General features: G+C 61.9%; 49 protein-coding genes and 2 tRNA genes (2 of these 51 only partly in view). 29 read left to right on the forward strand and 22 right to left on the reverse strand.

Translation table 11 applies throughout. The features are described from left to right. From IEV82_RS12235 to IEV82_RS12295, 13 genes are all read left to right on the forward strand, one after another. Positions 1-617: the end of a homoserine dehydrogenase gene (locus tag IEV82_RS12235; protein ID WP_188482311.1), read on the forward strand. 670 nt of this gene lie to the left of the window's left edge; only the last 617 of its 1287 coding nucleotides appear in the window; its start codon lies off the left edge, out of view; its stop codon occupies positions 615-617. A gap of 86 nt (positions 618-703) precedes the next feature. Next, on the forward strand, positions 704-1669 hold the full coding sequence (gene glpX, locus IEV82_RS12240) for a class II fructose-bisphosphatase (RefSeq protein WP_188482312.1): 966 nt from the start codon (positions 704-706) through the stop codon (positions 1667-1669). A gap of 10 nt (positions 1670-1679) precedes the next feature. Continuing rightward, positions 1680-3425, forward strand: a complete 1746-nt coding sequence (gene recJ, locus IEV82_RS12245) for a single-stranded-DNA-specific exonuclease RecJ (RefSeq protein ID WP_188482313.1) — start codon at positions 1680-1682, stop codon at positions 3423-3425. A gap of 140 nt (positions 3426-3565) precedes the next feature. Next, positions 3566-3640 (forward strand) — tRNA-Glu (locus tag IEV82_RS12250). A 169-nt stretch (positions 3641-3809) separates the two neighbouring features. Next, positions 3810-5114, forward strand: a complete 1305-nt coding sequence (locus IEV82_RS12255) for a replication-associated recombination protein A (protein ID WP_308420430.1) — start codon at positions 3810-3812, stop codon at positions 5112-5114. A 31-nt stretch (positions 5115-5145) separates the two neighbouring features. Further along, on the forward strand, positions 5146-5526 hold the full coding sequence (gene crcB / locus IEV82_RS12260; protein WP_188482314.1) for a fluoride efflux transporter CrcB: 381 nt from the start codon (positions 5146-5148) through the stop codon (positions 5524-5526). Then, entirely contained in the window at positions 5523-6566 is a 1044-nt protein-coding gene (locus IEV82_RS12265) for an RluA family pseudouridine synthase (RefSeq protein WP_188482315.1), read from the forward strand. The genes crcB and IEV82_RS12265 overlap by 4 nt, the downstream gene beginning before the upstream one ends. Further along, a complete protein-coding gene (locus IEV82_RS12270) occupies positions 6566-7249 on the forward strand; it encodes an HAD-IA family hydrolase (RefSeq protein ID WP_188482316.1) in 684 nt (227 codons plus the stop codon). The genes IEV82_RS12265 and IEV82_RS12270 overlap by 1 nt, the downstream gene beginning before the upstream one ends. Beyond that, positions 7246-7968, forward strand: a complete 723-nt coding sequence (locus IEV82_RS12275) for an ATP12 family chaperone protein (protein WP_188482317.1) — start codon at positions 7246-7248, stop codon at positions 7966-7968. Before IEV82_RS12270 ends, IEV82_RS12275 begins: the two co-directional genes overlap by 4 nt. A 179-nt stretch (positions 7969-8147) precedes the next feature. Continuing rightward, complete coding sequence (locus IEV82_RS12280; protein WP_188482318.1) at positions 8148-9167, forward strand: amino acid ABC transporter substrate-binding protein; 1020 nt, start codon at positions 8148-8150, stop codon at positions 9165-9167. A 128-nt stretch (positions 9168-9295) separates the two neighbouring features. After that, positions 9296-10510, forward strand: coding sequence for an amino acid ABC transporter permease (locus tag IEV82_RS12285; protein ID WP_188482319.1), 1215 nt, complete (start codon positions 9296-9298; stop codon positions 10508-10510). Position 10511: 1 nt separating this feature from the next. Continuing rightward, on the forward strand, positions 10512-11807 hold the full coding sequence (locus tag IEV82_RS12290) for an amino acid ABC transporter permease (RefSeq protein ID WP_188482320.1): 1296 nt from the start codon (positions 10512-10514) through the stop codon (positions 11805-11807). A gap of 12 nt (positions 11808-11819) precedes the next feature. Continuing rightward, entirely contained in the window at positions 11820-12593 is a 774-nt protein-coding gene (locus IEV82_RS12295) for an amino acid ABC transporter ATP-binding protein (protein ID WP_188482321.1), read from the forward strand. Between the two features lie 86 nt (positions 12594-12679). On the opposite strand, the gene IEV82_RS12300 is transcribed toward IEV82_RS12295, so the two are convergent. The 10 genes from IEV82_RS12300 to IEV82_RS12345 all read right to left on the reverse strand — a co-directional run bounded on the left by IEV82_RS12300 (position 12680) and on the right by IEV82_RS12345 (position 23672). Further along, positions 12680-13186 (reverse strand): SixA phosphatase family protein, encoded by a 507-nt coding sequence (locus IEV82_RS12300; protein ID WP_229747774.1) that lies wholly within the window; start codon positions 13184-13186, stop codon positions 12680-12682. 29 nt (positions 13187-13215) lie between these two features. Beyond that, positions 13216-13869, reverse strand: coding sequence for a ferredoxin (locus tag IEV82_RS12305; protein ID WP_188482322.1), 654 nt, complete (start codon positions 13867-13869; stop codon positions 13216-13218). Beyond that, a complete protein-coding gene (gene argB / locus IEV82_RS12310) occupies positions 13866-14720 on the reverse strand; it encodes an acetylglutamate kinase (RefSeq protein ID WP_373285214.1) in 855 nt (284 codons plus the stop codon). Before argB ends, IEV82_RS12305 begins: the two co-directional genes overlap by 4 nt. 102 nt (positions 14721-14822) lie before the next feature. Next, the gene (gene yihA / locus IEV82_RS12315; RefSeq protein ID WP_188482377.1) at positions 14823-15473 is read right to left on the reverse strand and encodes a ribosome biogenesis GTP-binding protein YihA/YsxC; all 651 of its coding nucleotides are present in this window, start codon (positions 15471-15473) and stop codon (positions 14823-14825) included. Position 15474: 1 nt separating this feature from the next. After that, the gene (locus IEV82_RS12320; protein ID WP_188482324.1) at positions 15475-16218 is read right to left on the reverse strand and encodes an MOSC domain-containing protein; all 744 of its coding nucleotides are present in this window, start codon (positions 16216-16218) and stop codon (positions 15475-15477) included. Beyond that, positions 16215-18029 carry a membrane protein insertase YidC gene (gene yidC, locus IEV82_RS12325; protein WP_188482325.1) on the reverse strand — a complete coding sequence of 605 codons (1815 nt, stop codon included), beginning with the start codon at positions 18027-18029 and terminating at the stop codon, positions 16215-16217. The genes IEV82_RS12320 and yidC overlap by 4 nt, the downstream gene beginning before the upstream one ends. 146 nt (positions 18030-18175) lie before the next feature. After that, complete coding sequence (locus IEV82_RS12330) at positions 18176-19693, reverse strand: GGDEF domain-containing phosphodiesterase (protein WP_188482326.1); 1518 nt, start codon at positions 19691-19693, stop codon at positions 18176-18178. A gap of 71 nt (positions 19694-19764) precedes the next feature. Then, a complete protein-coding gene (gene ttcA, locus IEV82_RS12335; protein ID WP_188482327.1) occupies positions 19765-20646 on the reverse strand; it encodes a tRNA 2-thiocytidine(32) synthetase TtcA in 882 nt (293 codons plus the stop codon). A 38-nt stretch (positions 20647-20684) separates the two neighbouring features. Further along, the gene (hrpB, locus tag IEV82_RS12340; RefSeq protein ID WP_188482328.1) at positions 20685-23159 is read right to left on the reverse strand and encodes an ATP-dependent helicase HrpB; all 2475 of its coding nucleotides are present in this window, start codon (positions 23157-23159) and stop codon (positions 20685-20687) included. Positions 23160-23201: 42 nt separating this feature from the next. Further along, the gene (locus tag IEV82_RS12345; RefSeq protein ID WP_229747775.1) at positions 23202-23672 is read right to left on the reverse strand and encodes an excinuclease ABC subunit B; all 471 of its coding nucleotides are present in this window, start codon (positions 23670-23672) and stop codon (positions 23202-23204) included. A gap of 119 nt (positions 23673-23791) precedes the next feature. Here IEV82_RS12345 and IEV82_RS12350 point away from each other — a divergent pair, with 119 nt between their 5' ends. Next, positions 23792-24079: a TFIIB-type zinc ribbon-containing protein gene (locus IEV82_RS12350; RefSeq protein WP_188482329.1), complete on the forward strand. Its 288-nt coding sequence runs from the start codon at positions 23792-23794 to the stop codon at positions 24077-24079. 184 nt (positions 24080-24263) lie between these two features. On the opposite strand, the gene copM is transcribed toward IEV82_RS12350, so the two are convergent. After that, positions 24264-24635: a CopM family metallochaperone gene (gene copM / locus IEV82_RS12355; protein ID WP_229747776.1), complete on the reverse strand. Its 372-nt coding sequence runs from the start codon at positions 24633-24635 to the stop codon at positions 24264-24266. Positions 24636-24776: 141 nt separating this feature from the next. Continuing rightward, positions 24777-26957: an excinuclease ABC subunit UvrB gene (uvrB, locus tag IEV82_RS12360; RefSeq protein WP_188482330.1), complete on the reverse strand. Its 2181-nt coding sequence runs from the start codon at positions 26955-26957 to the stop codon at positions 24777-24779. Between the two features lie 409 nt (positions 26958-27366). Here uvrB and IEV82_RS12365 point away from each other — a divergent pair, with 409 nt between their 5' ends. Next, complete coding sequence (locus IEV82_RS12365) at positions 27367-27678, forward strand: ETC complex I subunit (protein ID WP_188482331.1); 312 nt, start codon at positions 27367-27369, stop codon at positions 27676-27678. A gap of 141 nt (positions 27679-27819) precedes the next feature. Continuing rightward, positions 27820-29250, forward strand: coding sequence for a DUF6880 family protein (locus tag IEV82_RS12370; protein WP_188482332.1), 1431 nt, complete (start codon positions 27820-27822; stop codon positions 29248-29250). A gap of 298 nt (positions 29251-29548) precedes the next feature. Here IEV82_RS12370 and IEV82_RS12375 read toward each other — a convergent pair whose 3' ends face one another. The 5 genes from IEV82_RS12375 to IEV82_RS24005 all read right to left on the reverse strand — a co-directional run bounded on the left by IEV82_RS12375 (position 29549) and on the right by IEV82_RS24005 (position 36163). Next, entirely contained in the window at positions 29549-30592 is a 1044-nt protein-coding gene (locus tag IEV82_RS12375; RefSeq protein WP_188482333.1) for an AI-2E family transporter, read from the reverse strand. Between the two features lie 107 nt (positions 30593-30699). Continuing rightward, a complete protein-coding gene (locus IEV82_RS12380; protein ID WP_188482334.1) occupies positions 30700-33837 on the reverse strand; it encodes an efflux RND transporter permease subunit in 3138 nt (1045 codons plus the stop codon). Continuing rightward, positions 33834-34964, reverse strand: coding sequence for an efflux RND transporter periplasmic adaptor subunit (locus tag IEV82_RS12385; RefSeq protein ID WP_188482335.1), 1131 nt, complete (start codon positions 34962-34964; stop codon positions 33834-33836). The genes IEV82_RS12380 and IEV82_RS12385 overlap by 4 nt, the downstream gene beginning before the upstream one ends. 1 nt (position 34965) lies before the next feature. Beyond that, entirely contained in the window at positions 34966-35697 is a 732-nt protein-coding gene (locus IEV82_RS12390) for a TetR/AcrR family transcriptional regulator (protein WP_188482336.1), read from the reverse strand. A gap of 277 nt (positions 35698-35974) precedes the next feature. After that, positions 35975-36163 (reverse strand): hypothetical protein, encoded by a 189-nt coding sequence (locus IEV82_RS24005; RefSeq protein ID WP_373285216.1) that lies wholly within the window; start codon positions 36161-36163, stop codon positions 35975-35977. A 220-nt stretch (positions 36164-36383) separates the two neighbouring features. Here IEV82_RS24005 and IEV82_RS12395 point away from each other — a divergent pair, with 220 nt between their 5' ends. The 7 genes from IEV82_RS12395 (at position 36384) to IEV82_RS12425 (ending at position 43129) form a co-directional block, all read left to right on the forward strand. Continuing rightward, the gene (locus IEV82_RS12395) at positions 36384-37433 is read left to right on the forward strand and encodes a dipeptidase (protein ID WP_188482337.1); all 1050 of its coding nucleotides are present in this window, start codon (positions 36384-36386) and stop codon (positions 37431-37433) included. Between the two features lie 26 nt (positions 37434-37459). Further along, positions 37460-39055: an ABC transporter substrate-binding protein gene (locus tag IEV82_RS12400; RefSeq protein ID WP_188482338.1), complete on the forward strand. Its 1596-nt coding sequence runs from the start codon at positions 37460-37462 to the stop codon at positions 39053-39055. Then, positions 39056-40117: an ABC transporter permease gene (locus IEV82_RS12405; RefSeq protein WP_188482339.1), complete on the forward strand. Its 1062-nt coding sequence runs from the start codon at positions 39056-39058 to the stop codon at positions 40115-40117. Beyond that, entirely contained in the window at positions 40114-41028 is a 915-nt protein-coding gene (locus tag IEV82_RS12410) for an ABC transporter permease (RefSeq protein ID WP_188482340.1), read from the forward strand. The genes IEV82_RS12405 and IEV82_RS12410 overlap by 4 nt, the downstream gene beginning before the upstream one ends. Further along, positions 41025-41888, forward strand: coding sequence for an ABC transporter ATP-binding protein (locus IEV82_RS12415; protein ID WP_188482341.1), 864 nt, complete (start codon positions 41025-41027; stop codon positions 41886-41888). The genes IEV82_RS12410 and IEV82_RS12415 overlap by 4 nt, the downstream gene beginning before the upstream one ends. Next, a complete protein-coding gene (locus IEV82_RS12420) occupies positions 41885-42637 on the forward strand; it encodes an ABC transporter ATP-binding protein (protein WP_188482342.1) in 753 nt (250 codons plus the stop codon). The genes IEV82_RS12415 and IEV82_RS12420 overlap by 4 nt, the downstream gene beginning before the upstream one ends. 279 nt (positions 42638-42916) lie before the next feature. Next, the gene (locus IEV82_RS12425) at positions 42917-43129 is read left to right on the forward strand and encodes a hypothetical protein (RefSeq protein WP_188482343.1); all 213 of its coding nucleotides are present in this window, start codon (positions 42917-42919) and stop codon (positions 43127-43129) included. A gap of 99 nt (positions 43130-43228) precedes the next feature. On the opposite strand, the gene IEV82_RS12430 is transcribed toward IEV82_RS12425, so the two are convergent. Then, positions 43229-46606 carry a PAS domain S-box protein gene (locus tag IEV82_RS12430; RefSeq protein ID WP_229747780.1) on the reverse strand — a complete coding sequence of 1126 codons (3378 nt, stop codon included), beginning with the start codon at positions 46604-46606 and terminating at the stop codon, positions 43229-43231. A 692-nt stretch (positions 46607-47298) separates the two neighbouring features. Here IEV82_RS12430 and IEV82_RS12435 point away from each other — a divergent pair. Beyond that, positions 47299-47775: a GNAT family N-acetyltransferase gene (locus tag IEV82_RS12435; protein WP_188482345.1), complete on the forward strand. Its 477-nt coding sequence runs from the start codon at positions 47299-47301 to the stop codon at positions 47773-47775. A gap of 6 nt (positions 47776-47781) precedes the next feature. Here IEV82_RS12435 and IEV82_RS12440 read toward each other — a convergent pair whose 3' ends face one another. Further along, entirely contained in the window at positions 47782-48291 is a 510-nt protein-coding gene (locus IEV82_RS12440; protein ID WP_188482346.1) for a superoxide dismutase family protein, read from the reverse strand. A gap of 107 nt (positions 48292-48398) precedes the next feature. On the opposite strand from IEV82_RS12440, the gene IEV82_RS12445 reads away from it, so the two are divergent. Next, a tRNA-Arg gene (locus IEV82_RS12445) sits at positions 48399-48475 on the forward strand. A gap of 92 nt (positions 48476-48567) precedes the next feature. On the opposite strand, the gene IEV82_RS12450 is transcribed toward IEV82_RS12445, so the two are convergent. The 3 genes from IEV82_RS12450 to IEV82_RS12460 all read right to left on the reverse strand — a co-directional run bounded on the left by IEV82_RS12450 (position 48568) and on the right by IEV82_RS12460 (position 52583). Next, a complete protein-coding gene (locus IEV82_RS12450; protein WP_188482347.1) occupies positions 48568-50133 on the reverse strand; it encodes a cation:proton antiporter domain-containing protein in 1566 nt (521 codons plus the stop codon). Positions 50134-50278: 145 nt separating this feature from the next. After that, the gene (locus tag IEV82_RS12455; protein WP_188482348.1) at positions 50279-51637 is read right to left on the reverse strand and encodes a GntP family permease; all 1359 of its coding nucleotides are present in this window, start codon (positions 51635-51637) and stop codon (positions 50279-50281) included. A gap of 316 nt (positions 51638-51953) precedes the next feature. Next, complete coding sequence (locus tag IEV82_RS12460) at positions 51954-52583, reverse strand: TetR/AcrR family transcriptional regulator (RefSeq protein WP_188482349.1); 630 nt, start codon at positions 52581-52583, stop codon at positions 51954-51956. A 207-nt stretch (positions 52584-52790) separates the two neighbouring features. Between IEV82_RS12460 and IEV82_RS12465 the strand changes: the two genes are divergently transcribed. The 4 genes from IEV82_RS12465 to IEV82_RS12480 form a co-directional block, all read left to right on the forward strand. Continuing rightward, positions 52791-53132: a hypothetical protein gene (locus tag IEV82_RS12465; RefSeq protein WP_188482350.1), complete on the forward strand. Its 342-nt coding sequence runs from the start codon at positions 52791-52793 to the stop codon at positions 53130-53132. Between the two features lie 136 nt (positions 53133-53268). Further along, positions 53269-54414, forward strand: coding sequence for an efflux RND transporter periplasmic adaptor subunit (locus IEV82_RS12470; RefSeq protein WP_188482351.1), 1146 nt, complete (start codon positions 53269-53271; stop codon positions 54412-54414). A 5-nt stretch (positions 54415-54419) separates the two neighbouring features. Then, positions 54420-57542: an efflux RND transporter permease subunit gene (locus IEV82_RS12475; protein WP_188482352.1), complete on the forward strand. Its 3123-nt coding sequence runs from the start codon at positions 54420-54422 to the stop codon at positions 57540-57542. 44 nt (positions 57543-57586) lie between these two features. Then, positions 57587-57671, forward strand: the 5' portion of a protein-coding gene (locus IEV82_RS12480; protein ID WP_188482353.1) for an SDR family NAD(P)-dependent oxidoreductase. The gene runs 737 nt beyond the window's last position; 85 of the gene's 822 nt are visible here — the first part of the coding sequence; the start codon lies at positions 57587-57589; the stop codon falls past the right edge of the window.

Consider the following 57671-nt stretch of genomic DNA (forward strand, 5'->3'; position numbering starts at 1 on the left):
CGGTCGAACTCGAAGGCATCGGGCGTGTCAGCATCGAGGACATCCGTCAGGCAGCCGACATGGGCTACAAGGTCAAGCTGCTGGGCGTGTGCCAGATGACCGGACGCGGGCTGGAGCAGCGCATGTCTCCTTGTCTCGTTCCCGCGATCTCGCCCCTCGGGCAGCTGGACGGCGGCACCAACATGGTGGTCATCGAGGGCGATCAGGTTGGAACCATTGTCATGCGCGGTGCCGGTGCCGGTGAAGGCCCGACCGCCAGTGCTGTCATGGGCGACGTGCTGGATATTGCGCGGGGCACCCGCGTGTCCACCTTTGGTCAACCCGCGACCAGCCTTGCAAAGGCCAAGGCGGCAAAGACCGCGACCCCGGCAGCCTATTACCTGCGGCTGATCCTGCTCGACAAGCCCGGTGCCCTGGCCAAGGTGGCCGCCGTTCTGGGCGAGGCGGGTGTGTCGATCAACCGGATGCGCCAGCGCAGCCACGAGCAGGATACCGCTCCGGTGCTGATCGTGACGCACAAGACAACCCGCGCCGCGCTGGACACGGCGCTCGCGGCGATGGTCGGCACCAATGTCGTCGAAGGGGAACCTATCGCGCTCCGGATCGAACAGGTCTGACCGCTTTAGCGCAATCAACCTTGTCAGCCGGGGGGTGCGGGCTTAACACGCTACCGACCTGACTTTATTCGTAACTGGAGATTTCCATGACCGCGCGCGCTGATTTCAACGACCGTATGCTGTCCCTTGGTTTGGCGCGGGTGGCGGAGCAAGCTGCCATCGCAACCGTGAACCTCATTGGTCGGGGTGACGAAAAAGCCGCCGATCAGGCCGCAGTCAATGCCATGCGGCAGCAGTTGAACCTGCTGGACATCGCAGGCGTCGTGGTGATCGGCGAGGGTGAACGCGACGAAGCGCCGATGCTGTATATCGGTGAGGAAGTCGGCACCGGCAACGGTCCGGGTGTGGACATCGCGCTTGATCCACTCGAAGGCACGACGCTGACGGCCAAGGACATGCCGAACGCCCTGACGGTCATCGCCATGGGTCCGCGCGGGTCTATGCTGCACGCACCCGACGTCTACATGGAAAAGCTGGCCATCGGTCCGGGATTTGCAAACGACCTCGTGACGCTGGACATGACGCCCCGGGAACGGGTCACGGCCCTTGCCAAGGTCAAGGGGTGCAGGGCGCGCGATATCACGGTCTGCGTTCTGGAGCGTCCGCGCCACGAAGACATGATCGCAGAAATCCGCTCGACTGGCGCGTCCATCCGCCTGATCACCGACGGTGACGTTGCCGGCGTCATGCATTGCGCCGAGCCGAACCAGACCGGGATCGACATGTATATGGGCACCGGAGGCGCGCCCGAGGGCGTTCTGGCTGCGGCAGCCCTGAAATGCATGGGTGGTCAGATCCAGGGGCGTCTGATCTTCCGCAATGACGACGAGAAATCCCGCGCGGCGAAGGCAGGCATCACAGACCTCGACAAGATCTATTCACGCGACGAAATGGTCACTGAAGACGTGATTTTTGCCGCAACGGGCGTCACCACTGGATCGCTCCTTGCAGGGATCAAGCGCGAGGTTGGGTACTACACCACCGAAACTCTGCTGATGCGTTCGAAAACCGGATCGGTGCGGCGCATGACCTATCGCAACCCGACCCACTGATGGGGCGATTGTGACCGGATACCTTGGCGTTGACAGGTCACTGACCGGGCGGCGCTGGATCGGTCCGGCGCCCGAGATCACGCGCCACGCCGAAGCGCTGGTGCAACAGACGGGCCTTCCGCCCGCCTTGTGTCAGACCTTGTCGCGTCTGGGTGTCCCGGTCGACGAGGTGCCCACCTATCTCGAACCGACCTTGCGCGCTCTGCTGCCGGACCCGCGGTCCCTGCGCGACATGGAGCGCGCGGCGGGCCGTATCCTGCAGGCTGTGCGCAACCGGGAACGTATCGCGATCTTTGCCGATTACGATGTCGATGGCGGCGCATCGGCGGCCCTGCTCATCGACTGGCTGCGGCAACTGGACCGGCGTGCGACGCTCTACGTGCCCGACCGCATCGACGAAGGCTACGGCCCCAACGATGCCGCAATGCAGGCACTGGCGCGCGATCACGACCTGATCGTCTGCGTCGATTGCGGAACCTTGTCACATGGCCCGATCGCCGCTGCGAAAGGTTCGGATGTTGTCGTGCTCGATCACCATCTGGGGGGCGAGACGCTGCCCGATGCGTTTGCCGTCGTAAACCCCAACCGCCAGGACGAGGATGGCGCACTGGCCCATCTTTGTGCGGCGGGAGTCGTGTTCCTGACGCTGGTCGAAGCCGGACGTCAGATGCGCGAGGCGGGGGCTCCCGGACCCGACCTCATGTCGATGCTCGACCTTGTCGCGCTGGCAACGGTTGCCGATGTGGCGCCTCTCAAGGGGGTGAACCGCGCGCTTGTCCGGCAGGGGCTCAAGGTCATGGGACAACGGGCACGGCCGGGGCTTGTGGCGCTCTGCGATGTCGGTCGGCTGGATACGGCACCCAAATCCTATCACCTCGGGTTCGTGCTGGGCCCGAGGGTCAACGCGGGCGGCCGGATCGGCAAGGCCGACCTTGGCGCGCGGCTTCTGGCCTGCACGGATCCCCACGAGGCCAAATCCATCGCCGAGCGACTGGATTTTCTGAACACCGAACGCCGCGAGATCGAAGAGGCGGTGCGCGCACAGGCGCTTGAACAGGCCGAAGAGCGGGGTTTCGATGCGCCATTGGTCTGGGCGGCAGGCGAAGGCTGGCACCCCGGTGTCGTCGGCATCGTTGCGTCGCGTCTGAAGGAGCGCACCAATCGCCCGTCCATCGTGATCGGGTTCGACGGGGACGTGGGCAAAGGATCGGGGCGGTCTGTCAGCGGCATAGACCTTGGTGCTGCGATCCAGAAGCTTGCAGCCGAGGGACACCTCGAAAAGGGTGGTGGCCACAAGATGGCTGCGGGCCTGTCGCTGTCGCGCGGGCAGCTTGAACCGGCGATGGCGCGCCTTTCCGAGATCCTTGCCAAACAGGGGGCGGACCAGCTTGGCGCATCCGACCTGCGACTTGACGGGCCGTTGATGCCCGGTGCCGCAACACCGGAGCTTGTCGATCTTCTCGAAGAGGCCGGACCCTTTGGTGCCGGGGCGGCTGCGCCCAGATTCGTCTTTCCCGACATGCAGATCGGATTTGCCAAACGTGTGGGCAGTTCGCATCTGAAAATCAGCTTCGGCGACGGCCTCGGGGCGCGTATCGACGCGATTTCGTTCGGGGCTTTCGACGGCCCGCTTGGCCCCGCGCTCGAACAGCATGGCGGCGCACGATTCCATTTGGCCGGGCGTCTGGAAATCAACGAATGGGGTGGTCGTCGTTCTGTGCAACTGCGCCTCGAAGACGCGGCCTCCGCTGGTTGATGCCTGCTTTAACCGTCTGGAATAGCGCTATTTTTCCCGGACCAAAAAAAACTGCAGCGACCATTCAAAAAACCGAAGAAACCTTTGAATTTCCGCTTGCAGTGCCGCCCGGCTTTGCCTAAACACCGCTCACCAAGAGTGGCCCGTTCGTCTATCGGTTAGGACGCCAGGTTTTCAACCTGGAAAGAGGGGTTCGATTCCCCTACGGGCTGCCACTGGAATTCCCCCGACACACAGTCTTGCAAATGCTGCCACCCCGCGACATATCCACGCCATGACAGCGATCAGATCAGCGTGCGATTTCCCATGTGGCGGCTTGGTCGGGACGGGATTGACGAAAGCTGCAGATGTGCAGCGCATGATCCTGCGTTTTTGGCCTGATCGGTGAGCGATCTCTTCGACACGGGCCATGACGCCAAGGACGCGCCGCGACCGCTTGCGGACAGGATGCGACCGCGCAAGCTGTCCGAGGTGATCGGACAGTCGCAGGTCATCGGACCGGACGCGCCGCTGACGGTGATGCTCGAGGCGGGCAGCCTTGGGTCGGTCATATTCTGGGGGCCGCCGGGCGTGGGCAAGACCACCATCGCGCGGCTGCTGGCCGATGAAACTGACCTGCATTTCGTCCAGATCAGCGCTATCTTCTCGGGTGTGCCCGAATTGCGCAAGGTGTTCGATGCGGCCAAGCAACGGCGCAGGACTGGGCAGGGAACGCTGTTGTTCGTCGACGAAATCCACCGTTTCAACAAGGCGCAGCAGGACGGATTCCTGCCGCATATGGAGGATGGTACCATCCTTCTGGTGGGGGCTACGACCGAAAACCCATCTTTCGAGCTGAATGCCGCCCTTCTCAGTCGCGCGCAGGTTCTTGTGCTCGAACGGCTTGACCCCGCTGATCTCGAACGGCTTGCCCAGCGGGCCGAGACCGAACTGGGGCGGAGCCTGCCGCTGGATGCTGCAGCGCGGGAAAATCTGCTCGATATGGCGGATGGCGATGGTCGCGCGCTCTTGAACCTTGTCGAACAGGTGATGGCCTGGAACGTGGATCAACCGCTTGACAGCGCGGCGTTGGGTCAGCGCCTTATGAAACGCGCGGCGCAATACGACAAATCGGGCGATGCGCATTACAACCTGATTTCGGCGCTGCACAAATCGGTACGTGGGTCGGACCCGGACGCGGCGCTCTATTGGTATGCGCGGATGCTGGATGCGGGTGAAGACCCTCGCTACCTCGCGCGGCGGATCACCCGCATGGCGGTCGAGGATATCGGGCTGGCCGATCCGCAGGCACAGGCGGTGTGTCTGCAAAGCTGGGAAACCTTTGAACGGCTTGGTAGCCCCGAAGGTGAATTGGCGATTGCGCAGGCGCTGGTCTATATCGCGCTCGCGCCGAAATCGAACGCGGTTTATGCGGCCTACAAGGGCGCGCGTGCGGCGGCCAAGAAGACAGGATCGCTGGTTCCGCCCAAACATATCCTGAATGCGCCTACAAAGCTTATGAAGGCGCAGGGCTACGGATCAGGCTATGCCTATGATCACGATGCGGAGGACGGGTTTTCGGGGCAGGATTACTTTCCGGAATCCATGGGTCGAACCGAGTTCTATGCCCCGGTGGAACGTGGGTTCGAGCGCGACCTGAAGAAGCGTGTCGAGTATTTCGCCAAGCTGCGGACCAAGCGGCAAACTTGACTCTTCAGGTTGCCCGCGCGACAGAGCCTGAATGTTGACAACCCTCTCCCTGGTCGCACTCGGCGGCGCAATCGGCGCGGCACTCCGGTACATGACCGGGGTGGGCATTCTGCGCGTTTTCGGGCAAGGGGACTTTCCGGTGTCGATCCTGGCCGTGAACATCGCCGGATCGTTCCTGATGGGTGTTTTCGTTGTCGCGGCGGCGCATCGTGGCCTCACCCATTTGTCGCCTTTCGTCATGACGGGAATCTTGGGTGGGTTCACCACCTTCTCGGCGTTTTCGCTTGAAACCATGACCCTGATCGAACGGGGGCAGTTGGGGTCGGCCCTGCTCTACGTGGTCCTGTCGGTCATCTTGTCTGTCGGGGGATTGGCGCTGGGCCTCTTTCTGGCGCGGAGTATCATTGCATGAACCAAGTTCAGACCATCACCATCGGGCCCGGAGACGCGGATCAGCGTCTTGACCGCTGGTTGAAGCGCCTTTTCCCACATCTGGGTCAGGGGCGCATCGAAAAGATGTGCCGCAAGGGTGAGCTGCGTATCAATGGCGGGCGCGTGAAGGCGAGCACCCGGCTCGAGACGGGACAGGAAGTGCGGATTCCGCCGCTTCCGGAACCCGGCGACGTGATGCCCGGCCCGAAACCGACTGTGTCCGACAAGGACGCCGAGATGATCAAGGCGCTGGTTCTCTACCGCGATGACCACATCATCGCGATCAACAAGCCGCCGGGCCTTCCGACGCAGGGCGGCAGCAAGCAGACCCGGCATGTCGATGGTCTGGCCGAAGCGTTGAGCTTTGGCTATGACGAGAAACCGCGCCTCGTGCACCGCCTCGACAAGGACACGTCTGGTGTTCTTTTGCTGGCGCGCACCCGAGCCGTCGCTGGCGCATTGACCGAAGCGTTCCGCGCCCGTGAAACCCGCAAGATCTACTGGGGAGCCGTAGCGGGCGTGCCGTTTCCGCAGATGGGGACAATCAAGTTCGGTCTGGTCAAGGCTCCGGGTCACGGGGCCAGCGGCGAGAATGAAAAGATGCGCGCCGTGCATCCCCGTGATGTCGCCACCACCGAAGGTGCGAAACACGCGACCACCGATTATGCCGTCCTGAGCGCCTTGGCGAAGCGTGCGTCCTGGGTGGCGATGGTGCCGATCACCGGCCGCACCCACCAGCTGCGCGCGCACATGGCCGAACTGGGCCATCCGATCATCGGCGATGGCAAATACGGTGGTTCCGGTCAGGAAAACCTGGGCGATGGCTGGGGCGCGATGCTGGGCGGTGGACTCAGCCGCAAGCTTCACCTGCATGCGCGGTCGATCTCGCTCAAGCATCCGGTCACCGGCGCGCGGCTGCACATCGCGGCGCCGCTGCCGGAACACATGGAACGGACCTGGGAATTCCTGCAATGGCACCCGCGGGATGTCCCCGCCGACCCGTTCGAGGATGTCGAGTAATGCCCGAAGCCCTGCGGCTTGTGGTGTTTGATGTCGATGGCACGCTTGTGGACAGCCGGGCCCATATCGTGCAGGCAATGGAAGACGCGTTTTTGGCCTTAGGTCTGCCCTGTCCATCGCGCGAGGCGGTGCTGCATGGCGTCGGCCTGTCGCTGCCGGAACTGATGGCGCAGCTTGTGCCGGAGCATCCTTCGGCCACGCACCTGGCCTTGGCGGAAGGGTACAAATCCGCCTCGTTCGCCCGCCATGCCGCCGCCGGGGACGCGGGCAGCGCTGTGTTCTTTCCCGGAATGCGCGGTGTTCTTGACCAGTTGCAGGCAGATGACTTTACGCTGATGGCAACTGCCACAGGCATGTCGCGGCGCGGGCTGGATCGCATCATCGCGCAACATGGACTCGAGGGGTATTTCCAGTCCACGCAGGTGGCCGATACACACCCGTCCAAACCGCACCCGTCGATGCTCCATGCTGCCCTCAGGGACGCAGGTGTCGCGGCGCAGAACGCGGTGATGATCGGCGACACCAGCTATGACATGCTGATGGCGAAAGCAGCCGGAACCGATGCGATCGGCGTAAGCTGGGGAAATCACGCGCCAAACTTGCTGGTAGAGGCGGATGTGATCGTGAACACCGCAGAGGAACTGATGACCGCTTTGGCACACTGGATCGAGGATCGCGCATGAGTGAATGGGCTCCGAAACGCTTTTGGACATCCGCCGACACACAGGCCACCGAACAGGGATTCGGCATCGTTCTGGACGGTCGTCCGGTGCGGACACCGGCCAAGGCCCTTCTAAATGTGCCAAGCCGTGCAGTTGCCGTGAAGATCGCGGCTGAATTCGAGGCGCAGAAGGATCGGATCGACCCGCGCACCATGCCCTTCACTCGCACGGCGAATGCTGCAATCGACAAGGTTGCGGTTCAACATGCCGATGTGGCGGACATGCTGGCGGATTATGGCGACAGTGATCTCTTGTGTTACCGTGCCGATGCCCCGGAGGATCTCGTGGCGCGGCAAGCCGAAGTCTGGGATCCCTTGCTGGATTGGGCTGGGCAGGCGCTGAATGCGAGATTGGCGACACGAGTCGGTGTCATGCACGCGCCGCAAGATCCTGGCGCGGTATCCGAATTGCGCCGCAGGGTGCACGCGCTGGATGCGTTCGAACTTGCCGCCTTTCATGATCTTGTGGCGATCAGCGGGTCTCTTGTGATCGGGTTCGCGGCGAAGGCATCGGTGAAGCCCATCGAGGATCTGTGGACCGCTTCCCGGATTGACGAGATTTGGCAGCAAGAACAATGGGGCGAAGACGAGGAAGCGGCAGAGATGGCCGAACACAAGAAGGCCGCGTTTTTGCACGCCAATGAATTCCTGCGATTGCTGAACGAGCATTCGTCCGTGTGACGCAGGGTAAACTGCCAAGTTCTGTTCAAAAAATAGGCTATGCGGCTTGACCTCTGCCAATGAATCCCCGCAAAATCGGGTCCATCGCGAGTAGGGGCTTTCCTACTTTCGTCGTATGGGCGCTCATGCGTTCGACAGAAACCACGCTGATAGGCGTGGGATAACAGGAAGAGGTAAACATGAAAAAAATTGCAATTCTTGGCGCAATGACCGCAGCCGGCCTGTCCGCCGGTGTTGCGTCTGCCGCCACGCTGGACGACGTCAAGGCACGCGGCAAGCTGAACTGCGGCGTGACGACCGGTCTTGTCGGTTTTGCAGCGCCGAACGCGAATGGCGAATGGGAAGGCTTTGATGTCGGCGTATGCCGCGCCGTCGCCGCTGCTGTTCTGGGCGACCCGGCAGCTGTCGAGTTCGTTCCGACAACCGGCAAGACCCGCTTCACGGCGCTTGCGTCGGGCGAGATCGACCTGCTTGCACGGAACACAACCTGGACGTTCTCGCGCGACGTCGACCTCGGTTTCGAATTCGTCGGAATCAACTACTACGACGGTCAGGGCTTCATGGTTCCCAAGGCACTGGGTGTATCCTCGGCCAAGGAGCTGGATGGCGCAACGATCTGTATCCAGACCGGAACCACAACTGAGCTGAACCTTGCAGACTACTTCCGCAAGAACAACATCAGCTACGAGCCGGTTCCGATCGAAACCAACGCTGAAGCGCAGCCGCTCTACCTCGAAGGTGCGTGCGACGTTTACACAACCGACGCGTCCGGCCTTGCCGCGACACGCGCCGCGTTCGAAAACCCGGGCGACCACGTCGTTCTGCCGGAGATCATCTCCAAGGAGCCTCTTGGCCCGCTTGTCCGTCATGGCGACAACCAGTGGGGCGACATTGCTCGCTGGACGCTGAACGCGCTGATCGCAGCTGAAGAGCTGGGTGTGACATCCGCAAACGTTCAGGAGCTGGCAGCATCCGCAGGTGAAAACCCGGAAATCAACCGTCTTCTGGGTACCGAAGGCACACTGGGCGCGATGCTGGGTCTTGAAGCCGATTGGGCTGTCAAGGCAATCGCAGCAGGCGGCAACTACGGTGAGCTGTTCGAAAAGAACATCGGTGAGAACACACCGATCGGTCTGGCACGCGGTCTGAACGCACAGTGGACCGAAGGTGGTCTGCTCTACAGCCCGCCCTTCCGCTAAGACACTGGCTAGGGAAAAGGGCGCGGATCACTCCGCGCCCTTTTTCAAAATAAAAAACAAGCCTTCGGATCAGGCATCAGAGCGCGACAAGCGCCGCCAAGAGAGTCCGGATACACAGGGATAAAACAATGTCCACGATTTCAGACCCACCGTCGGGGTCGTTTCAGCTGTCAATGCTGATCAACGACACGCGCTACCGGTCCTACACCTTTCAATTCATCGCACTGATCCTACTGATAATGGCCTTTGCCTATTTGGGCTATAACCTGCTGGCCAACCTTCAAGCCGCCGGTCTGAACATCTCGTACAAGTTTCTTGGTGAACCGGCGGGCTATGACATCAACCAGACCCTGGTCGACTATACCAGTCAGTCGACACATTGGCGGGCTGCAGTCGTCGGAGTGCTCAACACGCTTCTGGTGGCGTTTCTCGGCTGCCTGATGGCGACCGTGATCGGCGTCTTCGTTGGTGTTCTCAGGCTGAGCGACAACTGGCTCGTTCGCCAGATCATGTCGATCTATGTCGAGATCTTTCGAAACGTCCCGGTGCTGATCTGGATTCTCATCATCATGGCGATCTTCATCGCCGTTCTGCCGCAACCGCGCGATTTCCGGGGGGAAGATGCCGCGGCGTCCATGGTGTTCGGAGCCTTCGCCTTTACAGGTCGCGGCTTCTATTCACCGGCGCCCGTATTCGGTCCGGGTTCGAGTGTCGTTGTCGCGGTTTTCCTTGCGTCGATTGCCGGAATCTTCGCGTTCCGCAGATACGCCAAAAAGGCGCTCTATGACCGTGGGCAATTGATCCCGACCCTGTGGCCATCGCTGGCGATCTTTTTCGTTCCGTCGATTCTTGTCTTTTTCGTCATGGGTCGCCCGATCACGCTGGATTATCCGTCTCTGCAAGGCTTCAACTTCCAGGGCGGCATCTTCATGCGCAACTCGCTGATTGCGCTCTGGTTCGCCTTGTCGATCTATACTGCCGCCTTCATCGCCGAGAACGTCCGCGCCGGCATCCTTGCCGTGAGCAAGGGCCAGACCGAAGCGGCGGCCTCGCTTGGTCTGCGTCCGGGTCGGATCATGAACCTCGTGGTTCTGCCTCAAGCGCTGCGCGTGATCATCCCGCCGCTGATTTCTCAATACCTGAACCTGACCAAGAACTCGTCGTTGGCGATTGCGGTGGGGTACATGGATTTGACCGGCACATTGGGGGGCATCACGCTCAACCAGACGGGCCGCGCGATCGAGGCGATCTTCCTGCTGATGCTGTTCTACCTCGCCATCTCGCTTGCGATATCGGCGATCATGAACGTCTACAACAACAGCGTTAAGCTGAAGGAGCGCTGAGATGTCGGATACACATGCTCATTCCGTTGCCTTCGTCCGCGAAACGATGCTGCCACAACAACCGCCGCCCGTCACGGAAGCGGGTGTGGTCAAATGGATGCGGGAAAACCTCTTCAAGGGGTGGTTCAACACGCTGCTGACCGTCGTGTCGCTGTATTTCATCTTCAAGATCGTCACCGGAGCCTATCCGTGGTTCGCCAACGGCATCTGGAACACCAGCTCGCTGGCGGAATGCCGGGATATGCTGGACGGGATGACCGGTGCCTGTTTCTCGGTCCTGACCGAACGCTGGAACCAGTTGCTTTTCGGCTTCACCTATCCGCGTGATGCCTATTGGCGCCCGACATTGGCGTTCGTTCTTCTGATCGTCGCCATTGCGCCGGTCCTCTATCCCAAGGCGCCGCGCAATCTTCTGTATTTCACCGCGGTCTATCCATTCCTTGCCTACTGGCTCATCTGGGGCGGCACATTGCTGATCCCGCTGATGGTGCTTGTGGGACTGGTCGCCGGGTATTTCGCGTTCAAGCAGTTCGAACGTCAAAGCTTTGCGATGGGCATGATCGCGGGTCTGGTCTCTGCGGTGGTCGTGATCTGGGCCGGGTCCATCGTGCCCGCCTCAATGCCGAATGTCATGGCCATCGAGGCGGTGCAGTCGCGCGACATTGGCGGCTTCATGCTGAACATGATCCTCGGGACGGTCTGCGTGTCGCTGTCCTTGCCCTTGGGCATCATGCTTGCGCTGGGGCGGCAATCCTCCATGCCGATCATCAAATGGATCTGCATCATCTTCATCGAGTTCATCCGGGGTGTGCCGCTGATCACGCTGTTGTTCGTGGCGAACGTGGTTCTGGCCTACTTCTTCCCGCCCGGCTCCAACATCGACCTCGTGCTGCGCGTCATCATCATGATCACCATGTTCTCTTCGGCCTATATCGCCGAGGTGATCCGGGGTGGTCTGGCGGCGCTTCCGCGCGGTCAATACGAAGCTGCGAACAGTCTGGGCCTGGATTACGCCCAGTCGATGCGCCTGATCATCCTGCCGCAAGCGCTGAAGATCTCGATCCCCGGGATCGTCAACGTGGCGGTGGGCCTGTTCAAGGACACGACGCTGGTGTCGGTGATTTCGATGTTCGACCTCGTGGGCATGATCCGCGGACCGATCCTCGCCTCGACCGAATGGAACGGCGTCTATTGGGAACTCTGGGGCTTTGCGGTCTTCGTGTTCTTCATCGTCTGCTTCAGCATTTCAAAGTATTCGCAGTGGCTCGAGCGTCAGCTTGCCACCGATCACCGATAAGGAGGCCAAGCAATGGCTGAAACTGCAAATGCACCCATGGCGATCTCTGACGAGGTGGCCATCCAGATCCAGAGCATGAACAAGTGGTTCGGATCGTTCCACGTTCTGCGGGATATCGACCTGACCGTCTATCGCGGCGAACGCATCGTCATCGCGGGCCCATCCGGGTCCGGCAAATCCACGCTGATCCGCTGCATCAACGCGCTGGAAGAGCACCAGAAGGGCTCGATCACCGTCGATGGCACTTTGCTGTCCTCGGACATCAAGAACATCGACACGATCCGCTCCGAGGTCGGGATGGTGTTCCAGCACTTCAACCTGTTCCCGCACCTGACCATTCTCGAGAATTGCACGCTTGCTCCGATCTGGGTCCGCAAGACGCCCAAGCGCGAGGCCGAGGAAACCGCGATGCACTTCCTCGAAAAGGTCAAGATCCCCGAACAGGCCAACAAGTATCCCGGTCAGCTTTCAGGTGGTCAGCAACAGCGTGTGGCGATTGCCCGGTCGCTCTGCATGAAGCCGCGCATCATGCTCTTTGACGAACCGACCTCCGCGCTCGATCCCGAGATGATCAAGGAAGTGCTCGACACCATGGTCAGCCTTGCCGAAGACGGCATGACCATGATCTGCGTGACCCACGAAATGGGCTTTGCACGTCAGGTCGCGCACCGCGTGATCTTCATGGATGCGGGCCAGATCGTCGAACAGAATGAACCCGAAGAGTTCTTCAACAATCCGCAGAACGAACGGACCAAGCTGTTCCTCAGCCAGATCCTCGGTCACTGACCGAGCATCGGCAGACACTCAAAGCGCTCCGGTTCACCGCCGGGGCGTTTTGCGTTCTGGACAGGTGTCCCGCGTAGGCCGGAGCTTCAGCCCGGCTGCCCGGCTGCAATAACCTCGCGCGGGATGGCGAAGTCCTCGCAATGTCCTGTCCCCTTACGGATGTCGCCCCAGTGCGCCACGTCAAAGCGGATCAGGCTGGTGGCACAGGTCGGGTAATCGGCAAAGCGCGGATGGTTCGGCCAATCCGCCACGAGCTGTTGCGCACATTCTCCGATGCCGTTGTTGTGACCTAGCAAAAGCACGGTGTCCCCTGACGCGCTGCGCAGCACGTCTATGATTTCATCCGGATCGGCCAGGTACAGCGCCCGCTCGAAACGGGTTCTTGTGTCCGGAAGTCCCAGCAGGGTCAGGGTGTGACGGGTGCGCGTGGCGGTGGAACACAGCACCTCGTCGGGCAACCAGTCCCGGTCAGCCAACCACTGCCCCATGGCGGGCGCGCTGTGCCTGCCGCGCGCGTTCAAAGGCCTGCCGTGATCGTCGCCCGAGGCGGACCAATCCGATTTCGCGTGGCGCATGAGGATCAGTCGTTTCACGGGGGAACATGCCTTTTCTGGATGTGGGCTCACTCTCCCAAAAATGCGCGCATGTGGAAAGCGGATTGTGCCTCTCGTCGGCCGAACCGAGCCGATACCGGACAGGCGCGGCGTACAAGGCATCCATTGCGACAGGATGCACCCTCGGGAGATCGAATATGCGCGATACAGGCCGGAACGTCATAGTCCTTGCCCGGTGCAAGCGCCCCGACCGGGCAGGCGGTTTCGCAGGGGCGTGTCTCACAGCTTGGGCAGAGGCTCTGAGCGGGAGAGGGCAGATCAAGCTGCTGGGGCAGGGCCAGTGCCGCACGGAAGCTGATGAACAGACCCGCCTCGCTGTGGACGAGCAACCCGACAGGCGAAGACCAGCTTGCCCCGCTGCGATCCGCCCATCGCAGGAATGGCGCATAGGGCGGGCCGTCATAGGGAAAGATCGCCTTGGCGTTCAGCGGCGATGCTACAGTCGCCGCCACGCGCTTCGACCAACGATCCAAGGGATGCCTTTGACCGTCCCGGTATTCCTGCGACGCGGTGAACACGTCCCAGAAACGTGGCTCATCCGGTCCAAGCAGAACCAGCGTGCCTGTTCCTTCAGGCGCGCCATCCTCCGGATCTGGATGAAAAGCGCCGCGCAGCGCCAGACCCACAGAGCGGGCAGAGCGGTCCAGATCGGCGAGGGTCACCGTGCGGGACGGATCAGCGAACCGGCCCCATGTTCGGTGAACAGTTCGAGCAGACAGGCGTTCGGGACGCGACCATCTAGGATGACCACCGCGCGCACACCGTCCTCGATCGCCTTGAGCGCGGTTTCCGTCTTGGGGATCATGCCACCGGCAATCGTTCCATCCTCGATCATCGCGACCACCTCTTCGGGGGTCATCGCGGTCACCACATTGCCGTTTGCGTCCTTGACGCCGCTGACATCCGTCAACAGCAACAGGCGGTCGGCTTTCAGCGCACCTGCAATCGCGCCCGCAGCGGTGTCGCCGTTGACGTTGAATGTCTCGTTGGGTTGCATGCCAGTTGCCACGGGGGCCACCACCGGGATGATTCCCGCCTTGAACAGATCGCGCAAAACCTGCGGATTCATCTCGACCGGGCGACCGACAAATCCCAGTTCGGGATCATCCGCCTCGCAGACCATGAGGTCGTCATCCTTGCCCGAAAGGCCAACAGCGCGGCCGCCCTCATCCATGATCGCCTGCACGATGCGTTTGTTCACAAGCCCGGTCAGCACCATTTCGACCACTTCGACAGTGGCCTTGTCCGTCACCCGCTTGCCGCGCACGAATTCAGACTTGATGCCCAGCCTGGTGAGCATGTCGTTGATCATCGGACCCCCGCCATGCACAACAATCGGGTTGATCCCGACCTGACGCATCAGGACGATATCGCGCGCGAACTCTGCCATCGCGTCTTCGTCACCCATCGCGTTGCCGCCGAATTTGACCACGACGATGGACCCGGCATAGCGCTGCATGAAGGGCAGGGCTTCGGAGAGTGTGCGTGCGGTGGCGATCCAGTCGTGATTCATGTCTCGGGATTTCATATCGGTTTTGATCCTTGCCAGAACAGGCCTGACGCGACTGTGTGCGACATGGCTTGGCCAGAGACAAGCCGTTTCGCGTGACAGCGTCTAGCCGATTCCGGCGATGATGCTGCGCAGATTGGCGATGCCTTCGCCCTTTTCGCTGCTGGTCAGTACAAGTTCGGGATAGGCTGCGGGGTGTTTCGCGAGCTTTTCGCGGACCTGCGTCAACAAGGCGTCATATTGTATCGGCTTGATCTTGTCGGCCTTGGTCAACACCACCTGAAACGTCACCGCGCTCTTGTCGAGCAGGGTCATGATCTCTTCATCGACGGGCTTGATCCCGTGGCGGCTGTCCACCAGCACAAAGGCGCGGCGCAGGCTGGCACGCCCCGACAGGTACTGCTTGAGCAGCGCCTGCCATTTCTCGACAACCGCGACCGGCGCATTGGCAAAGCCATAGCCCGGCAGGTCGACGAGATAGCGTTCATCGCCAAGCGTGAAATAGTTGATTTCCTGCGTGCGTCCCGGTGTGTTCGACGCCCGTGCCAGCGCCTTGCGCCCTGTGACCGCGTTGATGAGCGACGACTTCCCGACATTCGACCGACCGGCAAAGCAGACCTCGATCCGGTCATCGGCGGGCAGGCCGGACATGGCCACGACACCCTTGAGGAAATCGACCTCACCTGCGAACAGCTTGCGACCGACTTCGCGGCTGATGTCGTCGGGGTCTTCGGCCAAGGGGAAAGGAAGCTTCATCTCAGACATGGGCCACCTCGTCGCCAGTTTGTATCACGCCGCCATGGATCACCTCGGCCCGGACCGAGAAATCCTGATGGCCCCAACTGTCCAGGGCGCCAAGCACATCCGCATCGCGCTTGCCGGTGTCGGGATTGCTATGGGTCGATTTGCAACGATCCGTGCGCTCGCGCACCTGCAGGATCGTGTCACCGATCCGCAGCTTGCGGTCGTCCCAATCGAATTCTTCCCAAGGGGCCAGGCCGTCGATCCAGATGTTCCCGCGCCACCGCAGATGTGACAGGGGCTTTCCGACCCGCTGCTCGACCGCCCGATGGGACGCGAGGTTGCACAGCGTGATGCTGGGAAAATCGCTGTCGGTAAAGGCCTGTGCCTTCGCCTTGACGAGCCGTGCCGGTTTGAGCGTATCGTCCGGGAGAAATGCCGTCACCCATTCCAGAAAGGCGGTGCTGTCGCCATCGGGGGTGAAGGTCAGGTCGGTCGTGTCGGGATGACACAGGGTGATCTGGCCGGTGGGTTCATCGAAATGCGCACGGATGGCCATCAGGCTGGGCAGCTTTGCCACTCGGCAGAAATTCCCGCAACTGACCCAACTGTTGCCATCCGCATCCGATCTCTCGTGCGCCACCGCCCAGAGCCGGTCGAACGGGATCGTGCCACCGGCCTCGACCGTCACCGAGTCCAGCTTTTCCCGACCATGGCTCTTGATCGGGTGCCGCCAGATTTCGGTGACTGTGGCCGTCATTTCTCGCCCGTTTTGGGGTTGCGCTTGATGCCGGATTTGATGTTGCCGAACACGTCCGGCTTGTACCCTTGCGAGCGCATGATGAGATACTGTTGGGTGAAGGTGATGGTGTTGTTGGCGATCCAGTAGACAACCAGGCCGCTGGCAAACCCGCCCAGCATGAACATGAAGACCCACGGCATCCAGGCAAAGATCATCGCCTGAGTCGCGTCGGTGGGTGCCGGGTTCAGTTTCTGCTGCATCCACATCGACACGCCCAGCAAAAGCGGCAGGATGCCGATGAACACAAGCGCCAGCAGCGATCCGGGTTCAGGTGCCGCCCAGGGCAGCAGCCCGTAGACGTTGAAGATAGAGGTGGGGTCAGGTGCCGAAAGATCCTGGAACGGGCCGAGCCATGGCGCGTGACGCAGTTCCAGCGTGACAAAGATCACCTTGTACAGCGAGAAGAAGATCGGGATCTGAAGCAGGATGGGCAAACAGCCGGAGGCCGGGTTCACCTTTTCCTTCTTGTACATCTCCATCATTTCCTGCTGGAGCTTCTGACGATCGTCGCCCGCCCGCTCCTTGATCTTTTCCATCTCCGGCTGAAGCTCTTTCATCTTCGCCATCGAGACATAGGATTTGTAGGCCAGCGGGAAAAGCACGGCCTTGATGATGAGCGTCAGACCGATGATGGCCCAACCCATGTTGCCGATCAGCAGGTTGAGGTGATGCAGCAGCCAGAAGATCGGCTTGGTCAGGAAAAAGAACCAGCCCCAGTCAATCGCGTCGATGAACCGGTCCACGCCTTCTTCCTGGTAGTCGCGGATGGTTTCCCATTCCTTGGCACCGGCAAAGAGCTGTGTGGTGACCTCGCGGGTCTGACCGGGTTCGATTGTGACCGTGGGTTGAACGGCTTCGGTCTGGTAGATGTTGCTGGCATCGCTATATTTGGCGACCTGCCGGAACGGGGTGCCGGCCTCGGGGATGAGGGTTGTCATCCAGTAATGGTCGGTAAACCCGATCCAGCCGCTCTCGGTGACCTGGGTGACCTCGGCGCGGGCGCCTTCGGTGGGCACGACGGCAAAGTCGGTCATATCGCTGTAGTCGATTTCGGCCAGTGTGCCGTCGGCCATGGCGACCACGCCTTCATGCAGGATGAAGAAGTTCTTGAGATCGGTGGGTTCGCCGTGCCGCGCGATCAGGCCGTAAGGGGCCATCGTCATCGCGGTATCGCTAGCGTTCTCGACCGACTGGGTGACGGTGAACATGAAGTCTTCGTCGATTTCGATCGTGCGGCGGAACACGGTGCCGTTCGGGTTTTCCCAACGCAGCGTGACCGGGCTGTTCTGGGACAGTGTTTCGCCGGACTCGACAGTCCAGTTGGTGCTCGCGCTTGGCACATCATCCAGCGTCAGTCCACCGCCCGGTGCCCAGCCGAACAGCGCGTAATAGGGGCTTTGCGACCCGACGGAGTTCAGCAGGTGCACGATATCGGCATCCTGCTCGAGCTCCACGCGGTAATTCTTGAGCGACAGATCGTCGATGCGGCCACCAACCAACGAGATGGATCCAATGACGCGGTCGGTTTCGATGGGCACACGCGGCGCATCTTCGACAGCGGCCGGTCCGGTCTGATCGACCACTGCCGTGCTGCCCGGTGCTGTATCTGGGGTGGTGGCGATTGTCGGCGTCGTGCCGTCGCTGGCCGCAGGCACCGCTGTGTCCGGATTGACCGTCGGTTCCGGAGGCGGGAACAAGACAAACCATACCAGAATGACCGCAAAGCTGAGCGCTGTCGCGATAAGAAGGTTCTTGTTCTGATCGTCCATAGGGGGCCGCCGCCTGTGGTTTTTGGGATTGTCGCTGCGTTCAACAGGCACTGTGCCTGAAGGTCAAGCGGATTCACAGGAAAGACCGGGCCGGTGCGGCAATTGTTCAGCCTTCTGTGATGCAGTTGGACACTGCGATCTGCGCCCTATTTCACGCGTCGCAACTGCAACCCGGACGGGTTGTCCTGCAGACCCTGCCGCTCGGTCAGCCAAAGTGTCGTATCCGTTGCAGAGGCCGGAGGCGCGAACAGAAATCCTTGGGCGAAGCTGCAGCCCTGGTCGCGCAAGACGCCATGTTCCTCGATGGTTTCGACCCCGGTGGCGAGCGCGGGCAGACCAAGGCGTTCGCTGACCGCAAGGATCGCATGCAGGGCGCGCATTCTGTCCTCGGACGCGGCGACCCCGTGCACAAGGCTCTTGTCCAGCTTCAGCCGCGTGACCGGCACCTGCTGTACCGCGATGACGCTGCATCCCCCGGTGCCGAACCCTTCAAGATCAATGCCGCATCCGATACCCGCGATGGCACCGATGTTACGGCGGATCACGTCATCCGTGCCGGGCGCGATCACATGTTCGGGAATGTCGAACACCACCCTGTGTGCTGGCAGCCCGCAGCGATCAAGGTCACCGGCGATCCGGTTTGACAGATCAGGGTCCCGCAGGTCTTCGTCGGACAGGTTGATGCTGACCGTTCCGACATCCAACCCCGCATCGTCCCACGCCTGCAGGGCAGTGACTGCCTGCAGGAACATGGTGCGACCAAGGCGCGCCATCTGCTGCCTTTCACGCATGGCCTGCAGGAACTCGGCCGCTGTCAGCAGTCCACGCGTCGGATGGTCCCAGCGTGCAAACGCTTCCATACCTGTAACGGCACCCGACCTCGCATTGACCTGCGGCTGGTAGAACGCCTGGATGCACCCGGTGTCCAGCGCCGTCACGATGTCATGTTGCAAGGCATGGCGCGACTGGTGCTTGCGGGAGAGCCTGTCAGACCAGAGGCGCGTGGCGCTTGTGCCGGTCAGCACCGCGTCTTCCAATGCTTCGGAGGCAGAGCCAAGCCATGTTTCCGCTGTCACGTTGCGCCCAAAATTCAGCGAAGACGCAATGCCAATGCAGGTGGTCAGCGTCTGGGTCGTTCCCGCGATCGACAGCGGGGTTTCCGCCGAGTCCCGCAACCGTTTTCCCAGGTCCAGCAGGTTGTCGAGCCGCAGTCGGAAGCCCGGAGCGATCAGGACGGTGAACCGCGTATCGCCGGCATCGAACACGTAGTCGGACCCGCGCAGCGAAGTCCGAAGTCGTGACGCGATCAGGTCGCGCGCCTCCTGCGCGCTGTCGGGCCCAAAATGATGCTCGATCTGGTCCAAGTCGGGCAGGGCAATCTGAAAACAAGCCGTGGTCTGACCGTTGTGTCGCGCGATTTCCAGAAAATCCTGCGCCACCCTGTCAAGAGATGGCCCACGCAAATGATCAAGCTCGAGTGGGCCGGACCAGCGCCCGAACCCGCCAACGACGGCATAGACCAGCGGTGTGCCCAGGGCGCAGAGCACCAGAAGCACCTCGCCCCCACCCCAATAGGCCGCAAGGCACATGGCGGGAAGGAAGGCGAGCATCTGCGGGCCGGACAGGCCTTTGACCAGCAAATGCCGGAGGTCGGAAAGATCCAAGAGACGTCGCATCGCTGTCTTGCCCCAAACTCTGTTCAGGGAAGGATCAGGCCGTTTGGGTAACCGAAGGCTTAATGCAGCTTGGGAATATCCGACGAATTGTCCGCATCTTCACCCGGACCGGTGGACAGGCCTTTGAAATCGAACAGCGCGCTGTCGAGCAAATGCGACGGGCGCGCGTTTGTCAGGGCGCGAAAGATCACCTGACGCCGACCGGGGCTGTTCTTTTCCCAGCCGTCCAGTATGGCTTTGACCTGCTGGCGTTGCAGCCCGTCCTGGCTGCCGCACAGGTCGCAGGGAATGATCGGATACTTCATCGCCTGGGCGAATTTCTCGCAATCGGCTTCGGCCACATGCGCCAGCGGACGATAGACGAACAGATCGCCCTCTTCATTGACCAGTTTCGGGGGCATCGTCGCAAGACGGCCACCATGAAACAAATTCATGAAAAACGTCTCGAGGATATCGTCGCGGTGATGGCCCAAGACCACGGCCTCGCAGCCTTCTTCGCGGGCGATGCGGTACAGGTTGCCGCGTCGCAACCGCGAACAGAGCGCGCAAAACGTCCGCCCCTGTGGAACCTTGTCGACCACGATGGAATAGGTGTCCTGATACTCGATCCGGTGCGGAACCCCCATCTTTTCAAGGAACTCGGGTAGCACCGTCGCGGGAAAGCCGGGTTGTCCCTGATCGAGGTTGCAGGCCAGCAGATCGACGGGCAGCAGGCCGCGCCATTTCAATTCGTGAAGTACCGCAAGCAGCGTGTAGCTGTCCTTGCCGCCCGACAGGCAGACCAGCCATTTCGGTGTCTTCCCGGTGTCGCGTGCGATCATGCCATAGTGCTCGATCGCCTCGCGGACGTTCTGCACGATGCGTTTGCGCAGCTTCTTGAACTCGGTGCTTTTGGGGGCACCGTAGAACAGCGGGTGGATATCATCGGCATCATCAAGCATGAGCGGGATGTACGGCGGATCGGGGGTTACGGCAAGCTTCAGCTTTCATGTTTGCGCTTGGCCCGCAAGGTCGGGTCGGCCTGCGTCGGATCTTCGGGCCAGGGGTGTTTCGGATAGGCCGCACGCATGTCCTTGCGCACATCCGCATAGGACCCCGCCCAGAAACCCGGCAAATCAAGCGTCGTCTGCACAGGTCGCTGCGCCGGGGACAAAAGGGTCACCCGCAACGGTGTCTTGCCGACGCAGGGATGTGTCTTCTGGCCGAACAATTCCTGCAATCGCAGCGAAATCTCGGGATGTTCGCCCGAATAGTCGATCGGGATCTCGCGCCCGAGCGGCGTGGTGAACCTGCCGGGAACACGCAGGTCCAACTCCTGCATCTGCGACCAGTCCAGCATGGCGCGCAGTGCGGGCAGCAGGTCGAAGCGCCGCCAGTCCTCTGCGCTGCGCACACCGGCCAGATGCGGCAGGAGCCAGTCTTCAAGACGCTCGATCAAGGCGGTTTCGGACATGTCCGGCACGTCCATCCCGGCATCGCGTCCAAGGGCCACGCGGGCGACAAAGCGGCGTGCAGCGTTGCTCATGGCTGCCGACAGACCAACGTCGCGCACTCCGTCCAGCATCGCCAACGCGACAAGATCGGCGCTGGCGTCTTTCCAGACGCGATCGTCCAGCGCGATGGCGCCGAGCTTTTCCTGCTGGCGTGCGGTCACGCGGCGGTCGCGTTTGGACCACTTGCAAACATCGACCCACGTGATCTGATCTGCAAAGAGCGCACACACTGCGCCTTCAGTGATCTGGATCGCCTGCCGGATGCGCGCCTCGCGGGGGTTGCCGTCCAGATCGGTCGCCACGATCAGGCGCGCACCGGCCAAGGCATCTCCGGGATCCATCACGGCCCCCTTGCCGCCCGAAAGCTGGTAACGGGGGGCATCGCCCTTGCGCCGCAACCCGATCCGGTCGGGATAGGCAAGGGCTGCCATCTCCGCCGGGCCAAGGTCTGCGGAACCGAAGGCGCTGGTCGTGCCATTTGGCGAGACGCGTTCCAGGCGCTTGGCCTCGACACGGATACGCTCCAAGGCACCGCGATTGACCGTTGCGCGCCGCTCTTCGGCAAATCGCTTAGGGTTGCGCAGAGCCTCCAACCGAAGAACGAGATCGACACCGCCGCCCTGCACCGGGTCACGTTCGGCCATCAGCGCAGCCAGCGGCGCGCCCTTTGGTCCGGCGATACCGACCATATGCGCCAATCGCGGATGCAGCGGCAGGGCGGAGAGCAGACGACCATGTCCGGTGATCCGGTTATGAATGTCCAGCGCACCGAGCATGCGCAAAAGCGCTTGCGCCTCGGCATAGGCACCCTCGGGGGGGGGCGTGAGAAACGGCAGGTCGCCGGGTTGCGCGCCCCACAGCGCCAGCTCCAAAGCCAGACCCGCAAGGTCTGCCGCCTCGATCTCGGCTGGCGGGAAGGCGGCGAGTGCGCCGTCCTCTCCCTTGGTCCAAAGCCGATAGGCCACACCCGGCGCGACCCGCCCGGCGCGGCCCGCACGCTGGGTAGCCTCTGCCTTGGTGACTTTCTCGGTCACCAGCCGCGACATGCCCGAACCGGTATCGAACCGCGACCGGCGCGCAAGACCGCCATCGACGACGACGCGAATATCCTCGATGGTGAGCGAGGTTTCTGCAATGGACGTCGCCAGAACAACCTTGCGCCCGGTGGTTTCGGGGCGAATGGCTTCTTGCTGCGCGGCAAAGGGCATCGCCCCGAACAAGGGCCGGACGTGGCAATCCTTTGGCATCCGCCCGTCAAGCAGGGCTTGAACGCGGCGGATTTCTCCCTCGCCGGGCAGAAAGGCCAGAAGTCCGCCCGACGTCTCGTGCAGGGCAGTCTGGATCAAATCCGCCATCGCCGTTTCGAACCGCAGCGTCTTGGGGACAGGCTTGTCGAGCCAGCGGGCCTCGACCGGAAAGCTACGGCCTTCCGACGTGACGATGGGCGCGTCCATCAAGCGCGCGACCGGTTCGGCGTCCAGCGTTGCGGACATGGCCAGCAGGATCAGGTCATCCCGCAACGCGCCAGTGATTTCGAGGCACAGCGCCAGTCCCAGATCGGCATTCAGCGAGCGTTCGTGGAATTCGTCGAAGATCACCGCCCCGATGCCGGAAAGTTCCGGGTCCGACTGGATCATCCGCGTCAGGATACCTTCGGTGACGACCTCGATCCGGGTTCGCCCAGACACCTTGGCTTCGCCGCGCACCCGGTAGCCCACGGTTTGTCCCGCCGCTTCGCCCAATGTCTCGGCCATGCGCTCGGCGGCGGCGCGCGCGGCAAGCCGCCGGGGTTCCAGCATGACGATCCGCTGCACCGTCAGCCCGGCATCCAGCATCGCCAGCGGCACACGGGTCGTCTTGCCTGCACCGGGGGGCGCCTGCAGAACGGCACGGCCCCTGTCGCGCAGATGCGCCACGAGTTCGGGCAGGACATGGTCGATGGGAAGCCGGGTCAGGGTCATGGCGTCTTCTATGCCGGAGCCCTGTCCCGCCGCAAGCGACGGTCAGGAGGTCGTGTCAGGCGTCGCCCTCGGGATCGAGACAAGCTGATCCGTCGGACAGGCGCGGAATTCCTCGACTGCGGGTGCTGCGCCGTCCAGCGAAACCGCGACCTCGAGATCGCCCAATACGGCCACGGCGCGCTGGTTGAAATTCAGCCCGTTCAGGACATTGCCGAACCCCCGGTCCCGCACCGTGAGCGTTCTTGTATCCTCGGGTTCGATCATGTGGGCCGAGGTGGAAATGGTCAGTCCGCGCGGCCCTTCGAACCGCATGGTGAAGAGCCCCGCCTCGGGCCAGCCGCCTTCGCGGGACAGGTGGATGGCGTAATCCCCGTCGACCGGATCGTAGGTGACCATGACCGCCATGTCCGTGCCCTGATGGAACAGCGTGCAGATCGGCACGGGGGTGAATTCCCAGGCCATTGCGGAGGCGGGTGCAATCAGAAAAGAGAGGGCAAAGGCTACACTGCGCATGGCGTAAACGTAGCGTAACGCGGCCGTTTCGCCAGTCCTGATATCAAGTGCCGCACAGGGGCTGATTTTTCGGATCGCGTGCATATGTACGCCATGTATCTTGGTAAGGAGACCGCCTGATGAAATGCCCAATCGACGGAACTGCGCTTGTGATCGCTGAACGCTCCGGCGTCGAGATCGACTATTGCCCGCAATGCCGAGGCGTCTGGCTCGACCGCGGGGAATTGGACAAGATCATCGAGCGCAGCGCGAGCTTCACACCGCCGCCTCCGCCCCCGTCTGAACAAACCCGCCCGGACCGTGGCTACGACGATACCCGTCATCAGGATCCGCGCTACCAGCAGGACGCGGGTTACGGTCGCAAGAAGAAACGCGGCGGGTTCCTTGAAGACCTGTTCGACTTCTGATCCAGGGTCGCGTAGATCGGCGGTATCGTCCACCCTTTGGAGGCCGCCATGCGCGTCTGGATTGCTGTTGCGAGTTTGCTGGTTCTGAGTGCCTGCGGCGTGCCCTTCGTGCCGTTCATCTGATCACGAAAGACCGCGGACTGGTTGGCCACAATTTGGCCAACCTTCTACCTCTTGGGGCTACTTATTGCCGCAGGGCAGCAAGCCGTGCCTTCATCCAGGCAATCTCGACCTCTTGGGCGGCGATGATCTCTTCGGCGAGCTTGCGGGTCTCGGCATCGGCCCCATGCTCCAGCACAACCCGCGCCATCGCGACCGCCCCTTCGTGATGCGGGATCATGCCAAGAAGGAAATCCACATCCGCATCGCCGGTGAAGGTGATCGCCATGTCCCGGTGCATTGCATCATTGACGGCGATGTAGGCTTGAGTCGACGCAGCCAGATCCGGATCAGCGGCCATGCCGTGTCCCGAATGGTCGCCGTGCCCGGATTGCGCCAAGGCAAGACCGGGAGTGAGGCAGAAAGCGACCAGCGCCGCGCGGACCGGAAACATCATGAAAAGTACCTTTGATTGATGATTTGACATGCCAAATACCGCCCTCCCGTCACAGGAAGGCAAGCGGTTTTCGCGGCTCTCAAGACACGAAATGGTGAGCAACTCTGGTCAGATACGTACATATCCGACCGTGCATCCGCCTTACTTTTTCCGTCGCTTTACATTCCCGCCGCGCTGCCCCGGGCGACCTGCCGTGGATCGTCCCGATGACCTGACCGCCGCATCGGAGGCCGCCTCGACCGCCGACTGACGTGCCAGAGGGTCGTTGGAAATCGCAAGATCGACCGCTTCCAGACGTTTGACTTCGTCGCGCAGCCGGGCCGCCTCTTCGAACTCGAGGTTCTCGGCTGCCTTGCGCATGTCGGTGCGCAGCCCGTCCAGCACCGCCTTGAGGTTCGCCCCGGCAAGCGGCTTGTCCACCTTTGCGGTCACGCGGCTCATGTCCACGTCGCCCTTGTAAAGCCCTTGCAGGATGTCATCGACGTTCTTCTTGATCGTCGCGGGCGTAATGCCGTGTTCCTCGTTATAGGCGACCTGCCTGGCGCGACGGCGGTCTGTTTCGGCCAGCGCGCGTTCCATCGACCCGGTGATCCGGTCGGCATACATGATCACGCGCCCTTCGGAGTTTCGCGCGGCCCGGCCAATGGTTTGGATCAACGACGTCTCCGATCGCAGAAAGCCTTCCTTGTCGGCGTCCAGGATGGCCACCAACCCGCATTCGGGGATGTCCAGACCTTCGCGCAGCAGGTTGATCCCGATCAGCACGTCAAACGCCCCAAGCCGCAGATCGCGCAGGATCTCGATCCGTTCGATCGTGTCGATGTCGCTGTGCATGTAGCGCACGCGGATGCCCTGTTCGTGCATGTACTCGGTCAGATCCTCGGCCATCCGCTTGGTCAGCGTGGTGACCAGCGTGCGAAAGCCATCGGCGGCCACCTTGCGCACCTCGTCAAGCAGGTCATCGACCTGCATCTCGACCGGCCGGATCTCGACCATCGGGTCCAGCAGCCCGGTGGGGCGGATCACCTGTTCGGTAAAGACGCCGCCGGTCTGTTCGATTTCCCACTTGGCCGGCGTCGCAGAGACAAACACCGATTGAGGGCGCATCGCGTCCCATTCCTCGAACTTCAGGGGTCGGTTGTCCATGCAGGAGGGCAGGCGGAACCCGTGTTCGGCCAGCGTCATCTTGCGCCGGAAGTCGCCTTTATACATGCCGCCGATCTGCGGGACGCTGACATGGCTTTCATCGGCGAAGACAATCGCGTTGTCGGGGATGAATTCGAACAGGGTGGGGGGCGGTTCGCCCGGTGCGCGGCCTGTGAGGTAGCGCGAATAGTTCTCGATCCCGTTGCAGACGCCGGTTGCCTCGAGCATTTCCAGATCGAAATTCGTGCGCTGTTCCAGACGCTGCGCCTCGAGCAGCTTGCCTTCGTTCACCAGTTGATCCAGCCGCGTGCGCAGCTCTTTCTTGATGCCGATGACCGCCTGCTGCATCGTCGGTTTCGGCGTCACATAGTGGCTGTTGGCATAGATACGGATGCGCTCGAACCCGTCGGTCTTTTCTCCGGTCAGCGGGTCGAACTCTGTGATGCTTTCCAATTCATCGCCAAAGAACGACAGCTTCCACGCGCGATCCTCGAGGTGAGCCGGGAAAATCTCGACGCTGTCGCCCCGCACTCGGAAGGATCCCCGTTGGAACGCCTGATCATTGCGGCGGTATTGCTGCGCCACCAGATCGGCCATCACCGCGCGCTGGTCATAGCTTTTGCCGACATGCAGATCCTGCGTCATCGCCCCATAGGTTTCGACCGACCCGATCCCGTAGATGCACGACACGGAGGCCACGATGATAACGTCATCCCGCTCCAGCAGCGCACGGGTGGCCGAGTGGCGCATCCGGTCGATCTGTTCGTTGATCTGGGATTCCTTCTCGATATAGGTATCAGAGCGCGCAACATAGGCTTCGGGCTGGTAGTAGTCGTAGTAGCTGACGAAATATTCCACCGCGTTGTCGGGAAAGAAGCCCTTGAACTCACCGTACAGCTGCGCCGCCAATGTCTTGTTCGGGGCAAGAATGATCGCCGGACGCTGGGTTTCCTCGATCACCTTGGCCATGGTGAAGGTCTTGCCCGTACCCGTCGCGCCCAGCAGAACCTGATCGCGTTCACCGCCCAGTACACCCGCGGTCAATTCACGGATCGCCTTGGGCTGATCGCCCGCAGGTTCAAATTCCGTGTTCACGCGGAACCGGATGCCGCCTTCCAGCTTTTCGCGGGCGCGGACATCCGGGGCAGGCGCATGAAGAATCTGGGTATCGGGCATGGGTCACCTGATGGAATCGGTTGCTGCGCCAAGAGGTGCAGTCACAAGAGGGAAAGTCAAAATGGGCGGTCTGGGCCGTAAATGCAACCTTGGTCGTATATGTCTAAGTTTACACTATAGTGTCTTGAATTCATTACATTTCACCAATGCCGCATTTTTCGGCTTTGTGGGGTCGCGTGCAGCCACAGCTTTTTTTCTTCCAAAGCTGTACGAATTAAGTACCTTTGAGGGGCAAGCAGTTGGCTTCATTCGGTTTCGGGCGGCACACACCCACCCCTCGCTCCCCGCTTCTCGATGGCGAATAAGGCCCTGCTTGCACTGATCGTCCAAGCCCTGCGACACAATCGTGACCTTGCGGATCGGGTCGTTTTTGCGCATATCTGCACCACAGAGCAAAAAGGTGAGACCCATGCGCGCCCGGATTTATCAGCCGTCGAGAACCGCCATGTCCTCTGGCAGTGCTAAAACGCGCCACTGGATTCTGGAATTTGCGCCCGAAAGCCCGCGCGAGATTGATCCTTTGATGGGCTGGACGTCCTCCTCCGACACGCAAAGCCAGGTGCGGCTCAAGTTCGACACGCTGGATGCGGCCAAGGCTTATGCCAAGGACCACGGCATTGAAGTGATCCAGTTCGCGCCGAACAAGCGCAAACCGAATATCCGGGCCCGTGGCTACGCCGAGAATTTCGCCGTGGATCGCAAGGGTGCCTGGACACATTGATTGTGTAAATCGGGGCAAAGTTAGCACGGAATCGGCCAAAGATTTCGCGAAGCACTTAGGTTGAGCTAGATATGGGGCGCCCACTGGGCGCCTTTGCTATATGTAGGGTCTGGTCGAGAGTTGCGGCACAGGGGGACGGCAATGGCGGGAAAAGCTCTGAACAAGGCGAACTTGCTGACCCTCGGCGCGGATGTTCTCGCCGACCTGCTCTTGGAAACCGTCAAGGGCGATGCTGCCCGCCAGCGGCGCGTCCGCATGGCGCTTGCAGCGGATCAGGGACCCGAGACCATCGCCGCCGATGTGCGCAAACGGTTTGCGCAGGTCCGGCGGGGACGCAGTTACATCTCTCGCAAGTCACAAAAGACGCTGGCCAAGGAACTGTCCGACCTGACGCAGCTGATCGAAACGGGCATTGCACCCGACGCGCCCGATCTGGCGTTCGATCTGCTTTGGGCGCAGCTACATCTGGCGGCCGGTATTCATGAGCGCACAGACGACAGTTGGGGCACGATCGGCGACGCAATGCGCGACGCGATGGACGCGATCTCCCGTGTTGCGCCATCCATGACAAAAGACCCGAAGGGTCTGGCCGAAGACGTTTTCGAGGCGGTCTCGGTCGATGGCTACGGCGCGTTTGATCATGCCGTCCACGCCTTGGCAGAGGCGTTGGGAGACGACGGTCTGGCGCATCTCAAGGTACTGTCGGAGACCGCGCGGTCTGCGCCGCTGACCGAGGCCGATCTGATCTTGTATGAGTTCATCACCGACCCAGCACAACGCGAAGACCGCGCACGGGTCGCACGTGACCGGACCGTCGAGATGATCCTGCAGGATGTCGCCGATCTGCAAGGCGACGTGGACGCATGGCTGTCCCGATACACGCCCGAGCAACTGACCTTTCACACCATCGCCCCCGAGGCCGCGACACGCCTGCTGGCCGCCGGTCGCGCCGAAGAGGCGCTTCGGCTAGTCGAAGGTGCCCTGCCGAACGACTACTGGTTCGATACCGCCGATCTCGATGAAGCGCATTTCGCCTGTCTTGAGGCTTTGGGCCGCAAGGACGACCTGCGTGCAGCTCTGTGGGCGCGGTTCGAAAAGCGCCTTTGTCCGGACGCGCTGCGCCGGCACCTCAAGCTCCTGCCGGATTTCGAGGACATCGAAGCCGAAGACGCCGCCCGCCAGCATGTTTTGGCGTTTCCATCGGTGGATGCTGCCTTGGCCTATTGCCTGCAAATCCAGGACATGTCGCTGGCGGTCAAACTGATCATGGCGCGTCATATGGAGATCGACGGCGAGGCTTACGACATCCTGACGCCGCTGGCCGATGCTCTTGCCCTGACCCATCCCTTGGCAGCAGTCCTCCTCTGGCGGTCGATGATCGACTTCGCCCTGACCAAGGCCCGCTCAGGCCGCTACGGCCACGCCGCCCGCCACCTAGCGTCCTGCGCTTCAGTGGATATCTCGATACCGGACTATGAAGGGCACCCGACACATGAGGAATATCTCAACGCGTTGAAGGCAAGTCACGCGCGCAAGGCCTCGTTCTGGGAGCGCGTCGCGGATTTTGGGTGAACAAGTTTTAGTCTCTGGTCGCGGAGCGCGGGTTGGAAAGCGGGTGGATTCCGGAAGTTCGACGCAGGTCAATTCGCATGGCGCAGCGAGTGGGCCACCCGCTGCGTCGCGGCATGCCTGCACCGAGGCCAGACCGATGGAGCTCTGAGACCATCAACGCGCACCTTGTGTGTTCTTGGAAGACCGCGGCCGATGTCCTCGTCGCCCTCGATGTAGGTGCAGTCCAGCTGATTTGGGCGTGTGGACACCAGCACCGCCTGCGCACCAACGTCAAGATACAGCCTTCCCGCAATGCGCGTCAGGGTCGCAGTTGCCCTGCGCCGACAATCGTCTCGTCCTCACGCTCGAGGTAATCACCGACATATACTTCGCGGACCAGCGTCATCCCAACCGCGGCGAGCGGGGTAGCGAGAGCGAGGCCCAAGAGGCCAAAGAGCACGCCCAGCAGGAGCTGCATGGAAATTATGAGGACCGGAGACAATGACACCCGCTCCTGCTGAATCAACGGCGTGATGAAATAGCTCTCGAGCGTCTGCACTGACAGGTAGACGAGGATCACCAGAAGAACGGTAGTGCCTCCCTCCGGAAGAGCCAGAAGGATCGCAGGTACGGCGGCGAGTACCGGGCCGATGTTCGGGATGAAGGCCAGCAGAGCCGCGATGAGGCCAAGAATGAAGGCCAGTGGAATGCCGAGCAGCCAGAGACCAAACGAGGTGAGCAAGCCGACCACGCTCATCGCCATCAGCTGGGCGATCAGCCATTTCTGTACGGTCAACCCCGCCTTGCCGAGCACCTGGTTGCCCCGCTTGCGGATAGACGGCGCAAGGAGCGCGATGAGCCCGCGGCGGTAACAGTCAGGGTCAAGCGCGCCGTAAAGGCCGATGAACAGAATGATGATGAAGTTGCCGAGCGCGCCGAAGGTGCTGGTCACGGCAGTCGCGGCAGCCTTGCCGCCTTCACCCGACACCAGCCCTGCTGGATTTGCGCTCTCCAGAAGCCGCTCGCCCCACGCGAACTCCTCGATCCTCCCGCGCAACTCCTCGATCGCGGATGGGATCTCCTCGGTCAACTGGTTGAATTGCGAGACGGCCGCAGGTGCAAAAGCCATCACGGCTGCTGCGAGCACGCCGATCATCAGCAAGATGAAGATGCCGATGCCCCATCCCCGCGCCAATCCGACGTGCCGCGCAATGAAGGTGCCGCCGCCGTCGAGCAGGACCGCGATCAGCAAGCCTGCGAAGACAACCAGCAAGACGTCCGGCGCGATGATGAGCAGGAACAGGAGCGTGACGAGGATGACCACCAGCGAAACCGACCGCCGGCTGGGGTTGACTGAACTCATGCTTATCAACACTCAATCACGGGATCGGTTCCGTCTGCGGCTGGTTATGGCGGCTAGATCCCGTTCTGCCAAATGTCGCAGGATGAACGAACGCCCGCGATCCGAATTCAGGTTTTGGTCGGCTCCGGCACTGTGCTGACGAGCGGCAGGGACTCTTTTTGTCGTTTCTCGCCCAGCATCAGCATCGCAGGGGTCAGGATCAGGGTGAGCAATGTGGCGACCACCAGCCCGCCGACGATAGCACTGGAGAGTTCGGTCCAGTATTGCGTGGACGGCGCGCCGAAGACGATGTCGCGGGTGAAGAAGTTCAGGTTCGCACCCAGGACCATCGGCATGAGGCCGAGCGCCGTCGTGATGGATGTCAGCATGACGGGCCGCAGGCGTTGTGCGCCTGTGCGGAGCGCGGCCTCGCGCGCAGGCAAGCCTGATCGCTTCAGGTCGTTGTAGGTGTCGATCAGCACGATATTGTTGTTCACCACGATCCCCGCCAGCGCGATGACCCCGATGCCGCCCATCACGATGCCGAAGGGACGTCCTGTGATGATCAGGCCCAGCAGCACGCCCGCGATCGAGAAGACGATGGCGCTCATCACCACGAAGGCCTGGTAGAAATTGTTGAATTGCAGGACCAGGATGACGAGCATCAGGAAGATCGCGGCGGCGAAGGCGCCGGCGAGGAAGATCATGGTCTCCGCCTGATCTTCGGCCTCGCCCGCGAAACTGTAGCTAACGCCGTCGGGTAAGTCGGCCGCCTCCAGTGCGGATTGCAGCGCCGTGACCTGATCGTTGACCAGAAGGGGCGGCGCGACATTGGCCTCGACCGACACGACGCGGGCCTCGTCGATCCGGGTGATCGTGCCGGTGCGTTCGCTTGGCGCAAAGGTGACGAAGTTCGAGATTGGGACCAGCCCGGCGCTGGTCGGCACCCGCAGGTTGCCGAGCGCGGACAGCGATCGTTCCTCGGCCGGGAAGCGCACGCGGATGTCGAGCTCGCCATCTGCGTCGCTGGGGCGGTAATCGGCGACGGCGATGCCTTGAGTCAGAAGCTGCACGGCTTGGCCCAGCAGGCTGACATCCGCACCGTAGCGCGCGGCTTCGGCCCGGTTGACGAGAATCGAGACCTCGACGCCCGGAAGGGGGCGGGTGTCGGTGACATCGGTGAAGCCGCCGATGCGTTCCATGATCCCCAGCACCTGATCGACCGCTTCGGCCTGCACCGCCGGATTGCGCGCCGCGATTTGGAGGTTCACCGGCTTGCCGCTGGTCGGGCCGCCGCTTTCAGTCTGCACCTGCACGTCGATCCCGGCGATGTTGGACACGCTGTCCCGGATGTCGGCTCCGATCTGCGCGGCGGTCCGGCGCGTATCCCAGTCGATCAGCTCCAACTGCAAGGTGCCGATAATTTCCTCGTCGCCCTGTCCCGCGCTCATGGTCGAGCGGGCGTAGACGGTGGCAACTTCATCGAAACCAAGCAGACGCTCTTCGACCTGCCGCACCAGCGCGTCGCGCTCGTAGATCGAAAAGTTGTCGCGCGCGCGGACCTGCACCTGCATGAACTCGGGCTCGACGGACGGGAAGAACGTCACGCCCTTGCCAAGCTGGCCGTACAGGCCGAAGCCCCCCAACAGCAGCGCAAGCGCGAGCATGGCGGTAGCGCCAGGTCGCAGGATCGCCCATTCCAGCAGGCGCACGTAGGCGCCGGTCAATCCTCCGATCCTTCGTGGATCACCCGTTTCGGCCTCGTGCAGCGCACGCTTGGCTTTTGCGGTCTGCGGCTGTCGCTTGCCGATCAACCCGCCCAGAACGGGAATGAAGATCAGCGCCATGAAGAGAGACGCGAAGAGCGTCAGGATCACGGTGATCGGCAGGAACTTCATGAACTCGCCGACCATTCCGGTCCAGAATAGCAACGGGAAGAACACCGACAGGGTCGTGGCCGTGGACGAGATGATGGGCCATGACATCCGCTTGGCGGCAAAAGCGTAGGCGTCGCGCGGAGTTGCGCCTTCCTGCAAGCGCCGGTCGGCCAGTTCGGTCGTGACGATGGCGCCGTCCACCAGCATGCCGACCACCAGGATCAGGGAGAACAGCACGACGATGTTCATCGTGAAGCCCATGGCCCAGAGGGCTGTCACGCCCGCGAGGAACGCACCCGGTATGGCGAGACCAACCAGGATCGCCGAACGCACCCCCAGAGCGAAGATGATGACGATCATCACGAGAATCACGGCGGCAATCACGTTTGCCTCCAGGTCCGACAGCAGCGTTTCGACCTGTTCGGACTGGTCCTGAAGATACGTAACCTCGACGCTGTCGGGCCAGTCTGCGCGCAGGTCTTCCAACGCAGACTTGGCTCCGGCCACGGTGTCGATGATATTGGCGCCGGACCGTTTCTTGACCTCGAGCGCCAGCGCGGGCTGGCCCTCGATCCTTGCGAAGCCGGTCGGGTCCTGAAAGGCGCGCCGGATCGTTGCGACATCCTCGAACGTGACCACGGTGTCGCCACGCACCTTCACGGGGATGTCCATGACATCCTGAAGATCCTCGATCAGGCCAGGCACCTTGAGCACCACGCGCCCGCCACCAGTTTCGATGGCACCCGCGGCGATCAAGCGGTTATTGCGCTGGAGCTGGCCGATCAATTCGTCGAAGCTGAGGTTGTAGGTCTGGAACACCGTCGGGTCGATCAGCACTTCCAGGAATTCGTCACGCGACCCGCCGATATCTACCTCCAGCACGCCGGGAATGCCCTCTATGGCTTCCTGCGCATCGTCGGCAAGCGCGTTCAGCGTGCGCTCGGGTACGGGGCCCGACACGATGGCCGTGATGATCGGGAACAGTGCGGTGTTGATCTCGGTGATCGACAGGTCATAGGCGTCTTCGGGCAGATCGCCCTCGATCCGGTCGGCGGCCTCGCGCACCTTGTCGAGCGCCTCGTCGATGTCGCCGCCAGGCGTGAATTCGAGCTGGACGTTGGCATAGCCTTCGCCGGCGCTGCTGGTCATCTTGTCCAGCCCTGTCAGCGCCGCGAATTCCGTCTCCATCGGCTCGATCAACAGGCGTTCGGCATCGGTCGGGCTGATCCCTTCCAGTCCAGTCGAGACATAAACCAGCGGCAGAGGCACCTCTGGATTGGCCTCCTTCGGAATAGAGACATAGGCGACAGCCCCTACGCTCAGGATCATCAGAAGAGCCATCATCACGACACGGCTGCGTGAGAATGCGGCGTCGATGAGCGTGTTCATTGGTTCGTCTCCGTGACGTTGGACGCTTTTACAGGAGACGGTGCGACGATCTCGCCCGCGTTCACGAAGCCCTGGCCCACGGTGATGATCCGGGCAGTGTCGGGCAGACCGGTGACCCAGATACCATCGATTTCAGCGCGCACGATCTCGATCGGGGTGAAGACGACGCGATCCTCGGCGTCGACCGTCTTTACGCCCAAGCGACCCTCGGGCGAAAGCGAGACGGTCGAAGGTCGCACGAAATGCGCCTGCGCCTCACCCGTCGGGATACGGATCTCGGCCGAGATGCCCGCGGGGATCGCTCCGTCCTCGTTCGGCACGGCAATCTCGGCCAGGAACGTGCGCGTCTCGGCATTGGCCGACGTGCCGACGAAGCTGACTGTGCCCTCTCGTTCCTCTCCGGTGATGAAATTGATCGTCGCTGTCTGGCCGTTCTTGATCCGGTTCAGCGCTTGTTGCGGTACCTGAATGGCGACGGTCAGGGGGCGGTTGTCTACGATGCGTCCGACCTCGGCCCCAGCCTGCACGAACTCACCCGGATCAAGCGTCAGCGTCTCGACCCGCCCGGCGAAGGGGGCAATGATCTCCAAGGATTCCCGGCTTTCCTCTGCCCCTGCCATAGAAGCCTCGGCAGAAGCCAAATCGGCGCGCGCTTCGCTGACGCGGTCCGCCGTCGCGACGCCGCGTTCCAAAAGCTCCAATGCGTTATCGAATTCACGCTGCGCGCGGGCCAACTCTTCGCGGGCACGGGACAGGTCGGCCTCGGCGCGGGTTGTAGCCAATCGGGCGATCACGGCACCCTCGGGGACATCCTCGCCCTTCGATACCAGAACTTCGGCCACATCGCCGGACGCCTCGGCCCGGATCGACGTATCCCGATCCGGCTGAGCCTGTCCCTCGGCCTGAAAGTAAAGCGTCACCGGGTCGACGGACGATTGCTCGACGGCCACGGCGACCGCGGCGACACGCGGTTCCGAAACTTCCGTCGCGTCTTCGTCGCCCGACGGCAGAATATAGCCGCTGCCCATCCAGCCGACGATTGCAACTACCAACGCGCCCGCGATCCATGTCGCGCGTGATGCGCCCTTGTCGTCCTGAAAGGACAATGTTCCGGTCTCGTCTGTCATGTCATTGATCCTTGTGGCGGCACATCGCGTCCGCTTGTTCGTTGGCGCGATCGGGTGTCGTCAGGCCGATCAGCATCCGGCGATGATCCTGTGGGCTGGACAACAGAACGCTACCCTGCGGCAGACACAGCAGCCTGTCACAGATCGCCCCTTCTGCCCGCATCCGGTCGTCGAGAAGCCGCGCTGCCTCATCCAGATCGCCAGAGGACGCGCGAACGACTGCGTCTTCGAGAACTTGTCGCCGCCCATGCGACAGTCCGACGATCACCTCGGCCGTTACTCGGGTATCGGTCACGTCGAACGTGCCATCCTCGATGCCCTCGGCGACGAGGTCTTCCAGCACGGGCACGACCGCCACCGCCGTCGCGTCAAAAATGCGACGATACAGAATGTCGTTGCCGGGCTTCGCGAGAACGTTCGTGAAAAAGCGCATCTCGGCGGTATTCTCGGCCTTCCACGACACCGAACCCGCCATGAACGCGTTCAGCCTGGCCAAGGCATCCCCCGAAGCCTCGCGGCGAGCCGTCTCCGCTACGATGATCACCTGTTGGGTCATCCGGACGACGATACCGGTCAGCAGATCCTCCTTGGCCGTGAAGTGGTGATAGAAACCGCCCTTGGAGATCCCGGCCGCCTCCAGCACATCGGCAATCGTCACCGCTTCCCAGCCGCGTTCCATGAACAGAGCCTGAGCCGCATTGAGGATGGCCTCGCGGCGATCTTCAGGTGCCATCCTTTTCCGAGCCGCCTTCGACCCGTTGCCAAGTTCCATGGTGAAGTCCAATTACAAACCGTCGGTCGGTATGTAATTGGCGGCTTCAGAGATGGCAACACCCCAGTTGCGGTCCTCGGAAAACAGGACGGCAGGCAATCTTCCGAAGTATTGGCCGTGGCCGACAACCCAAGCACTGGATGGCATGGACCGGGGCTTTCGACACAACTCGGGTGAGGCGGACATGGGTGCAGCTGAATCGAAAGCCTGCTTTGTCCGCGATGTGTGAGTTCACCACCTACGAAATTTTGCGCGACAACGCAAAGGAGCGCGCAACCACCTGACGATGCCCTCTGTGGTAAAGCATGTCGATCTCGCCCGATTGCAGCGCGGTGAAACGTTCTGTGTTAGAGAGCGGCGTATGACGCACTGCGTCCGCGTCCTCGAGAACGGCTGCCGCGACGGCGCGCCACGTTTTGACCGACATCGACGCGCGTGCCTTGACATCACCGTTGGCCGGAATTCCGATTGCGGTGTGGTTCGACTTGGCCGAAGTTCAGGGAATGATCACTCTGACCCCGTCAACCTGACCCGCCTGAAACCGCGGCTTAACCGGATTTGTCCCGGCGCACCGACGCATGTGTCGCCATTCGGTTTGTCAGGTTATGTGCTCGTTTTTTCGGCGACCAACAGAAACTGGAGATACCATGACCGACTTTCCCGTCTTTGACGGCCATAATGACCTGGTCCTTCGCCTGCTGCGCGGGGACGTGACCGCTGACGCCGTGGCCACCGGACTTTCGGACGGGCATATCGACAAGCCACGTGCGCAGAAAGGCGGGTTCGGTGGCGGCATGTTCGCGATTTTCGTGCCCAGCCCCGGCGACAAGGCCGTGCGGCATGACGAGATGCGCAATCCGCCGTACGACATCGCCTTGCCAGACCAGGTCTCCGAGATAGAAGCGACCGACTGGACCGATCGCGGGTTCGACGCGATGGACGACCTGGAGGCAGCTGGAGCAATCCGCATTTGCCGAACCGCAACTGCGGTCGCGGCCGCACTGCCCGCCGAAGAAATGGCCGCCGTCATTCACATCGAAGGCGCCGAGGCGATCGACCGCGAATTTGCAAAGCTGAACACGTGGCACGCGCGCGGGCTGCGGTCGCTTGGCCCGGTCTGGAGCCGCGACACGGTCTGGGGGCATGGCGTGCCCTTTCGCTACCCCTCCGATCCCGACACGGGGCCGGGTCTGACGGACGCAGGCAAGGCGTTGATCCGCGAATGCAACCGGCTGAAAATCCTGGTCGACCTGTCCCACCTGAATGCCAAGGGGGTCGAGGACGTGGCCCGGATCACCGACGCGCCGCTGGTTGCGACACACTCCAACGCCTGGGCGGTCTGCCCGCATTCGCGCAACCTCACGGACCGGCAATTGGCGATGATCCGCGACAGCGATGGAATGGTCGGCATCAACTTCGCCAGCGCCTTCCTGCGGCCCGACGGGCGGATGGACTCCGAGTTTGAGCTTGACATCATGCTCCGACACTTCGACCATCTGGTCAGTAGCGTTGGTGAGGATCGGGTCGGCCTTGGGTCCGACTTTGACGGTGCGCTTGTCCCGGATCAGATCGGGGATTGCGCGGGTTTGCCCAAACTGCTCACCGCTTTGCGTTCTCATGGGGTGGACGACGGTCTTTTGGCCAAGATCACGCATGGGAACTGGCTGCGTGTCCTGCGGCAAACGTGGGGCGAATAAGAAAACCTGAAAGGGGACTTAACGCCATGAAAACATCATTCGTTGCAGCTGCGGTTGCGTCACTTCTTGCCGTTGGCATCGCCGCGCCCGGCGCTGCGCAAACACCGCCCAACATGCTGGTGATCGCCAATCGGATCGACGACATCAAGACCTTCGATCCAGCCGAAAGCTTTGAATTCGCAGGCGCCGATGTCAGCCGGAACGTCTACCAGAAGCTGGTCAACTTCGATCCGCTCGACCTCGATGCTGGCTACCAGCCGCAATTGGCCGAAAGCTGGGAAATCTCCGATGACGGCATGACCATCACTTTCACGTTGGCCGAGGGGCACACCTTCGCGTCCGGTAACCCGGTCACGGCCAAGGATGCCGAGTTCTCTCTGCGCCGCGCGGTGCAGTTGAACAAGACGCCGTCCTTCATCCTGACACAGTTCGGCTTCACGCCCGAAAACGTCGAGCAGACGATCGTCGCCCCCGATGACAAGACGCTGGTGCTGACGCTGGACAAACCCTACGCGGTGTCCTTCGTCCTCAACTGCCTGACCGCGACCATTGGTGGGGTCGTCGACATGGAAACCGTGATGGCCAACGCGGTCGATGGTGACATGGGGAACGCATGGCTGCGCACCAACACCGCGGGTTCGGGCCCCTACAAGGTGGTCGACTGGAAGCCGAGCGAAAGCGTGCTGATGGACCTCAACCCCAACTATGGCGGCGAAACCCCCGCGATGGAGCGGGTGATCGTGCAGCACATCCAGGAAAGTGCGACCCAGCGCCTACAGTTGGAACGTGGCGATATCGATGTGGCGCGCAACCTGTCGCCCGTCGACGTGGCGGGCCTGTCGGATGTCGACAGCGTCAAGATCGTCGATGAACTGCGTGGTCGCCTGATGTATTTCTCGGCCAACCAGAAGAACGAGATGCTGTCCGATCCCAAGGTGATCGAGGCGCTGAAATACGCCGCCGATTACGAAGGCATGTCCAACTCGTTCCTCAAGGGCCAGTATACCGTGCACCAGGCCTTCCTGCCGCGCACCTTCCTTGGCGCGCTGGGGGAAACACCGTTCTCCTACGACATGGACGCGGCAAAGGCGGCGCTGGCGGACTCGGGCTATCCCGACTGCGGTCCGATCCAGATCTCGGTCCGCGATGCGCAGGAACGCATGGACATCGCCCAGTCGCTTCAGAACACGTGGGGCCAGCTTGGCTGTGACATCGAACTGATCGTCGGCACCGGCGCGCAGACGCTGGACCGCTATCGCGCCCGCGAACACGACATCTATCTTGGCGCATGGGGCCCGGATTACCCCGACCCCAACACCAATGCGGGCACCTTCGCCTTCAACCCCGACAATTCGGACGAAGCGGGGGCCACCGGGCTTCTGGCATGGCGCAACGCCTGGGCCATCCCCGAGATGAGCGAAAAGACACTTGCCGCAGTGGTGGAAAACGACACCGAGACCCGTGCCGAGATGTACCGTGAACTTCAGCGCGAGCATCAACAGACAAGCCCGTTCGGTCTGATGTTCCAGCAGATCGAACAGAACGGCATGCAGTCGAGTGTCGAGAACTTCGTGGCCGGTGGTGCGACCACAGCTGTCTCCTACTGGGTCATCACCAAGTAGATGGCAGACCAGAACGTCAACCAGACAGGCGGGCGGCTCGGGCCGCCCGTCCCGATCTGGGTCAGGAAATCCCTGGCCACGGTCGCGACCGTGGCTGCGACGATCCTTGGCCTGCTGTTCGTGACCTTCATGATCGGTCGCGTGATGCCGATCGACCCTGTTCTGGCGGTGATCGGTGAACGGGCGACACAGGCACAATACGACCAGACCTTCATTGAGCTTGGATTGGATCAGCCGCTGCTGGTGCAATTCTGGATCTACGTCACCGATGTGTTGCAGGGCGATTTCGGCACATCCATCCGCACCGGGCAGGAAGTGACGACAGACATCGCCCGCGTATTCCCCGCGACGCTGGAGCTGGCGACGCTTGGCACACTGATCGGCGTTCTGCTGGGTGTGCCGCTGGGCGTGATCGCCGCCGTACGGCAAGGCAGCTGGATCGACCAGCTCGCGCGTTTTGTCGGGCTGATCGGCTATTCCATGCCGATCTTCTGGCTGGGCCTCGTGGGCCTTTTGATCTTCTACGGCATCCTTGGCTGGGTCGCCGGTCCGGGACGTTTGGGTATCTTCTATCAGGGTATCGTCGAACCCATCACCGGCATGATCCTGATCGACAGCGCGCTGCGCGGCGAATGGGCCGTGTTCCGCAACGCCTTCTCGCATATCATCTTGCCCGCATCGCTGCTGGGCTATTACAGCCTTGCCTATATCAGCCGCATGACCCGGTCCTTCATGCTGGAACAGCTTGGGTCGGAATACGTCACCACCGCGCGGGTCAAGGGGCTGAGTGAATGGCAGGTGGTCTGGGGCCACGCCTTCCGCAACATCCGCATCCAGCTGGTGACGGTCATCGCGCTGGCCTATGCCAACCTGCTCGAAGGGTCCGTCCTGACCGAGATCATCTTTGCCTGGCCGGGACTTGGCCAATACATCACCACCTCGCTTCTGGCGAATGACATGAATTCGGTGCTGGGCGGCACCATCGTGATCGGCACGATCTTCGTCGGCATCAACATCTTCTCCGACCTGCTTTACCGTTTCTTCGATCCGAGGTCCAAATGAGCACATCGCAAGGTTTGCGCGACTGGCTCCTGAGTGAAGAGCCGACCTCCCGCCGACAGGCGAAATACGCGTCTTGGTACAAGGGATGGCTGACGCTGCGGTCGAACACGCTGGCGATGCTGGGCCTGTTCGTGCTGACGTTCCTGATCCTCTGCGCCATCTTTGCGCCGTTTCTCGCGACGCATGATCCCTTTGCGCAGGATCTGGGGAACCGTCTTCTGGCGCCGGGTGAAGGCGGGCATCTCTTCGGCACCGACAGCCTTGGGCGGGACATCTATTCCCGGCTGCTCTATGGCGCGCGGATCTCGATCTACATCGTGCTGCTGGTCGTGATGGTCGCGCCCCTGGTGGGGCTGATCGTGGGCACGGTGTCGGGCTACGCGGGCGGCTGGATCGACATTGTGCTGATGCGTATCACCGACATCTTCCTGGCCTTCCCGCGCCTGATCCTCGCGCTGGCCTTTGTGGCCGCACTTGGTGCGGGGATCGAAAACGCGGTGCTTGCGATCTCGCTCACCGCGTGGCCGCCCTATGCGCGGATCGCGCGGGCCGAAACCCTGACCATTCGCAATTCGGACTATATCCACGCGATCAAGCTTCAGGGTGCGGGGCCGTTCCGCATCGTCACGAAACATATCTGGCCGCTCTGCATCTCGTCACTGGTGATCCGCGTGACGCTGGACATGGCGGGCATCATCCTGACGGCGGCGGGGCTGGGCTTTCTTGGCCTTGGCGCGCAACCGCCCAGCCCTGAATGGGGCGCGATGATCTCGGACGGGCGTCAGTACATCCTGGATTACTGGTGGGTCGCCACGATCCCCGGCATCGCGATCTTTGCCATCAGCCTCGCGTTCAACCTGCTGGGCGACGGCATGCGCGACGTCCTTGACCCGAAAGAGGACAATTCATGACCGACGCGCCGCTTCTGGATGTGGAAAACCTCTGGGTGAAGTTCCGCACGCGCAGCGGTGTCTTTGACGCGGTGCGCGGGATTTCGTTCACGTTGGGCAAGGAACGGCTTGGCATCGTGGGTGAAAGCGGTTCCGGCAAGTCGATGACCGGCCGTGCCGTGCTGCGCTTGATCCGGCCACCGGGCTTCATCGAGGCTGACAGGTTGGACGTGCATGGCGAAGACATCCTGTCACTGCCGGAAAAGCGCATGCGCAAGCTGCGCGGTGGGCGGGTGTCGATGATCATGCAGGACCCGAAATTTTCGCTCAACCCGGTGATGACCGTGGGCCAGCAACTGGTCGAGGCGTTGCGCGCGCATGAAAACGTGTCGCGCAGCCAGGCCCGCCAGCGTGCGCTGGAGGTGCTCGACGAAGTGGCAATCCGTGATCCCAAGCGGGTGATCGACCTCTATCCGCACGAGGTGTCGGGTGGCATGGGGCAGCGCATCATGATCGCCATGATGCTGCTGCCGAATCCGGAAATCCTGATCGCCGATGAACCCACCTCGGCGCTGGATGTGTCGGTGCAGCTTCAGGTGCTCGACATCGTCGACAAATTGGTCCGCGACCGTGGCATGGGGCTCATGTTCATCAGCCACGACCTCAACCTCGTGGCCAAGTTCTGCGACCGCATCATCATCATGTATGCCGGTCGCATCGTCGAGACCTGCAAGGCCAGTGAATTGCGCAACGCGCAACACCCCTACACGTTGGGCCTGCTCAATTCCGTGCCCGACCTCGAACACCCGCGCGACCACCTCGAGGTGCTCAAGCGTGATCCGGCGTGGCGCGAGGCTCCCTCCGTGAGTGCCCGTCAATGAATGCTGTCACGGTCAAGAACCTCAACGTCTGGTTCGGCGCAGGCGCGGATCGCTCCTTTGCGGTGCGCGACGTGAATTTCGACGTGGCCAATGGCGAAAGCTTCGGGCTTGTGGGCGAAAGCGGGTCGGGCAAATCGACGATTCTGCGCGCTATTGCCGGTCTGGTTCCCACATGGTCGGGCGAAATGACGGTTGCGGGCGAAACCCTTGGTCCGAAGCGCAGCAAGTCCTTTTACAGCAAGGTACAGATGGTCTTTCAGGACCCCTACGCGTCGCTGCATCCGCGCCAGACGGTGGACCGTGTGTTGTCCGAAGCGATGAGCCTGCACGGTGTTCAGAACGTCGACACCCGCATCGCGCAATTGCTGGATGACGTGGGCCTTGGTACCGGCTTCCGGTTTCGCTATCCGCACCAGCTTTCGGGTGGTCAACGCCAGCGCGTCGCCATTGCCCGGTCGCTGGCCTGCGGCCCGTCGATCCTGCTCCTGGACGAGCCGACCTCGGCGCTGGACGTGTCGGTGCAGGCGGAAATCCTGAACCTGCTGGTCGATCTGCGCCGCGAACACAAGCTGACTTATATCATGGTCTCGCATGATCTGGGTGTCGTCGGTCATCTGTGCGAACGCATCGGCGTGATGAAGGAAGGCCGCTTCGAAGAAGTCCTGACCGTCGAGGACATGCGCCGTTCCAAGGCAGAATCGCCCTACACGCGGCACCTTCTGGAAAGCTCGATCAATTCGATCCGGTGAACAAGCACGGGCCGAAGGCCGGGCAGGACGCTGAGTCGGTGAGCGTGCCATTCCACTCGATCTGTGCACGGGGTGTTCGTGCGACGAGAGAGCTTGCTGCGTATTGCGGTCATTTGGCCTGCTATCCTGCGGCCCTGAAGAAGAACAATCCGCGCCGCCGCCATTCGGCACTGGGCTTTACAAGCCCGGTCGCCTTGGAACGGAAAGTGGAAGGAACGAAAACCTGGACGGCACGAAAACGCAACAGTCCCACAACGCGTCATCGCAAGATCGCCAAGCGTGCTCAGCTCCTTCGCGCTGGAGAAGCGAGGGGAGGATCTGTTCTTCATCCACTCTGGCCTGTTGCGAGACTACTTCAGCGATCCCGCGGCCAATGGCGAGGAGCGCACCGGCCAGTTCTTTGACGAGGGCAGCATTGTCACGGACGCCGCTTCCTTCATCTCAACCGGCACAAATCCCATGCCATCCAGATTGGGCAACGCGTATGAATGACGCGCCGGGGCTCCGCAGGGGTGGCGGTTTCCAACGACATGATGGCTCGATGCATGTTCCGCTCGGCAATTCTGCTCAAGAGCTTTCGAACGCTGTTGGTCAGATATCCAAGACCTCCCGAACCTTCGCGGCGAGTTCGGACCGGCGGTAGGGTTTGCCCAGAAAGTTGACATCGGAGTCCAGCCGTCCGTGGTGCACAATCGCATTTTCCGAATAGCCCGACGTGAAAAGAACCTTGAGGTCCGGATGGATCACACGGGCGGCGTCGGCAATCTGACGTCCATTCATTCCGCCGGGCAGGATCACATCGGTCAAAAGCAAGTCGATATCCGTTCTCGCACGCAGGATGTCCAGCGCCGGGGGGCCGGCCGACGCCGTAATAACCCGGTACCCCAGCCCGGTCAGTTGCGCCATCAACTGCTGCAAGATCAGGACGTCGTCCTCGATCACCAGAATGGTCTCCTGCCCATGTTGCAAGGGCCGGTCTTGCGATGTGGCGCCTTGCTCTTCCCGGTCCCCGACATACCGGGGGAAATACAGTTTGACGGTCGTGCCTTCGTTCACTTCGGAATAGATCCGGATATGACCGCCGGTCTGTTTGACGAAGCCGTGCACCATGCTCAAGCCAAGCCCCGTTCCCTGGCCAACAGCTTTCGTCGTGAAGAACGGCTGGAAGACCTGGGTGATCTGATCCTTGGGAATGCCATGCCCGGTGTCACTGACCGCAATGACGATGTAGTGCCCGGCAGGCACATCGGGTTCGCTCGAGACATAGGCTTCGTCGAGAACCACATTCGCTGTCTCGATGGTCAATGACCCGCCACCCTGCATCGCATCGCGCGCATTGATCGCAAGGTTCAGAATGGCGGCTTCGGCCTGAGAAAGATCGATCTCTGTCAGCCATATATCATTGGCGAGGTCGATCTCGATGTCGATATTCTCACCCAAGGTCCGGCGCAGAATGTCCTCGAAGTCGGTAATCACGGCGTTGACGTCAAGCACCTGAGGTTGAAGCATCTGTTTGCGCGAGAACGCCAGCAGCCGATTGGTCAGTTCAGCCGCGCGATCCGTCGCAACAGCGCTCGCGTCGGCAAACCGCCGCAGTGGACTGTCTTGTTCAAGACTGTCCCGAAGCATTTCCGTATTGCCCATGATGATCGTCAGCAGGTTGTTGAAGTCATGGGCAACACCGCCTGTCAGTTGACCCACGGCCTCCAGTTTTTGGGACTGGCGCAGGCGCTCCTCCATGTCCAGACGATCCGAGATATCCGCCATGCTTCCAATGACCCTGACGATACGACCTTCATTATCGCGGATCGGAAAGGCATGGTCTTCCACATGCGCCCAACTGCCATCGGCCCGTCGAAAAACATACCGCTCGTGGGATGCGTCGATCTCACCCAGAAGCAGCTTCTCGAAGTTCTCGTCGAGACGCGCCTGATCGTCTGGGTGCACGTTTTCCCGCCACAGGGTCGGCTCTTTGGCTGCGGGATCGGGATGATGGCCGAATTGCTGCGCCATTCCATCGCTCCACCACCAGCGCCCTTCGGCGATGTCCCAGTCCCAAACGGTGTTTTCGGTTGCGTCGGCGATCAGGCGAAACCGTGCCTCTGAGACGCGCAATGCGTCCTCGCCGCGCTTGCGATCGGTTATGTCGCGCTGCACCGCGACGAAATGCGTGACCTGTCCTTCCCCATTTTCAAGCGGCACGATGTCGAGTTCGAGCCAGTATTCCTGGCCGGTCTTCGTGTAGTTGATCAATTCGGCGCGCACCGGTGAATGGGTCTCGAAGGCTTTTTGAATCCTCTCCAGTTCGGATCGCTGGGTCTTCGGTCCTTGCAGCATGCTCGGAGTTTGACCGATGGCCTCGTCGCGCGTGAACCCGGTCATGCGTTCGAAAGCATCGTTGACGTAGACGATTTTGGCGTTGCCCAACGCGTCTTGTGTGACGGTTTCCGTGATGATGACGATATCGCTGATCTGCTCCACGGCCGCCTCGAGCAACCGCAACTGTTCGGTCTGGCGACATTCTTGGGTGATGTCGGAAAAATAGACCGCCAACCCGTCTGGTGTCGGATGCGCGCTGATCCGAAACGAGCGCTCAAAGGGGGCATAGAATTGTTCGAACCGAACAGTCTGTCCGCTATCGAAGGCGCGGGCATATTCGCTTTCGGCAATGCTGCCCGCAAGCTCGGGAAATGCATCGATGACCCGACGGCCGATCAACTCACTCCGTGAGTGTCTCATGAGTTCTTCGGCCTTGGAATTGAGATAGGTATACCGCCAGTCCCGGTCGAGCGTGAAAAAGGCATCGCCGATGTTCTCCAGCGTCTCGGCCAGACGCCTGCTCAGCTCATAAGCTTCCCGTCGGGCGCTCGTCAACTCGGTGATGTCCTGCATCGCGCCTTGCACGGCAACGATCTGGCCCGTGTCATCTTTCACAGGCACGCCGATGGAGCGAACCTGAACGCGATTTCCTTTTGCGGTGATCAGATCGCGGATGTCATCAAACGGAATGCCGTGTTCGACGCAGTCCTGAAAGACCTTCCGCGCCGAGTCGCGTTCTTCAGGTGCAAAATAATCGGCGCCATCCTTGAGTGTCGGGGGCGTTCCAGGCGGAAGTTCGTGAATGGCTGCGACGCCGTCCGTCCACATGACCTTTTCACTGGCGAGATCAACACGCCATCCACCCAGCTTGACCGCCCGGCCTGCAATCGCCAGTAGCATTTCGGATTGCTCAGCCCGATTGCGCACGGTCACCAGTTCGGAAATGTCCTGAAAAGACCCCTGAAGGATGACGACCCTGCCGGACTCGTCGTACTCCGCCTCCCCGGTACATCGCACCCAAAGCTTCCGCCCCTTGGCGGTGACGATCTGCAAGGTGTCGTCCCACGGTGTGCCATGGTCAAGGCACGCCCGGAAATGCGCCGTGACACGCTCGCGGTGTTCCGGAATGTAATAGGCAATGCCGTCAGCAATCGCTGGAGAGAACCCGTCAGGCTCATCGTGAATGCGGGCGGTCTCGGTAGACCATTCCACCCGGTCTCTTTTGACGCAATAGCGCCAGGCCCCGAACTTTGCCGAATGACCCGCGATCTCGAGCATCCGTTTCGCCCGCGCAAGGGCCGCTTCAGACGCGATCCTTTCCGTCACATCCCGCGCCGCGATCAGCTCCGCACGATGCCCATCGTGGTCGATGGTGTGGCTGGTGATGTCGACATGGATGATCTCGCCCGACTTCAGCCGGTGCCGCCAGACCCCGGCTTCGTCTCGGCCTTCGGTGACAGCCGCGACATTGGCAACCAAGGCGGACTTGTCTTCGCTCGGGCGGATATCGGCGATGGTCATCGCAAGAAATTCGTCGTGGGAATACCCGTATTTTGCGACGGCGGCCTTGTTGACAGCCAGAAAGCGCAGCGTGTCCAGATCGTAGACCCACATCGGGTCCGGGTGTGACAGGAACAGGATGTCAGTCACTGTATTCAATTCTTCACCCTTTCGCGAAGCGGAGCCTCCAGAGGCGGTTGAGCCTAAAGCTGATCGCAAAATGATACTGTGAAACTGACACTAAAGCTGAACTTGAAAGCTTGCCGACTTCGACGGTGGCTTTCGGGTCAGGCTAACACCTTAGGTTGTTATTGCTTATATATAGCATGAAAAAAAACTTGCAATCTGCCGGGCGACGCACTCCCTGCTCTTGGCTGCAAGCCGCAGAGAATACAAAGATTTAGTGGTATCTGGTTGAGGCTTTGCGCCGACAATGTCGATGACTGCCAATTTGCGCGCGGTCGTCCGTCGCTCAGCCCCGAATGCGAAATCGCGGCTCGGCATGCGGCGGGGTCTCGCTGGCGCGGGCAGTCTCGACGTCCTCCGCAAATGGGCCATGATGCAGTGGCCCGCTGCTGGTTCCCTGGACACTTGGTCAGGTTTCCATAGCTCGGTCATCGAATCCCATGGGGCTTTGGTAGCCCAGCTTGGACTGGCGTCACCTCGGATTGAAGAGGCGCTCCCGGTCACAAGTCAGGCTTCTGGGAGCGGGTGGGGTAGGGATCAACCCATGCCGGAACAGTCAACCGGCCAGATCAAGAGCTTTACTCAAGGCTCAGGTTTCGTACAGTCAAGCGGTTGATTTTGATGTCGAACACGAAGCGATGCGGAAAGTGCTCAGCATGACTTTACCAAAAACCCGGTTCCGCATTGACCCGGTCGTCGCGCCGACATGGGACGTGGCCGAACTGGTCACCCGTCATTTTGAGATGATGCAGGCGCAGACGCCTTCGGAAAGCTGCCACGTGATGAGCGCCGATGACCTCTTCGCTACAGGGGCCAAGGTCTACGCCCTGCGCGAGGATGAGGTGATTCTCGGAATAGCGGCTTTCAAGCCGCTGGAGGCAGGGCATTGCGAGTTGAAATCCATGCACACCCGCGCCGAAGCGCGGGGCAAGGGCGTCGGCGCGGCGCTTGTGCAGCATATCCTTGCCGAAGCTGCGGGGCTCGCCATCTCCCGCGTCAGCCTCGAAACCGGATCGGAAGAGCCGTTTGCGCCTGCTCGCAGGCTCTACGAACGCCACGGCTTTTCCTACTGCGCGCCGTTCGCCGACTATGTCGATGATCCGCTGAGCGTGTTCATGACGCGCCAAGTCTAGGCAACCTTAATCCACCGATTGGACAAACACGCCGCAGGCGATGCGATCCCCGGCGTCTCCGGCCGGTTGGGTTTCGTAATCGTCTGCGCCTTCATGCATGACGAATGCCGATCCGTCTTCGTCAAGAATCATGTCCACCATCACCAGATGCGGATTGAAGAATTGCGCATTGATGATGCCGTCATCCTGAACGATCACATTGGGCAAATCGCCCGGATGCGGTCCACCCTCGGCATCGATTCCGTGCGGCCGGTCACCGGCAATATGCCCCCCAGCCGACGTGAAATCCTCGGCCGAGCAATCGCCGGTCTCGTGCAGATGCACGGCATGTTCACCTTCGGGAATGTCGTTCAGCGCGATGGTGACCAGCGCGGTGCCGGAGGCGCGGGCGCTGACGGACACAGTGCCGATCGAGTCACCGTCGCGATTGACGACATCCGCCGCGGCGATGTCCTGTGCGGCGACGGGTAGGGCGGGCAGCACGGTCGAGGCGGCGATGACAAGGGTGCGTAACATGAGAGTCTCCTTTTGGTGGCGTCAGTGCCATCAAAACGCCGCGCCGCCGCCGCCTGTTCCAATCACCCTTTGACGACCCGTGCGACCTGTCGTAATCGGTGACCAGCGGTCCCGTAGCTCAACTGGATAGAGCACCTGACTTCTAATCAGGATGTTGGGGGTTCGAGTCCTCCCGGGATCGCCAGTTTGGCAAAAAGCTTCGAAATCAAATCGAGATGCACTTTGTCGTACCTCGGAAAAACCGATGGGCGGGCGCGAGCCTGTTTCAGCAGCGCTTCAATGCGCCTGGTCCGGTGAATTCCTGACCATCGCTTCTGCTGTTTGCTCGGCAAGGCTGATCCCGGCCTGGTTCATGGTCAGATAGGTGTAGTCGGCGCCGGCTTCCCGGATTTGGTCCTGGTGCGCCTCATGCAGGGCATGCGCGACAATGGGTCCGGTAAAGCCACGTTGCCGCAAGGAGCGGGCCGCGATCAACTTGGCCTCCAGATCGTCCATCGCGAGGATCGCGGCTTTCACCTGGCCAAGGTTGCAACTGCGCCAGAAATTGCTGTCTTCGGCATCCGCGAAGAGGACATTGCGTCCTGCCTCGTGATGAGCCCTGGCCTTATAGGTGTCGGCATCCAGACCAAGCGCCTTGAGCCCTTGTTCCTCGATGACCCTGTAGGCTGCGCTTCCCGTGCGCCCCATTCCAAAGATCAACACATCCGCATCGCCCATGTTTTTGGGCTGTTCATCGGGGTGGATCGTGTCCCGTTCATACTGGCGGAGCTTGTCTTCGAGGCGTTCGTAGATGGGATGTGCGTAGCGGTTCAGAGGGGCCGAGATCACGAAAGAGATCGACACCGCAATCGCCAGCGGCACGAGGAACTCAGGCAGAACACCCGCCGCCACGATCAGGCCAAACTCGGAATAGGCCGTCAGGCTGAGCGCAGTCAGGAATGCGCTGCGCGCGCGCAGCTTGAACGCCACCATGAGTGCAAAGAACAGCACCCCCTTCAGGGCGAGTGCGATGCCGACTGCCACTGCAAAGACCATCGCACCCCAATCGGGCAGGCCCGTCAGGCCGATTTGCAGAAAGAACCCGACAAGGAAAATCTCCTTGAGCGACCAAAGCGAGGCACCGAGCTCCTTGGCTCGTGTGTGGGTCGACAACAGAACGCCCATCACCAAGGCACCGATTTCCGACGACAGCCCCATCGCCTCGAATCCCATGCCACCGATGACCAGCGACAACAGCATGCCCATCAGAACAAGCAATTCATCATGTCCGGCGAAATCCAGAAGCCGGTGGAGCACCGGGCGCAACAAGGGCACGCCGAAGATCAGAAGCGCCCAGATGTTGGGTGTCTGGCCCGACCAGACGGCCAGCACCACCAGCGCGACGATGTCCTGCACAATCAGGATGCCAATCGCGGTGCGGCCATGAAATGTGCCCAGTTCCCGTTTGGTTTCCAGTAATTTGGCAGCCAGCACGGTGGAGGAAAAGGACAAGGCGATCGCGAGAAGAAGCGCAGTGCTCCAGTCGAGCCCCATGAACAGCTTGAGCCCCGGCATGAACACAGCCACCGAAATGGCGAAGTGCACCAAGGCACCGCCGATAACCTGCGGTTGGGCGATCTGTGCAAGCTTGAGCTTCAGGCCAACCGTGAACAGCAAAAGCAGCACACCGAGATGCGCCACATGCCCCAAGGTTTCGCCGGTATATTCCGGCATCCCCAGCGTGGGGCCGGCGATGTTGATGGCAAAGCCTGCAGCCAGAAAGCCAACCAGCGGGGGCAAGCCGATCTGCCGGACAACCAACCCGAAAAAGAAGGCAAAACTGATGGTGATGACTTCAAACAAAACGCGTTATTCCCCTTTAGTCGACCTGACCTTACTCTTGCGCATCTTGTTTGTGGAAACCACAAGCTTGGTTGCATACATGTCGACAAAGGGAAAATAGGGCGCGTTGGTCTCCTGGGTCACCAGCTCGGCCAGAACGTGCGCATCAAAAGCTGCCGAGCAGCATTCCGAGGCCGATGATGAGGGCGCAGGCTATCGTCGGGATGACAACAGCGACGACAAAGATGTCCCCATAAGCCTCACGGTGGGTCATGCCGCAAATTGCCAGAAGCGTTATGACCGCTCCATTGTGGGGCAGGGTATCGAGGCCGCCGGTCGCAACGGCAACGACGCGGTGCAAAAGTTCCGGGCTGACCCCTTGCGCCACGGCCTGCGCGCTCAGCGAAGGACCCAGCACATCAAGTGCGATCGACATGCCGCCCGAGGCGGAGCCGGTGATTCCGGCCAATGCTCCGGCTGACAAGGCCGCAGACAGCACGACATCACCGCCAGAAACCCCTTCAAGCCATATCTTCAACAGTTCAAAACCGGGCAGGGTGGCGATCACGGCACCGAAACCCACAAGGCTGGCGGTATTGAACAATGGCAGCAGCGCGGACTCGGCACCGGCGTTCAGGACCTGCTTCATCTGTGGCGGGCGGCTCAGGACCAGAGCCAGCGCCAATGCGACGGCGAGCGCGGTGATCACCGACCACACTCCTTGCACCCGAGACAGGTCCGTCGCGCCATATTCGGGGTCCGCAAGGTATGCGGTGTCCAACGATGGCAGGATCAAATTGCCCATCACCAGCGTGACCACGCCAACCGAAAGGATCGGCACCAGCGCGACCCAGAGCGGCAACGCCTCGCCGGGCGGTGCAGCCTCCTGTTGCATGAGCCCGGCATCACCAGCCATCGTGCGTGCTCGTATCTGCAACCAGGCGAGCCCTAAACCGAGCATGACGGTGCCTGCAATCAGCCCGAGGCCCGGTGCTGCAAAAGGTGTCGTGCCGAAGGTCGCCATCGGGATCGCGTTCTGGATCGACGGGGTGCCGGGAAGCGCCGTCATGGTGAACGTGAAGGCCCCAAGCGCGATCGTCGCGGGGATCAGTCGCGCAGGTAGCCCGGTTTGCGCGAACAGCGCCCGCGCAAGCGGCCATGCCGCGAATGCCACCACGAAAAGGGACACGCCACCATAGGTGAGCAGCGCACAGGCAAGGACAATGGCGAGGATCGCCTTGCTCGATCCGAGTGCAGATGCAATGCCAGAAGCCAGTCGCGAGGCTGCACCAGACGACTCCATGACTTTGCCGAACAGCGCACCCAGCAGGAACAGGGGAAAGAAGGCAACGATGAAGCCCCCCGTCGCCTGCATGAAAACCTGCGTGTAGCCTGCAAGGACAGGAACACCAGAAACGACCGCCGCAAGCATTGCCAGCACGGGCGCAAGAACAATGACGGACATGCCGCGCCAGGCGCCTGCGATCAGAAGCGCCAAGGCGGCCATGATAAGCAGAACACTCATGTGGCCTCTCTTGCTGCAGCGCAGCATAGGCTGACTCATGCCAAAGGTCGAGCGGCAGAAAAGCTGACAGTCACAGATATTTTCCGAACATGCCCGGCTGACCAGCCTTGCCCACAGCAAGTGTCTTTGAAAAAGTCACCGACAACGCGGGGATCATTTGGACCTGTCGCGGTTTTGTGCAGCTTGTCGTAGTTGCCGTTCCGACGTCGGACAGGGTTGCTGAAGTCGTTTCTTCAGTCCGCCGTGGCCATGGCTGAGGAAAACGGGGCTCCGCCAACGCGACGTTCTGGGCCCGCCATTCTCGAGAAGCAACTGATCAAGAGCCAGTCGGCGCAAGGATCGCGTGGCTGATGGTCATCAGATAGTCCCAGTCGTCGATCTCGGCGGCGGCGACCTTGTGCTTCATGTCGATGGTCAGGAACGAATGACCATGCACGAAGGACCACAGCATATAGGCGCGGCGCTGGACATCCGGGTCGGCAGGCGGCAGGTCAAGGCGCGCGGCAACGGCATGAACAACCACACCAAAACAGCCTTCGCCCTTGGCCAACAGGTCGGGGGCGTTTTCGTGGCCTTCCGTCAGGCCGAAGACCAGCCGGAATACTCCCGGTTCGTCCTTCGCGAAATCGACATAGGCCTGACCGACGGCAGCGACGGCCTCCAGAGAGCCGTAGGCATGAGCCTCGGCCCCCGCTTCCATCGCGGCGCGCAACCGGTCCATCGCTTCACTCACGACACCCCGCAGGATCTCGTGACGATCCTTGAAATGCTTGTAGGGCGCGGCAGAGCTGACACCGGCGCGGCGCGCGGCCTCGGCCACGGAGAACCCGTCCGGGCCGTGCGTTTCGACCAGGTCCCGCACGGCCGCGATCAGTTGGGCGCGCAGATCACCGTGGTGATAGGCGGCTTTGGGCGTCACGCTTGGTGCGGCCGGGTCATTGGACATGGGTGTTGGGCCTTCCAGTAAAGTGAGTGACATTCACTTTTTTCTTGACGAAAGTTAGCACCTTTCACATATGTTTGCAAGGGCAGGAACGGAGCACAAGTTTCTGCACGCCCCAACTGCAACTCACCGCGGCATGTCCCGCCCCAAATCCGCTCGCCCGCATCCCGCGGGCGGGGTGGCCATGCTTGACCTTGAAAGGCCTGTCCAATGCAGCACGATGTCTATGTTTCGATCACCGGCTTGCAGGTGCGGCGGGTCTGGCACATTCCGACCTTCTGGTTGCATGCGATGAAGTCCATGGCGCAAGCCCGCAACGCTCCGGGCAACATTTCCGCCGATGCGCGCACCATCAACGGCGTTCATCACACGCTTTCGGTCTGGACCGACAAGGACGCCATGCGCGCGTATCTGACTGCGGGTCCCCGTCTTGAGGCGATGCGCCTTTTTCCGAGTATCGCGACCGGAAAAGTGGTCGGATATCTAGCGCCAAAAGCCCCTGAATGGTCCGAGGTTCACGCGATCTGGCTGGACCGGGGGCGTGTCGTATGAGGGCACGATCACCTTGGACCCACTTGCAAGACAGCCTGTTCGAGGATGCGGCACGCGCCGCAGGTCGAATACCCTTGCCAAAGTGAGTGATTCTAACTTATGTAAGAACATCTAACTTCCTCGGAGTCTTCCATCCATGACCCAGCGTGCAACATCAGGTTTTCGAAAGGCGCTTGGTCGGGCTCTGACCGTGACGGTGACGCTCATGGTCTGCGGGGCAGCCGCGGCAGCCGTCATCGGAGGGTTCTCCATGATCGCAGCCGAAGGCGATGCCGCCCCCGGTGTCGCGGCCCCACGGACCTCGGTCGGCGTCATGTCGGTGGAACTGACACGGGGCTACACTGTCACCCGCCGGTTCACAGGCCAGATCGAAGCGGCAGCGCGGACCGATCTGGGGTTCGAGTTGGGCGGGCGCATCGCCGAAGTGCTGGTCGAGGAAGGCGATGTGGTGGCAGGCGGCGCGGTGCTGGCACGACTGGACACCAGCGCGCTCATCCCCGAACGCGCGGCGCTGGAGGCGGAACTGGTCGCCCTTGCGGCAGATGCCGAACTCGCCCGGCTGACGCTGGCGCGCAATGACGCGCTGACGGAACGGGGCTTTCGCTCGGTCGCGGCGCAAGACGACGCCCGGCTGACGCTGGCGCGGGCCGAGGCCGGGATGGCGGTGATGCGCGCGCGGATCGCGGGGGTTAACGTGCGGTTGGACAAGTCGGTGCTGAGAGCGCCGTATCCCGCCCGCATCGGAGCGCGGATGGCCGATCCCGGACAGACGGCGGCAGCGGGCCAGACCGTTGTGGTCCTGTTTGACACCGAGCCCGCCCGCGCCCGGGTCGGCCTGCCGCCTGAATTGGCCAATGGGCTGGTCGCAGGGGACAGCGTTATTGTCGAGTTGGGCGGTGAGGAACTGGAAGCCACCCTGCGCCAGATCCGACCGGATCTTGACCCGAACACACGCAGCAGGTCGGTCATTGTGACCCTGCCCGAGGGTGCCGCGCCCGTGCTAAACGACACGGTCGCACTTCTCCGCACCCAGAGCATTGACGATCCCGGGTTCTGGGCCCCGCTCAGCGCTCTGCGCGAAGGTGCGCGCGGATCGTGGTCGGTCATGACCTTGGAAAACACGCCCGAAGGCGACCGCACCCTGCCTGCGGCGGTCGAGGTCATCCACAGCGACGGCAATCGCGTGTTCCTGCGCGGCGACCTGCCCCCCGGCGCGCGGATCGTGGCCAAGGCGCCCGACCGCGTAGCACCCGGCCAGCTTGTTCTGGCGCAGGTGGAGTAAGCGCTATGGGCACGCTGTTTTTCCGCCAGCCGCGCCTCGTGATGCTGGCGCTTCTGGTGATCCTGTCAGCGGGCGTGTCCGCGCTCGTCTCAATCGGGCGGCAGGAAGACCCGACGATCACCAACATCTTCGCCACGATCACCACCGTCTTTCCCGGTGCCGACCCCGCGCGGGTCGAAGCATTGGTGACCGCGAAGATCGAGACCGAGTTGCGCACCATCCCCGAGATTGCAGAGGTGTCGTCAACCTCGGCCACCGGAATCTCGGTCATCTCCGTCGAACTGATCGAGACGGTCCCGCCCGAGATCATCGAGCAGCTTTGGGCGCAGGTCCGCGACGCGGTGACGGATGCGCAGCGGGATTTTCCGGCCGGGGTGCTGGAGCCAGATTTCGACAGCGATGGCGCGGGCGGCTATGCCGCGATCCTCGCCCTGACCATGCCCGAGGGCTTTAGCCTGACCCGCGCCGCCCGCGAAGCCGAGGCGCTGGCAGACCGGCTGCGCCGCGTGGCGGGCACGAGTCTGGTCGATCTGCACGGGCTGCCCGAGGAGGAGGTGCTGGTCACCCTGAACCCCGACCGCACCGCCGCCCTTGGTCTGACCGCCGACGAAGTTTCCGCTGCAATCCGCGCAGCCGACGCCAAAGTTCAGGCGGGCCGCCTGCGCGGCGAGGAGACCGATCTGGTTCTGGGGATCACGGGCGAGATCACCTCGCTCGACCGTCTGCGGGCCGTGGTCCTGCGCGAGGATGCGGGCGGCCGCGTCGCGCTTCTGGGTGATGTGGCCGAGATCACACGCGGTGCGCGACTGCCGCTGGCTGAGGCTGCTCTGTTTCAGGGTCAACCCGCGATCCTTGTCTCGGCCAAGCTGAGCGACGGGTTGCAGGTCGACCGCTGGATGGCCGACATCCGCACCGCGGTCACCGCGCAGGCAGAGGCCCTGCCCTGGGGCCTGTTGATCGAGACCGTCTTCGACCAGAGCCGCTATACCATCGAGCGGCTGACCGAAGTGGGGCTGAACATGGCCTTGGGGGTCGCGCTTGTGGTGGCGGTCCTGTTCGTCACCCTCGGCTGGCGGTCGGCGCTGATCGTGGGAAGCGTGCTGCCAGTCGTGTCGCTCGCCTCCGTCGCCACACTGAACGCACTGGCCGTGCCGATCCACCAGATGAGCGTGACAGGCCTGATCGTGGCGCTTGGCCTGTTGGTCGACGCCGCCATCGTGATGACGGACGAGGTGGGCAAGCGTCTGAGCGCGGGTCTGACGCGGCTGCAGGCGGTCGCGGGGGCGGTGCGGCGGCTGACCATGCCGCTTGCGGCCTCAACGATCACCACGATCCTGTCTTTCCTCCCGCTGCTCTTGTTGCCCGGCCCTGCGGGGGATTTCGTCGGCTCCATCGCCATTTCCGTGATCGTCATGCTGGCCTGGTCCTTTGTCGTGGCCGTCACGATCACCCCCGCCATCGCCGGGCGCTGGCTGCGCATGGGCGATGGAGCACCCGCGCGCGAGGGACCGTTGATGCGCGGCTTTCGTGCCCTGTTGGCCCTGTCGATGGCCAACCCGCTGCGCACCGTGGCGCTGTCGCTGATCCTGCCGGTGATCGGCTTCCTGTCCCTGCCGACCCTGACGCCGCAGTTCTTTCCGGGCGTGGACCGCGACCAGTTCCATATCGAAGTGGACCTGCCCCGCGGCACCGGCATTGCAGAGACGATGCGCGTTGTGCGCGAGATCGACGCGAGGCTGACTTCCGAGGCAGAGATCCTCGACGTCGCATGGGTCGTGGGCCGGTCGGCACCCGCCTTCTACTACAACATGGTGGGCGATCGCGATCAGGCACCGGCCTTCGCGCAGGCGCTGATCCGCACTGCATCGCCTGCCGCGACCGAGCGGTTGCTGGACGAGATGCAGACCAATCTGCCGCCCGCATTCCTGCAGGCGCGCTTTGTCATCCGCAGCCTGACCCAAGGCCCGCCGGTCAACGCGCCGGTGGAACTTCGCCTTGTGGGTCAGGATATCGACGCGCTACGCCTTGCCGGCGACGACCTGCGCGCCCGACTGGCCGAGGTGTCGACGGTGGCCATGGTCCGCACCGGGATTGCGGGGGGCTCGCCCAAGCTGACGCTGGAAATCGACGAGGCCCGTGCACGTCTCTTGGGCCTCGATCTGCGCCAGGTCGCGCGCCAGATGGAGGCGGGACTGGAAGGCGTCACCGGCGGGTCGCTTCTCGAAGGCACCGAGGAACTGCCGGTGCGCGTGCGCCTCGGCGCGGACCTGCGCGGTGATCCGGTGGCCATCGGCGACATGCCGATCCTACCTCCCGGGGCCGCAGCCGTCGCGGGTTCGGGCCAGTTTCCCGCGGTACCTCTGTCCACCCTAGGCACATTGCGGCTGGAACCCTCCGAAAGCACCATCACGCGGCGCAACGGCGAGCGGGTGAATACCGTTCAGGCCTTCCTCATGCCCGGCATCCTGCCCGCCGTGGCGCTGGCCGAGGCGATGGCGGTGCTGGAGGCGGGCGGCTACGCCCCGCCACAGGGCATCCGGCTGGAAACCGGCGGCGACTCTGATGCGCGCAACAGCACGGTCGATGCGTTGATCGCCCCCTTGGGCCTGATCATCACGCTGTCGATTGCGGTCGTGGTGATGACCTTCAGCTCCTTCCGCCTGACGCTGATTGCCTTCACGGTTGCGGGCCTGTCGGCGGGGCTGTCGATGCTGGCGCTGGCGAACTTCGACTATCCCTTCGGGATCAATGCGATCATCGGGGTGATCGGGTCCATCGGGGTGTCGATCAACGCCGCCCTGATCGTGCTGTCGGGCCTGCAAGAAGATGTAAAGGCAAGCGCGGGCGACCGTGCGGCGATGGTCGATGTCGTGGCAGGCTCCGCCCGGCACATCACCTCGACCACCATCACCACTTTTGGAGGGTTCCTACCGCTGATCCTTGGTGGTGGAGGCTTCTGGCCACCCTTTGCCATGTCGGTCGCAGGCGGAGTCGCCCTGTCGGTGACGCTGGCCTTCGCCTTCACCCCGCAGATGTTCGCCCTGACCCTCTCAAAGCCGAAACCGGACGTGGGCCGCGCTGCCGATGTTCAACCCAAAATTTCGCATCTCCGCCTCGCGGGCGAGTGACACCAACGCCACAGACCCAACCCCAAAATGAAAGGGCGACCGGAATGACCAGCAAACCAAGCAAGGACAGCGCCCTGAAGCGCCGTTTCGGCCCCGCCGCCCTGATCACCGGGGCCAGCGACGGTATCG

Source organism: Marivita lacus (assembly GCF_014637725.1).
Taxonomy (GTDB): domain Bacteria; phylum Pseudomonadota; class Alphaproteobacteria; order Rhodobacterales; family Rhodobacteraceae; genus Marivita; species Marivita lacus.

Coding starts and splice junctions, on each gene's coding strand:
- IEV82_RS12385 (WP_188482335.1), bottom strand. CDS start 34,964: ATGACAGACGAGACCGGAACATTGTCCTTTCAGGACGACAAGGGCGCA.
- IEV82_RS12420 (WP_188482342.1), top strand. CDS start 41,885: ATGAATGCTGTCACGGTCAAGAACCTCAACGTCTGGTTCGGCGCAGGC.
- uvrB (WP_188482330.1), bottom strand. CDS start 26,957: ATGCCCGATACCCAGATTCTTCATGCGCCTGCCCCGGATGTCCGCGCC.
- IEV82_RS12295 (WP_188482321.1), top strand. CDS start 11,820: ATGGCTGAAACTGCAAATGCACCCATGGCGATCTCTGACGAGGTGGCC.
- IEV82_RS12435 (WP_188482345.1), top strand. CDS start 47,299: ATGACTTTACCAAAAACCCGGTTCCGCATTGACCCGGTCGTCGCGCCG.
- IEV82_RS12290 (WP_188482320.1), top strand. CDS start 10,512: ATGTCGGATACACATGCTCATTCCGTTGCCTTCGTCCGCGAAACGATG.
- glpX (WP_188482312.1), top strand. CDS start 704: ATGACCGCGCGCGCTGATTTCAACGACCGTATGCTGTCCCTTGGTTTG.
- IEV82_RS24005 (WP_373285216.1), bottom strand. CDS start 36,163: ATGTCGGTCAAAACGTGGCGCGCCGTCGCGGCAGCCGTTCTCGAGGAC.
- IEV82_RS12285 (WP_188482319.1), top strand. CDS start 9,296: ATGTCCACGATTTCAGACCCACCGTCGGGGTCGTTTCAGCTGTCAATG.
- IEV82_RS12370 (WP_188482332.1), top strand. CDS start 27,820: ATGGCGGGAAAAGCTCTGAACAAGGCGAACTTGCTGACCCTCGGCGCG.
- IEV82_RS12415 (WP_188482341.1), top strand. CDS start 41,025: ATGACCGACGCGCCGCTTCTGGATGTGGAAAACCTCTGGGTGAAGTTC.
- IEV82_RS12390 (WP_188482336.1), bottom strand. CDS start 35,697: ATGGCACCTGAAGATCGCCGCGAGGCCATCCTCAATGCGGCTCAGGCT.
- IEV82_RS12470 (WP_188482351.1), top strand. CDS start 53,269: ATGACCCAGCGTGCAACATCAGGTTTTCGAAAGGCGCTTGGTCGGGCT.
- IEV82_RS12280 (WP_188482318.1), top strand. CDS start 8,148: ATGAAAAAAATTGCAATTCTTGGCGCAATGACCGCAGCCGGCCTGTCC.
- IEV82_RS12405 (WP_188482339.1), top strand. CDS start 39,056: ATGGCAGACCAGAACGTCAACCAGACAGGCGGGCGGCTCGGGCCGCCC.
- IEV82_RS12410 (WP_188482340.1), top strand. CDS start 40,114: ATGAGCACATCGCAAGGTTTGCGCGACTGGCTCCTGAGTGAAGAGCCG.
- IEV82_RS12320 (WP_188482324.1), bottom strand. CDS start 16,218: ATGACGGCCACAGTCACCGAAATCTGGCGGCACCCGATCAAGAGCCAT.
- IEV82_RS12275 (WP_188482317.1), top strand. CDS start 7,246: ATGAGTGAATGGGCTCCGAAACGCTTTTGGACATCCGCCGACACACAG.
- IEV82_RS12350 (WP_188482329.1), top strand. CDS start 23,792: ATGAAATGCCCAATCGACGGAACTGCGCTTGTGATCGCTGAACGCTCC.
- ttcA (WP_188482327.1), bottom strand. CDS start 20,646: ATGCTTGATGATGCCGATGATATCCACCCGCTGTTCTACGGTGCCCCC.
- IEV82_RS12465 (WP_188482350.1), top strand. CDS start 52,791: ATGCAGCACGATGTCTATGTTTCGATCACCGGCTTGCAGGTGCGGCGG.
- IEV82_RS12380 (WP_188482334.1), bottom strand. CDS start 33,837: ATGAACACGCTCATCGACGCCGCATTCTCACGCAGCCGTGTCGTGATG.
- crcB (WP_188482314.1), top strand. CDS start 5,146: ATGTTGACAACCCTCTCCCTGGTCGCACTCGGCGGCGCAATCGGCGCG.
- IEV82_RS12475 (WP_188482352.1), top strand. CDS start 54,420: ATGGGCACGCTGTTTTTCCGCCAGCCGCGCCTCGTGATGCTGGCGCTT.
- IEV82_RS12265 (WP_188482315.1), top strand. CDS start 5,523: ATGAACCAAGTTCAGACCATCACCATCGGGCCCGGAGACGCGGATCAG.
- IEV82_RS12270 (WP_188482316.1), top strand. CDS start 6,566: ATGCCCGAAGCCCTGCGGCTTGTGGTGTTTGATGTCGATGGCACGCTT.
- hrpB (WP_188482328.1), bottom strand. CDS start 23,159: ATGACCCTGACCCGGCTTCCCATCGACCATGTCCTGCCCGAACTCGTG.
- IEV82_RS12365 (WP_188482331.1), top strand. CDS start 27,367: ATGCGCGCCCGGATTTATCAGCCGTCGAGAACCGCCATGTCCTCTGGC.
- IEV82_RS12395 (WP_188482337.1), top strand. CDS start 36,384: ATGACCGACTTTCCCGTCTTTGACGGCCATAATGACCTGGTCCTTCGC.
- IEV82_RS12460 (WP_188482349.1), bottom strand. CDS start 52,583: ATGTCCAATGACCCGGCCGCACCAAGCGTGACGCCCAAAGCCGCCTAT.
- IEV82_RS12345 (WP_229747775.1), bottom strand. CDS start 23,672: ATGCGCAGTGTAGCCTTTGCCCTCTCTTTTCTGATTGCACCCGCCTCC.
- argB (WP_373285214.1), bottom strand. CDS start 14,720: ATGAATCACGACTGGATCGCCACCGCACGCACACTCTCCGAAGCCCTG.
- IEV82_RS12440 (WP_188482346.1), bottom strand. CDS start 48,291: ATGTTACGCACCCTTGTCATCGCCGCCTCGACCGTGCTGCCCGCCCTA.
- yihA (WP_188482377.1), bottom strand. CDS start 15,473: ATGAAGCTTCCTTTCCCCTTGGCCGAAGACCCCGACGACATCAGCCGC.
- IEV82_RS12400 (WP_188482338.1), top strand. CDS start 37,460: ATGAAAACATCATTCGTTGCAGCTGCGGTTGCGTCACTTCTTGCCGTT.
- yidC (WP_188482325.1), bottom strand. CDS start 18,029: ATGGACGATCAGAACAAGAACCTTCTTATCGCGACAGCGCTCAGCTTT.
- IEV82_RS12455 (WP_188482348.1), bottom strand. CDS start 51,637: ATGAGTGTTCTGCTTATCATGGCCGCCTTGGCGCTTCTGATCGCAGGC.
- copM (WP_229747776.1), bottom strand. CDS start 24,635: ATGATGTTTCCGGTCCGCGCGGCGCTGGTCGCTTTCTGCCTCACTCCC.
- IEV82_RS12375 (WP_188482333.1), bottom strand. CDS start 30,592: ATGAGTTCAGTCAACCCCAGCCGGCGGTCGGTTTCGCTGGTGGTCATC.